Annotated in this window: 54 protein-coding genes (2 of these 54 running past the window's edge); 22 read left to right on the top strand and 32 right to left on the bottom strand. The window is 45.0% G+C overall.

Translation table 11 applies throughout. The annotated features are described in order from the left end of the window. Positions 1-1,840: the 3' portion of a M66 family metalloprotease gene (locus tag VJL_RS00870; RefSeq protein WP_152436607.1), read on the top strand. It extends 1,871 nt beyond the left edge of the window; 1,840 of the gene's 3,711 nt are visible here — the last part of the coding sequence; its start codon lies beyond the left edge, outside the window; its stop codon occupies positions 1,838-1,840. 91 nt (positions 1,841-1,931) lie between these two features. On the opposite strand, the gene VJL_RS00865 is transcribed toward VJL_RS00870, so the two are convergent. From VJL_RS00865 to VJL_RS00845, 5 genes are all read right to left on the bottom strand, one after another. Then, positions 1,932-3,197 carry a sensor histidine kinase gene (locus VJL_RS00865; protein WP_038874801.1) on the bottom strand — a complete coding sequence of 422 codons (1,266 nt, stop codon included), beginning with the start codon at positions 3,195-3,197 and terminating at the stop codon, positions 1,932-1,934. Beyond that, positions 3,194-3,883 carry a response regulator transcription factor gene (locus VJL_RS00860; RefSeq protein ID WP_038874798.1) on the bottom strand — a complete coding sequence of 230 codons (690 nt, stop codon included), beginning with the start codon at positions 3,881-3,883 and terminating at the stop codon, positions 3,194-3,196. Before VJL_RS00860 ends, VJL_RS00865 begins: the two co-directional genes overlap by 4 nt. A gap of 53 nt (positions 3,884-3,936) precedes the next feature. After that, positions 3,937-4,419 carry a winged helix-turn-helix domain-containing protein gene (locus VJL_RS00855; RefSeq protein WP_227740400.1) on the bottom strand — a complete coding sequence of 161 codons (483 nt, stop codon included), beginning with the start codon at positions 4,417-4,419 and terminating at the stop codon, positions 3,937-3,939. Positions 4,420-4,635: 216 nt separating this feature from the next. Beyond that, positions 4,636-7,725: a multidrug efflux RND transporter permease subunit gene (locus VJL_RS00850; RefSeq protein ID WP_038874794.1), complete on the bottom strand. Its 3,090-nt coding sequence runs from the start codon at positions 7,723-7,725 to the stop codon at positions 4,636-4,638. Positions 7,726-7,730: 5 nt separating this feature from the next. Then, positions 7,731-8,870 (bottom strand): efflux RND transporter periplasmic adaptor subunit, encoded by a 1,140-nt coding sequence (locus VJL_RS00845; RefSeq protein ID WP_038874792.1) that lies wholly within the window; start codon positions 8,868-8,870, stop codon positions 7,731-7,733. Positions 8,871-9,094: 224 nt separating this feature from the next. On the opposite strand from VJL_RS00845, the gene VJL_RS00840 reads away from it, so the two are divergent. Both VJL_RS00840 and VJL_RS00835 read left to right on the top strand, forming a co-directional pair. After that, complete coding sequence (locus VJL_RS00840) at positions 9,095-9,523, top strand: hypothetical protein (protein ID WP_038874790.1); 429 nt, start codon at positions 9,095-9,097, stop codon at positions 9,521-9,523. A 9-nt stretch (positions 9,524-9,532) separates the two neighbouring features. Continuing rightward, entirely contained in the window at positions 9,533-10,207 is a 675-nt protein-coding gene (locus tag VJL_RS00835; RefSeq protein ID WP_038874788.1) for a Crp/Fnr family transcriptional regulator, read from the top strand. A gap of 72 nt (positions 10,208-10,279) precedes the next feature. Here VJL_RS00835 and tsgA read toward each other — a convergent pair whose 3' ends face one another. The 5 genes from tsgA to VJL_RS00810 form a co-directional block, all read right to left on the bottom strand. Then, positions 10,280-11,446 carry an MFS transporter TsgA gene (tsgA, locus tag VJL_RS00830; RefSeq protein ID WP_038874786.1) on the bottom strand — a complete coding sequence of 389 codons (1,167 nt, stop codon included), beginning with the start codon at positions 11,444-11,446 and terminating at the stop codon, positions 10,280-10,282. An 86-nt stretch (positions 11,447-11,532) separates the two neighbouring features. Then, complete coding sequence (gene deoD, locus VJL_RS00825) at positions 11,533-12,243, bottom strand: purine-nucleoside phosphorylase (RefSeq protein WP_370445480.1); 711 nt, start codon at positions 12,241-12,243, stop codon at positions 11,533-11,535. A 396-nt stretch (positions 12,244-12,639) separates the two neighbouring features. Further along, the gene (locus tag VJL_RS00820; protein WP_038874784.1) at positions 12,640-13,779 is read right to left on the bottom strand and encodes a GGDEF domain-containing protein; all 1,140 of its coding nucleotides are present in this window, start codon (positions 13,777-13,779) and stop codon (positions 12,640-12,642) included. Between the two features lie 199 nt (positions 13,780-13,978). Beyond that, positions 13,979-15,154: a 23S rRNA (adenine(1618)-N(6))-methyltransferase RlmF gene (gene rlmF, locus VJL_RS00815; RefSeq protein WP_038874782.1), complete on the bottom strand. Its 1,176-nt coding sequence runs from the start codon at positions 15,152-15,154 to the stop codon at positions 13,979-13,981. Then, positions 15,141-15,656 carry a M48 metallopeptidase family protein gene (locus VJL_RS00810; RefSeq protein WP_038874781.1) on the bottom strand — a complete coding sequence of 172 codons (516 nt, stop codon included), beginning with the start codon at positions 15,654-15,656 and terminating at the stop codon, positions 15,141-15,143. Before VJL_RS00810 ends, rlmF begins: the two co-directional genes overlap by 14 nt. A 139-nt stretch (positions 15,657-15,795) precedes the next feature. On the opposite strand from VJL_RS00810, the gene VJL_RS00805 reads away from it, so the two are divergent. From VJL_RS00805 to VJL_RS00790, 4 genes are all read left to right on the top strand, one after another. Then, positions 15,796-16,023 (top strand): glutaredoxin family protein, encoded by a 228-nt coding sequence (locus VJL_RS00805; protein ID WP_038874778.1) that lies wholly within the window; start codon positions 15,796-15,798, stop codon positions 16,021-16,023. A 282-nt stretch (positions 16,024-16,305) separates the two neighbouring features. After that, positions 16,306-17,412 carry an HlyD family secretion protein gene (locus VJL_RS00800; protein WP_038874776.1) on the top strand — a complete coding sequence of 369 codons (1,107 nt, stop codon included), beginning with the start codon at positions 16,306-16,308 and terminating at the stop codon, positions 17,410-17,412. Further along, positions 17,402-18,403: a DUF2955 domain-containing protein gene (locus VJL_RS00795; RefSeq protein WP_038874774.1), complete on the top strand. Its 1,002-nt coding sequence runs from the start codon at positions 17,402-17,404 to the stop codon at positions 18,401-18,403. The genes VJL_RS00800 and VJL_RS00795 overlap by 11 nt, the downstream gene beginning before the upstream one ends. A gap of 133 nt (positions 18,404-18,536) precedes the next feature. After that, complete coding sequence (locus VJL_RS00790) at positions 18,537-19,556, top strand: FUSC family protein (RefSeq protein WP_038874772.1); 1,020 nt, start codon at positions 18,537-18,539, stop codon at positions 19,554-19,556. A 66-nt stretch (positions 19,557-19,622) separates the two neighbouring features. Here VJL_RS00790 and VJL_RS00785 read toward each other — a convergent pair whose 3' ends face one another. After that, entirely contained in the window at positions 19,623-20,492 is an 870-nt protein-coding gene (locus VJL_RS00785) for a LysR family transcriptional regulator (RefSeq protein ID WP_038874770.1), read from the bottom strand. A gap of 112 nt (positions 20,493-20,604) precedes the next feature. Here VJL_RS00785 and VJL_RS00780 point away from each other — a divergent pair, with 112 nt between their 5' ends. The 4 genes from VJL_RS00780 (at position 20,605) to VJL_RS00765 (ending at position 23,724) form a co-directional block, all read left to right on the top strand. Then, on the top strand, positions 20,605-21,816 hold the full coding sequence (locus tag VJL_RS00780) for an MFS transporter (protein ID WP_038874766.1): 1,212 nt from the start codon (positions 20,605-20,607) through the stop codon (positions 21,814-21,816). A gap of 82 nt (positions 21,817-21,898) precedes the next feature. After that, a complete protein-coding gene (locus VJL_RS00775) occupies positions 21,899-22,480 on the top strand; it encodes a DUF1415 domain-containing protein (protein ID WP_038874764.1) in 582 nt (193 codons plus the stop codon). Positions 22,481-22,588: 108 nt separating this feature from the next. Next, positions 22,589-23,164: a nucleoside triphosphate pyrophosphohydrolase family protein gene (locus VJL_RS00770; protein ID WP_005445519.1), complete on the top strand. Its 576-nt coding sequence runs from the start codon at positions 22,589-22,591 to the stop codon at positions 23,162-23,164. A gap of 236 nt (positions 23,165-23,400) precedes the next feature. Then, positions 23,401-23,724, top strand: a complete 324-nt coding sequence (locus VJL_RS00765) for a hypothetical protein (protein WP_038874761.1) — start codon at positions 23,401-23,403, stop codon at positions 23,722-23,724. A gap of 53 nt (positions 23,725-23,777) precedes the next feature. Here VJL_RS00765 and btuD read toward each other — a convergent pair whose 3' ends face one another. The 9 genes from btuD to VJL_RS00720 form a co-directional block, all read right to left on the bottom strand. Beyond that, positions 23,778-24,545 carry a vitamin B12 ABC transporter ATP-binding protein BtuD gene (gene btuD, locus VJL_RS00760; RefSeq protein WP_081634894.1) on the bottom strand — a complete coding sequence of 256 codons (768 nt, stop codon included), beginning with the start codon at positions 24,543-24,545 and terminating at the stop codon, positions 23,778-23,780. Next, positions 24,532-25,527 carry a vitamin B12 ABC transporter permease BtuC gene (gene btuC, locus VJL_RS00755; protein ID WP_038874759.1) on the bottom strand — a complete coding sequence of 332 codons (996 nt, stop codon included), beginning with the start codon at positions 25,525-25,527 and terminating at the stop codon, positions 24,532-24,534. Before btuC ends, btuD begins: the two co-directional genes overlap by 14 nt. A gap of 102 nt (positions 25,528-25,629) precedes the next feature. Next, positions 25,630-26,658, bottom strand: coding sequence for a succinylglutamate desuccinylase (locus VJL_RS00750; RefSeq protein ID WP_038874756.1), 1,029 nt, complete (start codon positions 26,656-26,658; stop codon positions 25,630-25,632). A 238-nt stretch (positions 26,659-26,896) separates the two neighbouring features. Further along, the gene (locus VJL_RS00745) at positions 26,897-28,696 is read right to left on the bottom strand and encodes a M3 family oligoendopeptidase (RefSeq protein WP_038874753.1); all 1,800 of its coding nucleotides are present in this window, start codon (positions 28,694-28,696) and stop codon (positions 26,897-26,899) included. A gap of 82 nt (positions 28,697-28,778) precedes the next feature. Then, positions 28,779-29,393 (bottom strand): alpha-ribazole phosphatase, encoded by a 615-nt coding sequence (gene cobC, locus VJL_RS00740; protein ID WP_038874749.1) that lies wholly within the window; start codon positions 29,391-29,393, stop codon positions 28,779-28,781. Between the two features lie 11 nt (positions 29,394-29,404). Beyond that, complete coding sequence (gene cobU / locus VJL_RS00735) at positions 29,405-29,938, bottom strand: bifunctional adenosylcobinamide kinase/adenosylcobinamide-phosphate guanylyltransferase (protein ID WP_038874748.1); 534 nt, start codon at positions 29,936-29,938, stop codon at positions 29,405-29,407. Further along, positions 29,935-30,741, bottom strand: coding sequence for an adenosylcobinamide-GDP ribazoletransferase (locus VJL_RS00730; RefSeq protein ID WP_050568794.1), 807 nt, complete (start codon positions 30,739-30,741; stop codon positions 29,935-29,937). Before VJL_RS00730 ends, cobU begins: the two co-directional genes overlap by 4 nt. After that, positions 30,741-31,784 (bottom strand): nicotinate-nucleotide--dimethylbenzimidazole phosphoribosyltransferase, encoded by a 1,044-nt coding sequence (gene cobT, locus VJL_RS00725; protein ID WP_081634767.1) that lies wholly within the window; start codon positions 31,782-31,784, stop codon positions 30,741-30,743. Before cobT ends, VJL_RS00730 begins: the two co-directional genes overlap by 1 nt. Positions 31,785-31,803: 19 nt before the next feature. Next, positions 31,804-32,415 (bottom strand): flavin reductase family protein, encoded by a 612-nt coding sequence (locus VJL_RS00720; protein ID WP_038874746.1) that lies wholly within the window; start codon positions 32,413-32,415, stop codon positions 31,804-31,806. Positions 32,416-33,083: 668 nt separating this feature from the next. On the opposite strand from VJL_RS00720, the gene VJL_RS00715 reads away from it, so the two are divergent. The 8 genes from VJL_RS00715 (at position 33,084) to purT (ending at position 41,467) form a co-directional block, all read left to right on the top strand. Beyond that, a complete protein-coding gene (locus VJL_RS00715) occupies positions 33,084-33,779 on the top strand; it encodes an NAD(P)H-binding protein (RefSeq protein WP_038874743.1) in 696 nt (231 codons plus the stop codon). A gap of 191 nt (positions 33,780-33,970) precedes the next feature. Beyond that, the gene (locus tag VJL_RS00710; RefSeq protein WP_038868624.1) at positions 33,971-35,344 is read left to right on the top strand and encodes an L-cystine transporter; all 1,374 of its coding nucleotides are present in this window, start codon (positions 33,971-33,973) and stop codon (positions 35,342-35,344) included. A 229-nt stretch (positions 35,345-35,573) separates the two neighbouring features. Then, positions 35,574-36,254, top strand: a complete 681-nt coding sequence (locus VJL_RS00705) for a DUF1826 domain-containing protein (RefSeq protein WP_038874741.1) — start codon at positions 35,574-35,576, stop codon at positions 36,252-36,254. Between the two features lie 200 nt (positions 36,255-36,454). Then, entirely contained in the window at positions 36,455-37,876 is a 1,422-nt protein-coding gene (gene sbcB, locus VJL_RS00700; protein WP_038874738.1) for an exodeoxyribonuclease I, read from the top strand. A 58-nt stretch (positions 37,877-37,934) separates the two neighbouring features. Further along, the gene (locus VJL_RS00695; RefSeq protein ID WP_038868628.1) at positions 37,935-38,309 is read left to right on the top strand and encodes a CidA/LrgA family protein; all 375 of its coding nucleotides are present in this window, start codon (positions 37,935-37,937) and stop codon (positions 38,307-38,309) included. A 1-nt stretch (position 38,310) separates the two neighbouring features. Beyond that, positions 38,311-38,988 carry an LrgB family protein gene (locus VJL_RS00690; protein ID WP_038874735.1) on the top strand — a complete coding sequence of 226 codons (678 nt, stop codon included), beginning with the start codon at positions 38,311-38,313 and terminating at the stop codon, positions 38,986-38,988. Between the two features lie 268 nt (positions 38,989-39,256). Beyond that, positions 39,257-40,144 (top strand): cytidine deaminase, encoded by an 888-nt coding sequence (gene cdd / locus VJL_RS00685; protein ID WP_038874734.1) that lies wholly within the window; start codon positions 39,257-39,259, stop codon positions 40,142-40,144. Between the two features lie 147 nt (positions 40,145-40,291). Then, positions 40,292-41,467 carry a formate-dependent phosphoribosylglycinamide formyltransferase gene (gene purT / locus VJL_RS00680; protein WP_038874732.1) on the top strand — a complete coding sequence of 392 codons (1,176 nt, stop codon included), beginning with the start codon at positions 40,292-40,294 and terminating at the stop codon, positions 41,465-41,467. A gap of 79 nt (positions 41,468-41,546) precedes the next feature. Here purT and VJL_RS00675 read toward each other — a convergent pair whose 3' ends face one another. Beyond that, positions 41,547-42,197 (bottom strand): thiopurine S-methyltransferase, encoded by a 651-nt coding sequence (locus VJL_RS00675; protein ID WP_038874729.1) that lies wholly within the window; start codon positions 42,195-42,197, stop codon positions 41,547-41,549. Between the two features lie 334 nt (positions 42,198-42,531). Between VJL_RS00675 and VJL_RS00670 the strand changes: the two genes are divergently transcribed. Continuing rightward, positions 42,532-43,305 (top strand): RelA/SpoT domain-containing protein, encoded by a 774-nt coding sequence (locus tag VJL_RS00670; RefSeq protein WP_038868633.1) that lies wholly within the window; start codon positions 42,532-42,534, stop codon positions 43,303-43,305. 136 nt (positions 43,306-43,441) lie between these two features. On the opposite strand, the gene ihfA is transcribed toward VJL_RS00670, so the two are convergent. After that, on the bottom strand, positions 43,442-43,738 hold the full coding sequence (gene ihfA, locus VJL_RS00665; RefSeq protein WP_005427969.1) for an integration host factor subunit alpha: 297 nt from the start codon (positions 43,736-43,738) through the stop codon (positions 43,442-43,444). Between the two features lie 528 nt (positions 43,739-44,266). Between ihfA and VJL_RS00660 the strand changes: the two genes are divergently transcribed. Together VJL_RS00660 and VJL_RS00655 are read left to right on the top strand one after the other, a co-directional pair. Beyond that, positions 44,267-45,145 carry an AEC family transporter gene (locus tag VJL_RS00660; protein ID WP_038868634.1) on the top strand — a complete coding sequence of 293 codons (879 nt, stop codon included), beginning with the start codon at positions 44,267-44,269 and terminating at the stop codon, positions 45,143-45,145. A gap of 87 nt (positions 45,146-45,232) precedes the next feature. After that, positions 45,233-45,958 (top strand): metallophosphoesterase family protein, encoded by a 726-nt coding sequence (locus tag VJL_RS00655; protein ID WP_038875075.1) that lies wholly within the window; start codon positions 45,233-45,235, stop codon positions 45,956-45,958. A gap of 108 nt (positions 45,959-46,066) precedes the next feature. Here VJL_RS00655 and pheT read toward each other — a convergent pair whose 3' ends face one another. The 10 genes from pheT to VJL_RS00605 all read right to left on the bottom strand — a co-directional run. After that, positions 46,067-48,472 carry a phenylalanine--tRNA ligase subunit beta gene (gene pheT / locus VJL_RS00650; protein ID WP_038874727.1) on the bottom strand — a complete coding sequence of 802 codons (2,406 nt, stop codon included), beginning with the start codon at positions 48,470-48,472 and terminating at the stop codon, positions 46,067-46,069. Positions 48,473-48,490: 18 nt separating this feature from the next. Beyond that, complete coding sequence (gene pheS / locus VJL_RS00645) at positions 48,491-49,474, bottom strand: phenylalanine--tRNA ligase subunit alpha (RefSeq protein ID WP_038868637.1); 984 nt, start codon at positions 49,472-49,474, stop codon at positions 48,491-48,493. Between the two features lie 250 nt (positions 49,475-49,724). Next, positions 49,725-50,891, bottom strand: a complete 1,167-nt coding sequence (locus VJL_RS00640; RefSeq protein WP_105068187.1) for a hypothetical protein — start codon at positions 50,889-50,891, stop codon at positions 49,725-49,727. A gap of 24 nt (positions 50,892-50,915) precedes the next feature. Continuing rightward, positions 50,916-51,707 carry an outer membrane lipoprotein-sorting protein gene (locus tag VJL_RS00635; protein WP_038874723.1) on the bottom strand — a complete coding sequence of 264 codons (792 nt, stop codon included), beginning with the start codon at positions 51,705-51,707 and terminating at the stop codon, positions 50,916-50,918. A 26-nt stretch (positions 51,708-51,733) separates the two neighbouring features. Beyond that, positions 51,734-54,112, bottom strand: a complete 2,379-nt coding sequence (locus VJL_RS00630) for an efflux RND transporter permease subunit (protein ID WP_038874721.1) — start codon at positions 54,110-54,112, stop codon at positions 51,734-51,736. A 204-nt stretch (positions 54,113-54,316) separates the two neighbouring features. Continuing rightward, positions 54,317-55,105, bottom strand: coding sequence for a TetR/AcrR family transcriptional regulator (locus VJL_RS00625; RefSeq protein ID WP_038868643.1), 789 nt, complete (start codon positions 55,103-55,105; stop codon positions 54,317-54,319). Positions 55,106-55,275: 170 nt separating this feature from the next. Next, positions 55,276-56,085, bottom strand: a complete 810-nt coding sequence (locus tag VJL_RS00620) for a helix-turn-helix domain-containing protein (protein ID WP_038868644.1) — start codon at positions 56,083-56,085, stop codon at positions 55,276-55,278. A 635-nt stretch (positions 56,086-56,720) separates the two neighbouring features. Beyond that, entirely contained in the window at positions 56,721-57,035 is a 315-nt protein-coding gene (locus VJL_RS00615; RefSeq protein WP_038868645.1) for a heavy metal-binding domain-containing protein, read from the bottom strand. Position 57,036: 1 nt separating this feature from the next. Further along, positions 57,037-57,426, bottom strand: a complete 390-nt coding sequence (locus VJL_RS00610; RefSeq protein WP_038874719.1) for a VOC family protein — start codon at positions 57,424-57,426, stop codon at positions 57,037-57,039. A gap of 10 nt (positions 57,427-57,436) precedes the next feature. Continuing rightward, positions 57,437-57,671, bottom strand: the 3' portion of a protein-coding gene (locus tag VJL_RS00605) for a RidA family protein (RefSeq protein ID WP_038874716.1). The gene runs 146 nt beyond the window's last position; 235 of the gene's 381 nt are visible here — the last part of the coding sequence; its start codon lies beyond the right edge, outside the window — the gene reads right to left on this strand; the stop codon is at positions 57,437-57,439.

Genomic DNA, 57,671 nt, shown 5'->3' with positions numbered 1-57,671 from the left:
TAGTCATTACACGTTAGAGCACCCTTCTCAGTCTCGCCGTGTACAAACTTGGCTCAATAACGGCTTTAACGTCGATTTAAACAGCTCGACTGGTTATGTTCGTTGGAATCAAGAAAGCCAAAGTTACGAAGAAGCACAAACCGACACGCCAGTACCTAGCGCGGCAGGCGTGCCTGTTGTCACTATGTTGGGCATTTACGATCCGCGTAACGAACTTGCAAGCCAAGTTTACCCACTGATTTACTCCAACTACGGCAACGTGTTTGAGCTGCCTTCTTCACCAGACATAACTTATCATCCGGAAGGCTGGCAAGCGGTGTCTTCTTTGTCTGACGAACAAATTCAACAAGATTTGTGGCAGACGATGAAGGTCAACAATCAGCAAGCTCGTATTTGTCAGTTCACCTACACGGCAAACAACGGCGAAAGTGCAAACTTCGTCGGTAGCGTCAGTGAAGATATGATGCGTTGTGAAAGCAGCGAAGACATGTACTGGAACATCAATGGTCAGCGTGAGCACATGATTTCTCAAGATCATGACTACTCGTTGCTGTCTAAATACGGTGAAGGTGCTGTGACTTACACGCCGAACACCGAAATTGGCGAAGTGCCACTTTGCGTGCTTGATAAATCTGGCACGAGCCATGACGGTGCCGGCTATTTTACCTCTTCCCACTGCCAGCAGTTTAGTGGCGTGAAACACAACAACGGAGCGGATTGGCGTTACGCTCGACATCAAGGTGGAATGCATCAACCGAGTATGATCTCTCAACGTAGCTGTGCGGTTACGGTGGAGCGTCAGGATGGCTCAGTACAAAACATTGCGGTTGCAAGTAGCCGATTAAACGACTCACAAAGCAATAAGTTCCACTTTAACCTAGAGCAGCTGCCACTACCGACTCGTGTCACCTTAAGTTGTACTGACGTGAATGGTGAGCAAGTGCTAGATAGTTTGATCCCTGATCAAAACCCAGCGATCGACAAGCTTGTTGGTCCTATCTTTGTTGGTCAGGAGCACGGTTACAAACAATACATTGATGAACAAGTCATGTTTGCCGACAACGCAGCGTTAAACCGCGTCGACTTTGGCTTTGTGGCTGACTTCGACAAGTTCGTAGCAGACAACTACGGAGCGGGTGTGCTGAACAATGGTGAGACAAGCGCAGAACGCCGCGCTGGTGCACTTTACGTGTACCCTAACCCAGTCACCGGCACTCGCGATTACTTCCTAATGCGTGACATCTCTGCGGCGGATTTCCCAACCAACCAAGCAGACAATGAAGGCTGGAAGTACCTAGGCTCAGCGGAAAACCATGTCCAGTTTGATTTTAACCCACTGAAAGTCGATCGTAGTAACATCGACAATGCACAGCGTGTTGCCAGCTACTTCAATCAACCTCAATTGCTAACTTGGGAACAAGCGAGTTCAACAACATGGGGTCAATCTGAGAACGCTATTTTCATTGATACCGATGAAAGCGGTGAGCGCCGTTACTTTATGCAAAAACGTCCGGGAGTGAACAGCGCGTTGCCAGTTCAAAACACCTCTGACGCTGATTGGCGCTTTATTGGTAGCGATACGGATATTGAACAGTACATTGCTGAGCTCAACATTGACCTAGCTAAGTTTGATGCCGAGATCTTAAACTGGCACAAGCAAGATCGCATGGGGGTTTGGGGCGAGAACAACAACACGGGTGCCATCAACGATATTTACGTGTATCACTTCCGTGGTGGTTACCATTACTACCGCCTCATTGACGGCAAGTACTGGTACTTTCCTTGGCCAACGGAGGCCAACCCAAATAACGCTGATTGGCAGTATTTGGGACACTTCTAGTTAAATAGTAACGTTTAGCATGATCATGCAACGCCCAATATTCTTTTCTTTAGTCTGTTGGGCGTTTACTGCTCAGGCACAATGCTAAAAACTAGGACCCAACTGCAGCAAAATCAATGAACACATCATGACCATTATCAATGGCTCGGTTTTTATACAGCCAGTTGTTCTGCTTGATGATTCGTTCAGTCAATTCAAGCCCTAAGCCAAAACCGAGATTGTTCTCTTCTGCATCTTGAGTTGCACTTTGATTGAATATCACCACCGAGCTGCCCTCTTGCTTTACTTGCACAAAACCATCTGCCGTGTGTTGGAAAGCGTTGCGAACCAGATTGGTGCAAACCATTCGCGCTAACGGTTCGACCAATAACACTTGTTGTCGATCAGTAATAATATCAACGGTTACTTGCTTGCCTTGCAGCAAATAGGACAATTCATCAATGATTTGGGCTAATAAATCTCCCAACACCACTTCTTTGGCAGGGATTTGAGGCGCGTTACCTCGGTTGAGCCACAGTATTGCTTCTGTTAAGTCGGTCATCGTCGCATTTGCACGCGATATCCGTCTGAGCACCTCCTGTTGTTTTTCCACCTCAACTTGCTTTTCACACATCTTCTTTAGCAGTTCGGTATTGGTTTTGGTGACCGCAATAGGTGTTCTTAGCTCATGACTCGCGTAGGCAAGAAATTTTTTCTCACGTTCAACACTTTGCTGCACTGACTCCATGCTTGATTTAACGATATTCGCCAGCACGTTGAGCTCGCTGTAGTGAAAATCTGGAATAGGCTGACTAAGTTGATCCGTCGTCATGTTCTTTGCCCAATTCTTTAACTGTTCAACAGGTGTTGTGACCTTGCGAAAGATGATGATCAAAACCAAATAGAACAGCAATATCGCCACCAACGCGGTAGAAAAAATAATGAAGAAGTGAGGAAACTCATCATCAACGGGGAACTGCTCAGAGCTGTCGTAGAAAGACACTGAGACATATTTCAGCATGCCATTATGCTGCACTTTCATCGCAAACAATGCCATTTTGGGTGGCGAGAAGATCGAACCATCAACAAAATAGTTGGTAAGTGTATTCGTTTCCAAGCTATCACGAGGAATATTCTCACGCACATCTTGGGGCAGATCGCGCCAACGTGAAGCAATGGTAAAGTCGCTGATTTTTACTGGTTCTCCAGGTTGGGTCTCTATAGAGATCGCGTGAGAGAACATCGAGTCTCTTAGTGCGATGTCCATGCCGGAGAAAAAGTAGTGCATAGTTAAAACGGACAACACCACGATTGTCGTAACGCCTGTGAGTAATACCGCAAAAAAACTGTATAAACGGATACTGGGTCTGATCTTCACGACACATCTCCTTCTGAGATTACAAAGCCTTGCTTCACCACGGTCTTAATGAGCTTTTTCTGGTGTCCTTGGTCGACGCGCTGACGCAGGTTAAACATGTGAACTTTAAGGCTGTTGCTGTCGGGCTGTTCTTCACCCCAAATTTTGTACATCAACTGCTCACGAGTGACAGGATTTGGGCTCTCACGCATCAGCACTTCTAATATCTTAAAAGAAATCGGAGACAGTAAAACGGACTGCCCTGCTCGATTCACGGTCTTCTTTTGTACATCGATGGTCAGATCGGCAATGGTTAACTTGGTGTTTTGCGCGCTACGCCGTTTAGATAGGGCAATAGTTCGGGCAATCAACTCTTCCATCGCAAAAGGTTTGATAAGGTAATCATCTGCCCCGCGCGAAAATCCCGCAAGTTTGTCGCTCAGCGAGTCTAATGCTGTGAGCATGATGATTGGCGTTTCCAACCCTTGCTCTCGCAGTCTTTCACACACATCTAAGCCGTTCATTCTTGGCAAATTGATATCCAAAATGATCACGTCATAGTCGGTTTTTTCAATCATCTGCAAGCATGCCACGCCGTTCGCCACATAGTCGCAATGGATGTCTTCCAAGGCGAGATAGTCAATCACAGCGCTCGCAAGGTCGTGATCATCCTCTACGATGAGAAGCTGTAAGTGATTGGATGACATGAAATCCCCTTAAATGTTGTTTAGTTGGTCGAATGAACGCTTTGGACTGTGTTTTACCATATCGCAAAAGCGTCCCTAATTTTACTTAACCAACTTTTGGTATTTTGATAAAACTCGACCGCATAAGTGGTCTCTTCACGATGCAAAGAAGGCATCTCGATTTGTGTTTGCTGTTTAAGGCTCTCTTCAACAATGAGCTTGTCTGGAGGCAAACACTCGACAGAAGCGATGAAACGGTAACCGCACTTAGGCACAGTAAGAATATACTCAGACTTTTGACGATTGTCGCACAAGGTCCTTCTTAGCGTTGCAATGGCTTGGGTCAAACTCGCTTCAGTGACTTTAACGTCATTATCCGTCCAAATTCTATCAAACAGAATTTGCCTCGATAGAGTTTGGTTTGGGTGTTCAATCATCATACTAAGTAACTGATTGCTGTTTTTGCCAAGCACTTTTGTCTCTTCTTCTTGCTCGGTATCCACAATGGTGCCATCAAGAAAAGAGTAAACAAATCGACTACCGATAAGAACCGTCACGCTACCACTCTCCATGCTCGTTATTATTTTCGCTTTTTTCGAGAGTGGATACTAAAAAGGGTCAGGTTAAGGTTGGGTTAAGACGACCCTAACTGAACGCAAAAAGGGGCGAATTCACTCGCCCCCTATTATTTTTGAATCGCCTAGCGTAGTAATGCCTTGTTAGACACGAGCTTGCTTTGGCATCGCTCCTACTTGGCTAACCATTGACGCGACTTAACGCTTAGTTTTGGTTAGCTTGTTCACAAACACAAAGAAGGTCGGCACAAACAACAAGGCTAATAACGTCCCTGATACCATGCCACCAAATACGCCTGTACCGAGTGAGTTCTGTATCTCTGAGCTTGCCCCACTTGCGAACATCAGTGGCACAATACCAAAGGTAAATGCCAGAGAGGTCATCAAGATTGGTCGTAATCTCAATTTCGCCGCTTGAATTGCTGCTTCAGCAACCGATAATCCTAGCTTGCGTTGTTGGTTGGCAAACTCAACAATCAATATCGCGTTTTTAGCCGATAAGCCGATCAGGGCAATTAACCCCACTTTAAAGAACATATCGTTTTGCAGCCCACTTAATGATACCGCCCACGCAGAGCCCAATAGCCCAAGCGGTGCGACCAAGACAACCGCAATTGGTATGGTCCAGCTCTCATATAACGCAGCAAGCACTAAAAACACCACCAGCAAAGAGAACAGCAACAAGATCTCCACTTCAGATTCTGCCTGACGTTCTTGTTTGGATAAGTTGGTCCATTCAATACTCACGCTGTCATCGACTTGGCTAGCGACTTCTAACACTGCGTTCATTACCTGTCCGGAGCTGTAGCCCTCAGCCGCCATCGCAGAAGTGTCCGCCGCTTGCATACCATTATATCGCGTTAGCTGTTGCGGCATGGACTTCCAATCGGCTTTGATCAGCTCGGATAAGTAGACCAATTTTCCACTGCTGTTTTTCACCGCAATGCCCAAAACATCTTCGATGTTCATGCGGTATTTCTGGTCCGCCTGCACAATCACCTTCTGCATCCGCCCATGGTTTGGAAAATCATTGACGTAATTTGACCCCATAGCGGTGCTCAGAGTTTCGCTAATGTCAGAGAACGAAACACCCAACGTCATTGCCTTTTCACGGTCAATATCTAACGCCAGCCCTACCGTATAAGGAGTTGCGTTATAAAACAGCCCTGTCACTTCTGGTCGAGCCGTCAATGCTTGGTTGAACTTCTGTTTCAGTTGCTCAAAATCGGCTGCACTTCTATTTGCTCGATCTTGCAGTTGGAAGCTAACGCCATTAGTTGCGCCTAACCCTTGGATTGCAGGAGGTAAAGCCGCAAACACCGCACCGTCATTAGAGTGCTCACTCATGTACGCGTTAAATGCATTGGCAATGTCCGCACTCGAACGCTCACGCTTATCCCACTCAACTAAGTCTGTAATCATGAGTGCAGAGCCGGAGCCGGAACCCGCAAAACTAAAGCCCAAGACTACGTTGGAAGCGCGCACTTCTGGCTGAGCTAATAGGAACTTTTCAGCAATCGAAACCACTTCTAAGGTTCTTTCTCGGCTCGCATCGGCTGGCAGTTGGATCGACGAAAAGAAGTAACCTTGATCTTCTTCTGGGAAGAAAGTGCTGTTGAGTTGCTGGAACATGTACACCGCACCCACCGATAACACGAGGTAAATCCCCATCATGCGCATCGTTTTATTGGTTGTCTTCGCCACCAACGAGCCATAACGCTGGGTGGAGGATTCAATCGCGCGGTTAAACCAACCCAATAAACCCGTACGCTTGTGCGCATCTTCCTTAATGGGTTTTAACATGGTCGCACACAGCGCTGGCGTCAGGGTTAGCGCCAAAAATGCAGAGAACAAAATCGCAACAGCGATCGACAGCGCAAACTGCTGATAGATTTGCCCAGACGTCCCCGAAGCGAAAGAGATTGGCACAAACACCGCCACCATGACCGCCGTTACCCCAATTACGGCACCGGAGATTTCTTTCATCGCTTTTTTAGTCGCTTCTAAAGGTGATAGTCCTTCTTTTGCCATCAAGCGTTCGACGTTTTCCACCACAATGATCGCATCATCCACAATGATACCGATCGATAGAACAATCCCGAACATAGTGAAAACATTAATCGAAAAGCCCATCAACTTCATGATCACGAACGCACCGCACAAGGCTATCGGTGCGACAATGGCGGGGATAAAGGTGTAAGTAAATCGCTGCAAAAATAGGTACATCACGATAAACACCAAGATCATCGCTTCAACCAACGTCTTAACCACTTTCTGAATGGAGATTTTCGCAAATGGTGCTGCATCACCCGACGCCATGTAGTCGATGTCTTCAGGAAAGGTTTTCTTGAGCTCCTTCATCCGCGCATGAATGCGGTTCGACGTCGCCACCGCATTCGCGCCTGACATCATCTTAATCCCGATACTTGCCGACGATTTGCTATTGATGCGACTGCCAAAGTTATAGCTTTCTTGCCCCAATTCAACGCGCGCCACATCTTTAAGTCGCAGTTGTTTACCATCGGTCGAAGAGCGCAAAATGATGTTCTCAAACTCTTTGACGTTTTTGAGCTGTCCCGACGCGGTCAACGGCGTTACGGTTTTCTGCCCTACTTTTGCAGGCTCTTGCCCTACTTGCCCCGAAGCGATTTGTACGTTTTGCGCGCTGATGGCGCCCGTCACGTCAGACATGGTAAGGTCATAAGAAACTAGCTTTTGTGGATCGACCCATATACGCATCGCGTGCTCGGCAGAGTAAACCGTCACTTTACCAACCCCAGGTATACGCTTGATTTCATCGGTCACATTGCGCGCTAAAAAGTCACTCAATGCCCCTTCTGTCATCTTGCCTGATTTGGAGTACACGCTTAAATACATCAGATCGGAGCTTGAACTCGACTCAACATTCAAACCACTTTGTCTTACGTCTTGAGGTAAACGAGGCTCAACGGTTTTTATTTTGTTCTGCACCGCAATTTGCGCCAGTTCAGGGTCAGTCCCGTAGGCAAACTTCACGCTGATCTGCCCATTACCAGTCGAATCTGAGCTGGATGTAAACGACTCAATGCCATCAGTACCAAACAACTCACGTTCGATGATCGAAATAACGGTGTCATTGATGGTTTCCGGCGAGGCTCCTTGGTAGCTAAAAAAGACGTCAACCTGAGGCTGACTCACCGACGGAAATCGCTCCACTGCGAGCTGCGTAATCGACACTAAACCCAAAAGCGTAATAAGGATGCCGATCACCCACGCAAAGATGGGGCGGCGAATAAAAAAGTGCGACATAGTGATTACCCATTCAACTGCTTAGTATTGTCGTGCCATTCCATTGTTTCGATACTGGTACCGGGAAAAGCGTTCTCACCACCAACGACCACCACTTGCTCTCCTTCATTGACACCACTGGTCACTAGGGTCATGCCGCCAGTATTACCATCGGTCGTTACAAGCCGCTCTTCCAATTGCCCATTTTTCACCACCAACAAGTAAGCCTCGCCCGTCGATTTGTGTTTCACGGCTAAATTGGGAATAGCAAAACCCTCAACTTCGCCAACGGGGATCTGTGCTCGTACAAATTGCCCAACCAACAATCCTCGCGATGTGTTATCAACGACAGCACGCAAGGTCACGTTGCTGGTTTCTTCATCCACATACACAGCGGAATAGACCACCTTACCTGAGAGGATCTGACCGCCGGGCGATATCACTTTTAAGCTGCGATCGGATTGATGGATGTCATCGGTTAAACGAGAAGCCATAGACGCCGGCACTTGCACATCGAGATACACTTGATCAACCTTACGAATCACCGCTAGCGGCGACGAGTCACTCGGCTTGACCAACGCACCTTCAGTGATCAGCTCTTCACCTATCACACCGTCAATTGGAGCGGTTACGACGGTACGCTCTAAATCGAGTTTGGCTTTATTAAGCTGCGCTTTGCGGCTCATCCATTGCCCTTTCGCTGTACCAACACTAAAACGCGCATCATCTAAGTTCTGCTGGCTGGCAAAATCAGTCTCACTGAGCTTTTTCAATCGCTCATATTGCGCTTGTGCTTTTTTATAAGCGTTTTCAGCTTCAACCACGTTAGCACGCTGGGTTTCGACTTCAATTTGGTAGGAATCAGCATCGATTTGATATAAGGGTGTGCCTTTCTTCACAAAGTCCCCTTGGGTGAATAACCTTGCTTCGATGATCCCCTCGACTTGAGGGCGTATTTGCGCAATTTTGATGGGATTTACGCGCCCTTGCACTTGCTCATACAACGCCGTAGTCGTGGATTTGGCAACAACAGTAGAGAGTTTTACAACCTGAGCAAATGCTGCCGGACCTTCTTGACTGGCTTCTTCAGAAGCGGAAGATGGATTGCACCCTGTAGTTATAAGAGCGGCGGCAATCATCACCGCAACCAAAGACTTTCTGTACATGTTTCTTTCTCACAATCAGATGACACGTTTTCGTCACTTAACTTGAATTCGCTCCCAAGGATGGAGCAGTGTGAGAACGGAAATTAGCAGCGGCTTGGTTAAGACAGGGTTAAGAGACCAAGCAATATCAGGCAATAACGTAGAGAGGGCGAAATGCGTGTGACTTTCCGAATACCTTAAACGCAGTTACACTACGCCCTCTTTTCCTTTTCTGACGCATTCCCATGACTGACGCTGATATCGAGCTGCAACACCTTTGGTTAGAAGTCCAAGCTGAGCGCTGGCAGAACCTGTCACGCTTTTTGTTTAGCTATTACTGCTACAAACACAACCTCGTGAGTAAAACCAATAAAGTGTGTTGGGAAACTGCACGTGCTTCACTACCTTGTTCTAAGACGATTACCGAGCGCAAACATGCGGTTATCGAACCATTGATACCGGAAGATACGGTCGTTGGGCTATTAAAAACCATCAGTAAAGATGGCGACATGAGCTTTGAAATAATGACGAGCACACTCGACACGTTTTTGCGCTATGTTGTGATCAGCAAACAAGAAAAAGCCCAGCTAAAACCCAACATGCCGGCAAGCTGGTATCAGCAAGAGAGCAAGCCATTAATGGCACGTTTTGAGCACGCAGGTATTGTCATTTAAGGTACGTCGATGCAGTTACAAACCCTAGGTAAAGGACGCTTTGAGGCGCAATGGAGTGAAGATAAACATCTCATCGAAAAAACGATTCGAGATTGCATCTGTACGCGCCGAATTTTTGATGAAAACGAAAAGCTCCTCACCCAAGGCGAGCATGTCGAAAACTTATATCTGGTCGATTCCGGTCGCATCTCCATGGGAGTCACGGCGAGAAACGGCAAAACCTTTCTGCTTGGCACGCTTGAGTGCGAACAACAAGTCTTTGGTGAAATGGAGTTCTTTACTGGCTACCGCTGCCAAATGGACATCGTTCCGGTAGAACCGGTTGAAGTTGCGATTATTGACGCGCAAAAGCTGCAAAAATGCTTGTTAGAACAGCCTCGACTGTCGCTTTACTTTGCCAGCGCCATCGCTATTGATTACCAAGATACGGTGGAGATTCTTTCTCGCCGATTACTTTACCCAATCACCTATAACGTGGCGTACGACATTTATCATCAGTATTTAAATGACCTGCCAGTGGATGGATTCCAAAAGAACTATTTGGAAGCGGAGCGATTTGCCACCTCAGATCGTGTGTATCGTCGCGCTGTGAAAGAACTAGAGAACAAAGGCTTTATCGCTAAAGAAAAGAAAGGATTACGTATTCTCGACTTGGAAGGACTACGTAACTTTGTTGAAGAATAGCTGAGTTCTTCAATCGTAAATGAGAAAAGGTCTGCACAGTGCAGACCTTTTTGTTTTCGTACTTAATTTCATTTAAGCGGTTTGCGTTTGCTCTAGTGTCTTAAACTTCATTGAAACCACCAGCATTGCGACGACTACTGCGTAGATAACTGGGATGGCGTACATCACGGTTTGCAGACCAACCACACTTTCCATTACTGAACTGATAGCTGGGCTGAACATCGCGCCCGCACTGCCGCTGATTAAGATGTAAGACACGTTCTTGCTGGTTGCATTGCGCACAAACGAAACACCGTAAGCGATGAAAGCATTGTAAAGCGCTGCACAAGCAAAGCCGTAACCGTAAGTCAGGTATGACAGCCATTCTAGTTTATCCGTGGTGACGATAACGCTAGTGATCACCATAGCAACAGAGATGATAGTCAGTAGGAATGTCTGAATCTTCATGCGCGAAACAATCACGGTAGAAACCAATGCACCAACCAGAGCGGCAGACCAGTATTGAGTGATGATATTGCCTGCTTGCTCAAATGGAATATCAAACTTCTCTTTCACGAACATTGGTGCCCAAGTTAGGAAGGTGTACAACGCAAGCATACCTAGGAACAAACCTACGCCACCGCTGATGATGCCGAAGTTCCATTCAGATTTAGCTTCTTGCTCAGAGCCGCTTTCACCACCGCATTGGTTAAAGTTGGTCAGCAAAGCAACAAACATGGTTGCCAATGCCACTACACCCACACTTAAGTAACTGATGCTCCAGTTCATTGCGTTCGTCAGCGCGTAAGTGGTGATCAATGGGAAGACGACGCCTGCAATGTTAAAGGTCGCGTCTTGTACCACCAGCATGGTGCTTTGAATTTTGTCTTTCCACACCGATACCACGATAGTACCCGCGATACAAAGACCGACACCGCCACAGAAGCCAATTACGGTCATGCCGAGCATCACGATAAACAGAGAAGGCGCGACATATAGACTCAGTGCTGCCGCGGCAATCGCGCCGTAACACAGTACGGTCATGCGTTTGATGCCGACTTTTTCAATCAAAAAGAAAGCAGCGATAGTACCGGCAAGTGCGCCGCCGTTTAATAGCGAGAAAATCGATGCGACTTCGTTAACGTTCGCATCAAAGGTGTTGGCAAGCGGTTCAACCAACATACCAAATTGGGTCGCAAAACCCGCCATGATGAAGTTGGCGAGAAAGCTAATTGCGGTGAGTGTTATTTTATTTTTCATAATTCACTCCAAGGGCTCATAGATAGATGTTCTTAGTATTAGAGAGAGCCAGCGAGCCAGCTCTCAAAGAAAACTTAATTGTAGGGTTAAGCTTTAATCGCAGTTTCTAGCGCAATTTCAATCATGTTGTTGAAAGAAAGCTGACGCTCTTCTGCTGTGGTCTCTTCGCCAGTAATGCAGTGATCAGACACGGTCAAAATCGCCAGCGATTCAATGCCGAATTGGTGTGCCAAGCCGTACAAGCCCGCCACTTCCATATCCACACCAAGCACGCCAAAGCGCTCTAGCGCTGGGATCATGTCTTCATCCGGATCGTAGTAAAGATCGCCTGTGAAGATGTTACCCACTTTGACATCTATGCCCTTCTCTTTCGCAGACATGTAAGCGTTGTGCAGCAATTCAAACGTTGCAGACGTTGCCATATGGTAGCCACTGCTGCGCTTAGCATTCGTCGGTGAATCTGTGCCTGCCGCTTGAGCTAGGATAACATCACGCATGTGAACGTCTTTTTGCGTCGCACCGATGCTGCCAATTCGGATGATGCGTTTCACACCAAAGTCATTAATCAGTTCATGACCGTAAAGCACCATTGATGGAATGCCCATGCCGTGCCCCATCACTGAAATGCGCTGACCTTTGTAATAACCGGTGTAGCCCAGCATGTTACGAATGTCCGTAACCAGTTTGGCGTCATCTAGGTAGGTTTCCGCGATGTATTTCGCGCGTAGCGGATCGCCCGGCATGATAACTGTTGAAGCAAAATCTTCTGCAGAACCTGCGATATGAGCAGTCATAATGTTTTCCTCGTTCGTTCTGATGGCGCAATCATAATGAGGAAGCAGGGCAAAGTTTCAGGACAAAAGTCCGGTTTGAAAGTGCGAGCTCTCATAACTGAGCAAACAGTAAATATGGGGTCGGTTCAACAGATAAACCGACGAAGTTGCATCGGTTCGAAGCGAATGATCATTAATGACTGAAATAGCTACGGTAAAGAAAGAAATATAAAAACAGATTACAAATTCTGTCATGAAGGTTTACAGGTTTGCTTTTCAATCAGAGGGCCGCTGATAACTTCAACTCATTCAATAAATCAGATTCATTGTTATTGATTTTTAAGAGCCTCTCAAAAGAAAAGTGGTAATTATGGTATTACTTTTCCTTTTTATTATATTTATAAAAATCACCTGTAGTTTTTATTTAGATTCAATAATGAGTATAGACTCTGCAACAACCTTATTTCTTCCACTCAGTTTTGCTTTATATAAACACTGGTCTACTTTATCTAAGAAGTATCGAATGTCTAAGTGTGTTTCTACCCGTTGACTAAATACGCCAATAGAGCTCGTTAGCAAGTGAGCCTGAGCATTATTTTCGCATAGGATTGAAAGTTTAGAGATCGATTCTCTCAATGACTCTGCGCGCTCAACGCAATGTTCATGCTCTGAGTCGACAAGCACAATCAAAAACTCTTCCCCACCCATTCGAAAAGCGATTTCGTCAACACCATTGAATTGCGAAGATAATAACGTCCCAACCTTGGTGATGGCCTCATCGCCCTTTAGGTGACCAAGCTCGTCATTCAGTTGTTTGAAGTAATCTAAGTCAATGGAAATAAAGCTGACAGTTTGCTTTCCTGCTTGCGCTTTAGAAAGAATGTCTGGCGTCATGATGTTGAAGTATCGACGATTGTACAGACCCGATAATTCATCCGTTATCGCAAGTTCTTGCAGCTTTTTGTTGAGACATCTCAACTCTTTTTCTGCCACAAAACGACGATATTTTTCTCTAACAAGCTCGATGGATTGAGTAGACACTTCAAAATACATTTTGAGCACGGTATCTGCGACTAAACCGTTGATACCTTGCAGTGTATCTACCGCATTCACTTTTGCCGTCTCTAAAGAATCGGTAGATTCCAACTCTTTCAATGCGACACTCATTTTCTTGTCGTCGCCGATGATATGGAATACGAGCCAACGAATTAAGAACTGCAGAATATGTTCGATAGATTCTTGCCAGTTGAGGGTTTTAGATTCACATTGAATCTTGATGACTTCGTTGACGAACGACGCATGACTTTTCTTGTGATCATCATTCCAAACATCATCGAGAAAGTGTTCGTTCCAGATACTTTCTTCGAAAGAAAAGTGATATTGAGCGTAGTCCTTTAATTCACTAAACACGCCATCAACTTCTATTTGGTCATCATAAATCAACGTATTGGCTAATTTATTTACCAATAAAAAGAGATGGTAATGTTGTTCATCGATCTTTTTAATCCCTGTCTCAAAATTGTGATTCCAAGGAAAAATGATCAGTTCATTATCAGACATAACTATTCATGTATTAACACTATTTCTTGTGGGGAATAGTACCCCATGTTATTTAAAGTTGATAGCCCTTATAAACAAATCTATTAAGCAGAAAAATAACCAGATTTGTTATAAATATTAAATCAATAAATTTATTGTTAAAAAATAGCACCAACAGAGTGGCGCTATTTTAATGGTTAGAACAGTATGCTGTGAATAATTACTTTAATTCAATCCACGCTTTACGCTGCGATTTGTCCATGTAGGACCAAGCTATAAAGCGGCTGACTTTTTGTCCTTGGCTCATTTCCACGATTCGGATCGCTTTGACACCCAACTTTTCAAGTTGTTTACGCATCGGACGAACATTGTCTTTCTTTGAGATTAACGTGGTGAACCAGAGCACTTGCGCACTGAATGCTTGGCTTTCGTTCGCCATCTTACGGATAAACGCAGCTTCACCACCTTCACACCATAGCTCAGCATTTTGACCACCAAAGTTAAGCGCTGGTTTATTGGCTTTTACTTGCGGCGTTTTCGCTTGATGAGCTTGAACCTTCACGCCCTTTTTACGCTGATTCGCTTTTAAATTATCCAGCTTACGCTGACTGCCCATCGCGGCTTCTTCAGCAGAGCGATGGAATGGCGGGTTACAAGTCGTAATATCGTAGCAATCGTTTGGCTGGATAATACCGCGGTAAATATTGGACTCACTGGTTTGTTGTACGAGTTCGATCTTACCGTTTAACGAGGCGTTGCGTTCTGTGATTGCTCGTGCTGATTCGATCGATTTTGGGTCAACATCGCTACCGGTGTAATGCCATCCGTATTGAGTCACACCTACGATTGGGTAAATACAGTTTGCTCCAACACCGACATCAAGCGCTCGCACTTTATGGTGGGCGTATTTGCCTTTTACTTCACCATCGAGCAACTCAGCTACGCGATGAACGTAATCCGCACGCCCAGGAATCGGCGGGCACAAGTAAGTGTCAGGGATATCCCAATATTCAATATCATAGTGCGCCGCCAGCAAGGCTTTGTTGAGCATCTTGACGGCCTTTGGATCGGAGAAGTTGATTGAGTCTTCCCCTTTCGGATTCTTTATCACAAATGATTTAAGCTGAGGCTCTGCTGTGATCAGTTTTTTGAAATCGTAGCGACCTCGATGTGCATTGCGTTCATGCAATCCACTTTTAGCAATTTTGAACACTTCCACATCGCTGCTTTTGTTAGCGGCGTTAGTTTTCAGACCAGTGTTTTTTGCTGCACTTGCGGCTTTTGCTGTCGGCTTATTTTTCACACGCTTTGGTTTGATCTTGGTGGCATCTTTGCTCGGCTTAGACTTCGCCGATTTTGGCTGAGCTTGTTTCGCGTTGTGATTATTGGTCTTCATTCGAATTCGCTTTTAAATCGAGGTAAATCATAAACAGACGAGCATCAAATTCGAGTTGGTGATACTCAGGTTCTATATAACAGCACAGTTGGTAAAAGGCTTTGTCGTGGTTTTTCTCACGAGTATGTGCCAACTCATGCACCACCAGCATGCGTAATAACGCTTCAGGTGCATCTTTAAACACGTTTGCAATGCGAATCTCATTTTTCGATTTCAGCTTGCCACCATGGTTACGACTTATCACGCTATGCAAACCAAGCGCATTGTTTACAGCGTGAATTTTCTTATCGTAGACCACTTTGCTAATTGGCGCGGCTTTCTTCATGTAGCGATTTTTGATCGCGATTGCGTATTCGTAGAGTGCCTTTTCGCTTTTGATTTGGTGTCTATCTGGGTAGCGTTTTTCGAACCAAGGCACCAGTTTACCACTGTCGATGAGTGAACTGACTTGCTCGACAATGTTCTGCGGATAACCTTGAATGTATCGAAGTGACGGATGCATGCGTATTAAGTCTGCTATGACAAAAGAAAGGCGCTAAATATACCCGAGATTAGTAAGAGTTTCATCTTAGGTTTCGAGCTTTCCTTTGTTGCGAAACCTCGCTAAACTTCGCCTCCCGACGATAATGGAGAGAAATTGAATGAAACGTGTCGTTCTTTACGTCAAAGACAAATGCCCGCACTGCAAAGATGCTCAACGTTATCTTGATTCGAAAAATATTAACTACCGCTTGTGCAACGCAAAGATGCAACGCGGTCGCAAAGAGCTCGATGCACTGGGTGCTCGTTCTGTGCCTGTGCTGAAGATTGGCGATCAAGTCATGATTGGCTGGAACCCAAAGAACTTTGAAAAAATGTACAGCAACTAAGTGGCGAGCAATTCCATTTGCTCGGTTACTTAGCGCACTGAAGAGCTTCTCCAAAGAGAGGCTCTTTTTGTATCTGCCCCGTACTTATCTTGCCTGAGCGTCTACGCTCCTCTGCTCAACCCAGCTACAATTTAAAATTAGCAAATGTCGTGTAATGGCAATTTTTAGTTACTCACACACTGTATTTTTACACTCAAGCCAACCGGTCTCAGTTTAATTCGCGCCAATCTTGAGTCGTTCATAAACTCTGACCGTTCTTTTCTACCATCAGTGAGTGTGAATATGTCAGAGACAGCAGCAGAAAACCAAGTAAGCCAGACGCCGCAACCTGTTAATAAGGTCAAGCGCACAACCAATGCATTATTGGCACTCACTATGGTGTCCATTGGTACAGCGATTGTGGCAGATCGCATCATTCCGACGACCGACAATGTCCGTGTGGAAGGCAATGTCGTCTCATTGATCCCACAAGTTTCTGGCCAAGTAGACAGCGTCAGCATTAAGCCAAATACCGAAGTCAAAAAAGGCGATGTGCTACTGCAAATTAATACCACCGATCACCAGATTGCGGTCAAGCAAGCGGAAGCAAAGCTCAAAATCGCAGGACAGAATGTTGGCTCGCAAATGGCAGGTGTGATGTCGGCACAAGCTCAATTGACCACCGCGCTCGTGGCACAAGAAAATGCTAAACGCCAAGGTCAACGAGTTTTAGCCATGGCAGAAAAAGGCGTGGTTTCAAAATCAGATGCAGACACAACTCGTGCAGCCATTGATAAAGCAAATGCCGATGTCGTTAACGCAAAAGCGAACCTAGAAAAAGCAAAAGCTCAGGTGGGAGCTGAAGGTGAAGAGAACGCTCAGATCCAATCGGCTTTACTGGAACTGCAACAAGCGCAACTGAACTTATCACGCACGACAATGCGAGCACCTTCTGATGGCGCTGTGACCAATTTTAATTTGTCGCAAGGCGCTTATGCCACGGCAGGTTCTCCCTTGATGACGTTTGTTGAAAGCGACGGTTTATGGCTTGAAGCCTTCTTCCGCGAAAACAGCATGGGCAATATTAACGCCGGGGATAAAGTTGAAATTGCGCTCGATTATGCTCCCGGGCAAACCTTCTCTGGCACGGTATCTTCTGTAGATTTAGGGGTTGCATGGGGCGCGAATAATCAGCCAGGCACCTTAGCCACCGTAAAAAATCAAAATGGTTGGCTACGTGATACACAACGTATGCCCGTGACCATTAAGCTCGATGATAAACATGCGGTTGACTTCATGCGCATCGGTGGACAAGCAGATGTGGTGACCTACACCGAGAGCAATGCTCTATTTAACTTTCTGGGCAAGATTTGGATCAATCTAGTGAGCGTGTTCTCTTATGTTAGATAGTCTGACCCAAGCACAAGAACGTCGAATCCTGCGCTATGTTGTCACTGTAGGTTTGGCTACTTTTATGGCGTTATGGTTTAACTGGCCTTTAGCATTTTGTACGCCTCTTTTGACTGCAAAATTCATCGTCGATAAACCGCACTTTCATATCCTGCATGTCAAACAACTTGGCTATGCGTTGATCTCCACCGCGGTCATTGGCTTTTTGGTATCGAGCGGCTTGCCAGAGTACAAAATAGGTTTTCTGGCTGTACTGTCGTTGGGCATGTTGTGGAGCTATTACCTATTCACCGATCCGAAATGGGTAATGTTTGCCACTTTCTTAATGATTGCCCTGATTTTGATTCCATCGGTTACTATCATCGACAAGCAAGCTGCGTTAGACGTAGGCATCGGTTTTGCGTTTTCTGGTATCGTCGCCGTAGCGCTTTACGGGGTGTCGCATGTTTACTTCCCAGAAGAGGATGCGACTGAATTTGCTGGCTTCCCTCCTTCACCCTTAAGCATAGAAGTTCGTTGGAATGCTGCGATTCGAGCTTGGATGATGTCGTTTCCCTTGGTTTGTTTTTATTTCTATTTCCAACTGTCACAAATATTACTCACGGTTGCGTTTGTCATGCTGCTTTCTCTGATGGCAACCAGCGACAAAGCGGGCAAGACATCATTGTTTTTTGTTATCAGTAATGTGTTAGGAGGACTACTCGCTTTCGCTGCCTTCGTTACCATTTCTCTGGTGCCAAATATGTACATCTACATGCTTGTGATGTTGGTGGTTATTACGTTACTTGGTTCCAAGATTTACACCGAGCCCGCCAAAGCCCCGATCTACGCCACTGCATTTACGGGTTTTATGGTGTTAATGGGCACCTCCATGAGCAGCGGTGCGCTAGACGATAAGTTTTACGTTCGAATATGGCAGTTAGTGTTGGTCGTTGCATACATGGTATTTGTGACCTATTTCTTCGAATCTCGCGACAAAAAGACCGCGTAGTCGCATTAAGCTTGGGCTCTTTGTAGTGCTCAAGCTTTCATCACTATTGTCACAAACTGGCAATGAATATTTCATCAAATTGGTAATCTCATGCCTTCCATATTGTTATTCACTGAAGGATGGGAAATACGCCATGCTCGATTCACTCGCTCAAAAATTCATCCCACCAAAGCCTTACCTTGTGCTAGGCAACCGCATGTTTTTGCTTTCTATCGTGCTGCTTATCATCAGTGCATATTTTTATGATGTCGGAGAAGCTTTTGTGGCGGTGGAAGTGGGAATCATCCACTACCTATACAATCTCAAATTCAGCACAACAAAGGACACGCTATTAGGTAGCCTTCATCCTTTGGTCATGACTTTGACTGCGGTACCACTTTCCATGGTGCCTATCGCTTATGCTCCTTTTACAAGTGCGCTGTTTGCTTTCTTACTCGTCATAACAGAGCGTGATAAACACCACCAAGGAGTACCGAAGTACATTCTGCCGCTGACGTTTATGTTGTTATCGATGATGATGCCGGTAGATATCCCAGACACAGAACTCATGCTTCAACGTTCAATATCGGTTGTGCTTGGCATCACTGTGGCGATCATTGCTAGTACGCTGGTTTGGAGAAACACCAACGCCCAGAATGGCTCGATGAACACCACACATAAAATTGGTCGTGTTGATCTCAAGTACTCCAGCCGCAAGGCGCTAGGGATTGGCTTGGTGCTGTCGCTAGGTATATGGGGTGGCACAGGAGCCGTTTTAGGTGCTTACCTATTTATGATGATCCACAGCCCGTTCAGCAAAGATTTAGCACCGAAAGCTTGGCAACGTTTGAACGGAACCTTGCTTGGCGCATTAGTTTATTTGCCTGTGGGATTGCTATTGGGCTCGTTCAACTCCGACATGACAATGACAATAACCATGTGGGGTTTGGTCATCGCTTCGCTTTACGGCATCCTTGTGTATCTCGAACACAACTATACCATTGCCACGGCTTGTATCATGCTGCTTATTCTTACTGTATCGGTAGGTCCTTTTAATCCGGAAATGGCTGAATTGATCTTTTCCCAGCGAGTATTGTTCACCGTAATCGGTGGCGCGGCCATGGTGGTTCTAGGGGTTTTGATACCACTGAATGAGAAAGAGATAACTGCATAAAAAAGAAAAGCCTCCCAATTAAAGGGAGGCTTTCCATTGAACAGTTTGGTTTTAATTGGATGCAAATCAAACATACCGCTTCACAAAGTCAATAAAAGTACGGTCGGCAATGGATAGATAGCCTTGTTTTCGCCACGCGAGTGCAAGGTCGAGCTTAACGCTCGGTTCAAATGGGATACCCACCACGCCCTGCTCATGTTGTGTCACCAATTCAAGAAGCGCAGTAATAGCAAATTCTTGTTTGACGATACTCAGAATAAGCGGCAACAAGTTAGTTTCGAATGAAGACTTCATTGTAAAGCCATGCTCTTCGCTGACGTTGTCTAAGAATTCTCGGTGGAAGTAGCCATGTTGGAACATCACCAAGTCATGCTCAAAAAACTGATCAAACGTGATGGCGTTATGCTGAGCTAAGTCATGTTCCGGAGCCACGACGGCGACCATTTGGCTAGTAAACAGATGATCCGTTTCTAAGTCGTCTGGTACATCGTCACAGCTGATCACGCCAATATCGAGCTGTCCATTAAGTAACATTCGGCGGATAGACTGAGTGCCCGCCTCCACCAGCGTCAGCTTTAAATCTGGATACTGGCTCTTAAACGCCATGACAATTCGGGGAAAGAAGTAGCTGCCCATCATTGAAGGCGTACCAAGGCGCACTTCCCCTTTGGCTAAACCTTTGAGCTCATCAATCGCTAGCTGCGCATCGTGTAACTGCTGAATCACTCGTTTAGCGTGAACCAACAGTGTTTCCCCTTCTTTGGTTAAGCTGATTTTCTTTTCTTCTCGGCGAAACAACGTCACGCCAAGAGACTGTTCGAACTTCTTAATCGAAATACTTAACGCTGGCTGAGCAATGTGCAAAGCCTTAGCTGCATGAGTAATGTTGCCGTGTTCCGCGACCGCCAAGAAGTGTTTGAGTTGCTTCGATTCCATTAGATCAAAAATATATACCAACCATATTTTTAATATATTTTTTCAATCCAGAACTAACTGATAGATTGATCACAGTTTCTTTATATTTGCTCGCTCGCATTAGGCAGGACTCATGGTCAGTTTCGGCTCTCCGGAATACAAACGCATTACGCTATCTCTGGCACTCGGCTCGTTTTTGGTTTTCTCGAACCTTTATCTCCTTCAGCCGATGCTGCCAAGCTTTGCGGCGCACTTTCAGATCTCGGAAACGCAGGTCAACTGGCTATTCGCCGCCACCACACTGGCTCTCTCCTTTAGCTTGGTCCCAATGGCTGTGCTCTCTGAATCGATTGGGCGCAAACCTGTAATGATGTTTGGTCTGTTTTCGATCCCTGCTATCTCCGCATTAATGCTGCTTGGCGATTCGTTTTTGTTCTTAGTGGTTTGTCGCGCTTTGATCGGTGTTGCGCTTGCCGCGTTTGCAGCTGTTGCCGTTGCTTATATGGCGGAAGAGCTAGATAAACACGCATTTTCAATGGCGATCGGTACTTATATCGCAGCCAATTCATTGGGAGGGATCGCAGGGCGTATCAGCGGAGGTTTGTTGGCAGACAACTTCAGCATCGACGTCGCCATCGAAGTCATGATGCTATTCACCCTTATCGGTGTGGTCAGCGTGCATTACTTGCTGCCAAAACAGAAAAACTTCACCCCTTCTTCGAGCAGTTTAAGGCATCACAATCGAGCTATTATCGGGCACTTCAAAAATCAACGTGTGTGGTTCGCTATGCTGATTGGCGGTTTGAACTTTGCGTTGTTCGTTAATCTTTATTCGGTAATGGGATTCCGCTTGGTCAGTGCGCCACATAATGTGCCAGTCGGGTTAGCTTCTCTCATATTTGTTTGCTATTTGGGTGGTACGTTTTCTTCCCGTTGTGCCGGACATTGGAGTAAACGCTTTTCACCGATACTTGGCATGTTTTTAGGCTCTATCGTCAGTATGGCTGGCATGTGGATCGCAGTAATTGAAAGCATACCTGCAATGTTGACAGGTTTGTTATTGATCAGCTTCGGTGCGTTCTTCACTCACACGCTCGCCTACGGATGGGTTGGACAAAACGCGACACAAGCAAAAGCGACGGCGACCGCATTGTATCTCGTGCATTACTACATTGGTGGCAGTTTAGGTGGATTCCTATTGCTCTATTGCTGGCAAAACGGCGGTTGGTCGAGTGTACTCATCGGTGGCAGTGCACTGTACATCGCAATGTTCGCTGCTACCGCATTCTTAAAACACATCACAGAGCGAATCGACGCTGGCGATAACGCAGACATAGCGGCTTAATGAAGCGTTAAACCTTATTGGTTTTATGTTGTGGCGCCGGTCTGCTATGCTTGCGCCACATTCATAAAAGCAAGAAAGTCGTATGCCAACGCGCTCAACACAAGAATCACCAAACACCGATATCAATGCGATCACAGAGCAAGTCGATCAATGGCTCAATGATGTCGTGATCGGGTTAAATCTCTGCCCGTTCGCCGCTAAGCCTCAGCGCAATAAACAAATCAAAATCTTCGTTAGTGAAGCCTCGCAAGAAGAAGCACTACTTGAAGACATTTTGCTGCAATTGATCGAACTCAGTAATACCGAGCCAGAAAAACTGGAAACAACCTTGGTTGTGGTTCCAAACATGCTGCAAGATTTCTGGGATTACAACTTCTTCATTGATTGGGTTGAAGGCTTGATCAAGCAGCAAGATTGGGAAGGTATTTTCCAAGTTGCCACCTTCCATCCTGATTACTGTTTTGGCGGAGCAGAACCAGAAGATGATGAAAACCTGACGAATCGCTCTCCATACCCAGTGTTTCATTTGATCCGTGAAGAGAGCATGGAAAAAGTACTCAAACACTACCCTGATCCGGAGTCCATTCCAGATACTAATATCGCACGTGTCTCAGCGCTTTCAGAGGAAGAACGTAAGAAGCTCTTCCCTTTCCTATTCCGCTAAAACTCACTCCCCAAGAGACAGAATTCTAACCAGTTAGAATGGGATCGCTTGGGGATTAAAGTTCGGTTTGATATGATTGCGACTTCAATCGATTCAATGGACATTAGAATGCAACTGTCAAAGCTAACCCAAGAGATTTTTGATCACCTATACCGTGACATCACCGAGTTCCGTAGCACTTTCGACCTACCAGTGGCGGATGTTGCAAGCCTAGACGCACAAGCAGATACGCTACACACTTCTCTTGCGATCGAAGAGCTTACTGAACTAGCGGAAGCGGATTGCAAAACCGAGCAAGCAGACGCAATCATTGACAGCGTTTACGTTCTAATGGGTCGTCTAGTACACCTTGGTGACAGCAAAGTTGAAGATAACCTAGCGATCAGCTACCTGATCGATCTACTGCTTAACGTAGCGGTGAACCGTGGTATCGACTTTATCCCTTGCTGGGACGAAGTGCATTCAAGCAACATGAGCAAAGTGTGTCGCAACGAACAGGAATACGCAGAAACAGAAGCGTTCTACGCTGAACAAGGCATCAAACTGATGGCGGTTCAAAAAGGCGAATACATCATTGCGAAATGCGCAGAAGATTTTGTATCTGAAGGCAAAACGGTACGTAAAGGCAAGGTTCTAAAATCGGTTTACTACCGCCCTGCCGACCTTAAGCCACTTACACAGTAAGTCGTCCATAAGGCACTACAGATAAAATACAGCGCCCACAATACTCGATATTGTGGGCGCTTTTTTATTCTGAGCTTTATTGGACAACTTTCGAGAATTCATCCAAATTGAATCTGCGCGTTGCATTCCCAACTGCATTGTTATGCTCAAACTAAACACCTGTTCAGTATTTATTGATATTTCTGAGGTCTATCTCTCTGATAACCTTATCTCAGTTACCATATCGTGGATTACTTATGATTCATATATCTCAGGTGTTGCCGTTAGTCGAAAAACAGCTCAAAGAATTGCAGCCTAAAGAAGCGGTAGAGTTTAAGACTTACAAAAGAGACCGCGGCTTTCTGATTTGTTGCCTAGTCGACTGCGAGTTCCAAGTTGTTGAAACGGGGTATCACAATCAAACGATGACGGGAGATTTGGTCAGTACGCGTAAACACGTTAAGAAAGCCCTCCGACGAGAGTTTCCGAGAAGTAATAAAGTTTGGGTGGAGTACTTTAAGGGGGTCGATAACCCATTAGATATCAAGAAGTCCCATTCACATCAGATGCCTCTGTTTTAGTCTCGCAACAAATAAACGCTTGGCATCTGGATGCTCTGTCTTCCTTTAGGATACTAATCAAAAATCAGATACGGCCTTTCTTCTACCAAGACCTTCTTAACTTGAGTTTGGAACACCTCAGCTAATCCTTCTTCTGATAGCACTTCATCGGCGTTACCGGAAGAATGCAATACGCCGTTATTGAGCAGCAAGACTTTATCAGCGTGCCTAAGCGTTCGGTTTAGATCGTGGTTTGCGACCAACACCCCAATACCCTGCGCAGCGACGGCATTAATGAGCTGATATAGCAGTCCTTCTTGGGCAATATCCAGCGGCGCTGCGGGTTCATCCAAAATCAATAGCTGAGAGTATGGGTTAATTGTTCGCCACACTTGCAAGCACACTCCGGCTAGACGGACACGCTGCCATTCACCGCCGGATAATGTCTGAATACTTCGATGAAGCTTGTCTTGTAGTTGCACCAGCTCAATAACGATGTTAACAGCATCTTGTACTTTCGCATCGCTGATATTGGCACCCGTTGGCAGTGAAAGTGCTAAGTATTGAAAGACGTCAACATTGAACGCAGGTCTTGATTGTTGACACAAATAACCACGGATATGCGCTTGTTCTGAAAGTGGCATTGTGAGCAGGTCGTTATTGTCGACAAGTACTTCCCCACTTACACCTTCACGCTGATTTAAGGTGCCAGATATCGCGCCAAGTAATGTGCTTTTCCCAGAGCCGTTTGGACCCACGACATGCACAACCTCACCCGGCTTACATTCAAAGGACAACGGTAGCAGTCGACTTCCAACTGCGATGTGCTTAACGTGCATCATGACTTTTCACCAGCATCCAAATGAAGATAGGCGCACCGATAGAAGTGGTCATCACTCCGAGAGGTAGCTCTGCGGAATCGAGCAACAAACGCGCGCCAATATCCGCAAAAACCAATAAGGCTGCGCCAGATATTGCAGAAAGAGGCAACAGGTAACGGTTTTCGGTACCAAACGCTAATCGAAGCAGATGCGGCACGACTAAGCCCACGAAGCTAATGATCCCACCTAACGCAACGGAACCGCCAACAAGTACGGAAATTGCCAAAATGAGCTTCCAGCGCATCTGATGAACATCAATACCCAGTTGAGTTGCATGGATTTCCCCAAGCATCAACTTATCCAGCGGCTTGCCCTTGCTGCAGAGCCAAATCAGCACAGGTAGCATGACTAAAGTGACGGTGTGCTGATACCAACTTGCCCCACCAATGCTGCCCATTAACCAGTACATTAACTGACGGAGGCTTAAGTCATCGCTAAAGTAGAATGCCCAAGTCACAATGGCGCTCGACAGAATACCCAGAGCAACACCGACAAGCAGCAGCCTTGCGGTAGTGAGATGCATCGCTCGCGCTATGCCAACCAATATGACGGTGAATAGCATCGAGCCAGCGATCGCGGCTAACATAAAAATCATTGGGGAAGGCAAAACAGGCAAAGCAAACATAGCTAGCACCATTGCCAAGCTCGCGCCACCAGAGATCCCGAGAACACCGGGTTCGGCTAATACGTTCCCAAGCAAGACTTGCAATATTGCCCCTGAGACCGCTAATGCGGCGCCAATTATCGCAGCGGCTACCAAACGTGGCAGACGCAAATCCAATAACAGTTTTTGTTCAAACGCAGAAAGAGATTGAAAAGGAGAAAGGAAAACCTCTCCGACCATCAAATGAATGGCAGAGAGCAGCACGAGAATCACTGACATAATCAAAAGATTGCGTTGCCAGCGTCGCTCCTTGTTCAGGATAAGTTGTTGAAAATCCATAGTGGCCGATAAATACAAACGAGGCTTAACCTTACAGTTAAGCCTCGGTAAATTGCAAATGACTTAGTATGCTTATTTACCCTATTTTAGGGCTTACTCGCATCAATCGTAGACTAATTCGCCATCTTCAAAGCGTGTTTTCACTTCACACACCATTAACGCTGCTCGCTGCCCGATAGCAACATGGCGATTTGGGAAGACTATTGCTTCATTGTCGTTTTTGGCCATTAACGGTTTATCTCCATCATGACCAAACACTTCCCCATGAACAAATGCGGTAAAGTTCTCGACGTTATCATCAAACATGAAATCGAAATCTTCGTGCAAGCGCACAATCGTACGGCTTACGCGGTACTTAATACATGGCTTAGATAAGTGCTCTGCTTTTGATTCTGCAATTAAATTACGTAAAGAGAGGTCAAATGCAGTCATCTTATCGAGATCGTTTTCACCAATGCGAGCAACACGGCCAAGTTCCATAGTCAGTGCTTGCGCACCGTAGTTTTCCGCACTAAACCAACTAAATGTACTCGATGGAGAGTTAGACAGTAGCACCGCTTCAATATGTGCGCTGTCTAGAAAATCAATAAGTGCTTTACTACGTACCGGATGGCGCGTTTTCGGACTCACCGCAAAGGTATAATGCTTTGACCCACGAATCGCACAGTGTAAATCAAGATGCCAACGAGTGTTTTCCGTAGTGTCTTGGTAGAAATCTCTCACCAACAGTTTGAGTGTATCTGCGATAGCAAGCTCTTTGGTTGGTTCGTGTTGTTTGTCGTCAAAGAGACGATTGAGGTTTTCTTCAAGAAATCGCGTATGGGCCAGTGTTGATTCTGGATGGGCGATAATAAATAGACAACGAGCTTCGATTTTTTGGAAACCGGATTCAATGTCTTTAATGATTGAATCCACTAACTCCATCGGTGCAGTTTCGTCCCCATGGACACCGCATGAAATGATGATGTTCTTGGTCTCCTGAGTGTAGTCATCAGGAATTACTTCGAGCACACCACGTTGATAGAGTTTCAGTTTTACACCGTTAGTCAGCACCTGCTCCGCTGGCGCAACATCAATATGAACATCTAACGTGTCAGTTAAAAACGATTGGCGAAAGAGAGACTTCGTCATGCGTTACTCCTTAATAGCACGGCAGGTATGTTAATAAATTGTACAAAGGATTTTTGTTGTTGCGATCCCACTTATGAGTAGAAACCGTCAATTTTCACGAAAATCCCATACCTTTCCGGACCATGCACTCAAACCAAGCATTGAGGCGTATGTTTTTTGAACAATTACAAAGTGTTAGGGCTGTGAACTTTACCACAGCCCTAAATAAGATCATCACGATCTGATCAACTTTTCGTACTTACTCACTACGTTGTGCGAGTAAACGTTCAAATTCGTCTACTTTGTCACGAACGAGTTCGACGCTCTGCTGCCAAAATTCTGGTTGCGTAAGATCCATCGATAAGTGTTTGGCTACTACGTCCTCTGCCATCATATTGCCAGTATCACGCAACAATTCCACATAGTCACTGTAGAAGCTCTCACCTTTCGAAGCGCGCTGCGCGTAAATGCCTTTACTGAACAAGAAGCCGAACAGATATGGGTAGTTGTAGAAACTCACTCCAGAAATTGAGAAGTGCAGTTTGCTCGCCCAGAAATAAGGGTCAGCCTCGCTCATCACATCGCCATACCAATCTTTCCACGTTTCTGACATTAGCTCACAGAAATCATCTGCTGTCAGTTCGCCCTCTTGGCGACGCTCGTAGAAAGCTTTTTCAAATTCGTAACGAACTGGAATATTGATCATCAGCGCCAACGCCGAAGAGAGCTCTTCCCACAGCATTTCGAGCTTATCATCCACACTTTCTGCTTTTGAAATTAAATGATCACGAACGATGTTTTCAGCGAAAATCGAGGCAGTTTCTGCCAACGTCATCGGGTAGTACGTTTGGCAAAGCGGCAAGTCACGAATCACCCAGTTGTGAAACGCATGACCAAGCTCATGAGCAAGCGTCATCAGGTCTGAGCGGCTACCACTCCACGTCATAAAGACAAGTGGCGTACGTGTCGCTGGCAGCTTGGTACAGTACGCACCAAGGCGTTTATTGGCATTGGGGGCTGCATCAATCCAACCGTTTTGTACCATCATGCGGACAAACTCGGACATGTCTGGATTCACGGTTTCGAACGCTTCACAAATAACGTCGATTGCTTCATCAAAAGGGTAAACTTTCGTTTCACCACTTAGAGCAGGCATCGCAGCGAGGTGATTCCATGGTTTCATCTCATCAAAACCATGTACTTTTGCCATTAGTAAGCCCGCTTTCTGGCCTATGTCACGGCTGTCTTTTGCAACCGTCATCATTGAGTCAAGCGTTTCAGCTTTGATTCGGCTGCCATGCAAACTTGGATCAAGGAAATGAACATCACGTTTAACAGAACGCTTTTTGTTTTCCGTTAAACGCCAGCCTGAAAGTGCATTGAGAATCGCTGCGAACGATTCTTGATGTGTGGCCATCGCCTTTTGCACACCGCGCCATGCACCTTCTTGACGCTCAAACTCCGAGCCATAAAGAATACTTGCCGCTTGGGAGAAACCGAGTTCTTCGCTCTCGCTATCCGCATGTTCTAATTGAACTTTTAATGAACCTGTAAGGTTATTGTAAAGCTTGCCCCACGCCGATTTCCCATCCACGCTCATTGCGGCTAACAACTTTTCTTCTTCGGTGCTTAGGCGTGTGTCAGCCAGTTTGCGAGAGTTCAGGATTGAAAACGCCTGACCATTAATGTCTGGATTTTCATGATCCAAAACGCGAGTAATGAACTCTTCATCAGCGTGAGTCAATTTAAGCTCAAAGGCACTGTAAGCTTGAGAAAGCTCAGAGAAAATACGCGTCATACGACCCAGCAGTGCTTTCGCCTCTGCATTTGTCGCATCCACTGACGCGTAACAGTTAGCGAAGTTCGCAATAGTGCCAGCCAAACGGCTTGCCGCCTCGCTGGTTAAGATTGCGTTTTGCATCACTTCAACAGAGTTACAATCAGCAGACTGTTTATTGAGTAGGTCAATGCATTGCTCTACAAGGGCAATGTCATCTTGAATTCGTGGGTCAGCGAGATCGTTATAAACGATGGATAAATCCCAGCTAGGAGCGGTCATTTATGGTTCCTTTTGATGTAATCGAGCCAGCCCTTTTCTCTCTTAAACTCGGTCGAGATCCAAGCGTTGGCTACTTCCGTGACTAATTTTCAAATAGTGGTACGCCTATCGAACGAACTGAGGCGTAAATCTGATCATCGATGGTAATTGTTATATGTGTTACTGACGCATTTCCTATCGCTAATGTCGAATACCATCGCGGATTGCGCCAATCTACACCCAATACATGGGCAAGAATCATTCTAATTACGCCACCATGCGTGACAATTAGCAAGTTGTCATTGATATCGTTGATGATTTGAGACCAAGCACAAGTTACACGATGAGAGAAATCATCCAAGCTCTCGGCATTCGGTAAGGTGTGTTGTGCCGGTGCTTTCCAAAACGCATCAAGCTTATTCCAGTGCTCAGAAAGCATGTCAAATGGGATGCCGTCGAAATCACCAAAATCCAATTCTTGAAGTTGTGGTTCCACACTTAAAGGCAAAAGTTGCTGCTCAGCGAGTATCTCAGCAAGATCGTGACAACGTGACAAGGGAGAGCTGATGATCCCTTCTACTTCTCGATCCGTTTGTTGCCAGGCTTGAGCAATTTTGCGTTGCTCAGCTTCATCAACTTTTAAATCGGCTTGTCCGTGTAAACCTGGGGCTGCGTTCACTTTTCCGTGTCGCAGTAAATAGATATTCAGCGTTTTCATCTCTTCCCTTACTATGGTTTGAGCTCAAGCGGTAAGCCTGCGGCGACAAACGTGACATGCTCACACACTGTCGCCAACTTTTGATTCATCCGTCCCGCATTATCAACAAAGTAGCGACTGATGGCACCAAGCGGCACAATGCCCATGCCGACTTCGTTAGACACAAAAATTAGCGTCGCTTCAGATTGTGCTGCCGCATTCACCACCCGCTCAATTTTTTCCTCTAACCGCTTATTACAACAGTCATCACCGAGTTCAAAAATCCAGTTGTTGAGCCAAAGCGTGAGGCAGTCAACTAACACAACATCTTGAGAAGAAAAATCACAAATGAGCTCAGGCAAATTAAGCGGACATTCATGTTCAATCCACCCAGCCCCTCGCTGCAGTTTATGATGAGCAATGCGTTGCTTCATTTCTTCATCAAACGGCAATGCCGTCGCCACATAGTGAAGCGTTCCGTTTTTATTTTTTGCCCACTGTTGCGCCTTGCTCTCTGCTAAGCTCGATTTTCCTGAGCGCGCACCACCTAGAATAAGTTGCTTCATAATGAATGACTAAATGCGATAAGAGTGAGATAAACAAGCAACTCTGAAAGCTGCTGCGCGGCACCAAGGCAATCGCCAGTAAATCCGCCGATACGTTTGGTCAGCCAGCGTTTAAAGCCGACACGAAACAGTGCCAATACCAATACAACCACAGCAGCCTGAGTCACGCCCAATAACAACGCGACAACCCCACCAGTTAAGAGCAGTATCGCGACCTCTAAGCTCGATTGTTTATTCGCTAACGGCTTGCTTTTCGAGGTGTCAGCGTCACTAACGTAAGGCATGTCGTATATGAGAGTGGCAGCCAGTGCTCGGCTCACGGTGTACGCCACAACAATAATCAGCCAAAATTGAGGTTCATTGGCTAACTCGCTCCAAAATACGAACTTCGCCAGCAACGCCATCATGAGCGTTGCAGCTCCGTAAGTCCCGATGCGGCTGTCCTTCATAATGGTTAAGCGGCGCTCTAACGTCCTACCACCGCCAATACCATCCGCCATATCCGTTAGACCGTCCTCATGAAACGCGCCGGTAAGCATCAGGCTAAATGCCATGGTTAACACGATGGCAACTGAGTTTGGGAACAATAAACTTGCCAGTGAAAATACAGCTGCGCACAGTAGCCCTAGCAACACACCGACCAAAGCAAAATATCGGCCCGCTTGGTTCATGCGCGTTTCACTGTAAGGTAAATCAGAAGGCACTGGTATGCGGCTAAAAAAGCTTACTGCGAGCAAGAAAAGCTCACTCTGATAGCGCAAAGAACGAGTCTCTGAATGGAGTGTGTTATCAGAAGCAGACACTAAACCGTCACTCCCGCACTCTCAAAGCTCGCCATGTTGTTGTAAAACTGAGCCGCCGCTTTTACGAGTGGCAAAGCAAGTGCCGCTCCGGTTCCTTCACCTAAACGCAAACCAAGATCCAAGAGAGGCTCCGCTTGTAGGCATTCCAGCACAAACTTATGCCCATTCTCTTCTGAGTTATGAGCAAACAGCATGTAATCTCGCGTCTCTTCATCTAATAGAGTCGCGACATAAGCGGCTACAGATACGATAAATCCATCGACCAAGACTGGCGTTTTATGGTGTTTAACTTCTAAGAATGCGCCAACCATTTGTACGATTTCGAACCCACCAACTTGAGCCAACGCTCCTTTAGTATCAAGGTCACGACAGCGATTCACACCTTGTGCAACTAGCTTGATCTTGCGGTTGAGTTGCTCTTGAGTAATACCCGTACCATAGCCAACACAATGGTCGACTTCCAATGGACTCAGCGCAGTTAACAGTGCCGATGCCGAACTGGTATTGCCAATCCCCATCTCACCAAACATCAATAAGTTCGAGCCATTAAGGATCGCCTGCTGCGCGACCTTTGCACCATATTCCAAACCTAGCGCGACTTGTTCTAGTGACATCGCCGTTTGCTTAGCAAAATTTGCCGTGCCATTTCCCAGACGTTTCTCAATCAAGTTGGGATGATTTTTAAAGTCAGGAACTAAGGTATCGATCGGTGACAACATGCCACAATCAATGACCTTAAAGTCAATTTGGTTGAGATCGCAGAAACAGTTAATGGCGGCGCCACCAGCGAGAAAATTCGCCACCATTTGTTGAGTCACAGCGCTTGGCGCAATGCTCACCCCTTCTTCGGCGATACCGTGATCACCAGCGAATACCAACATGGTTGGTTTGCGAATTTCTATTATTTCAACCGCTTGCGGCTTATCTTGGCTTTGAATTAACGCCAGTTCTAGCGCCACTTTTTCGAGCAAACCAAGAGCGCCTACTGGTTTGGTTTTGTTATCAATGCGAGCTTGAATTTCTGAGGCAAAAGAGCGATCCATGATGATGATTCCTTATGCTTTATTTTGGACGAGCGACAGAAAAAGTTTTTTCTAACGTGGCGTACTCATTTCCACCAAGCCTTGCTAATGGGTCAACCGCAAGAGCGTCGACTTTTAAACGATCACCTTCCATGGATATGACCCGTTCATCGACATAAATGAGTTCAATTTCTGCAAAGATCAAACTTTGTGGTGTCTCCCCCATCTCTATCACTTCATGCAACTTACAGCCGAATGCAATTGGCGCGCCCTCTAAGCGTGGTAATTCGAAACCTTGGAAATCAACCGTCTCAAGTTGAGTCGTCTCCAGTTCAGATTCCCCATGTTCTAATGTGGCAGAAGATAAAGTGACTTTATCCGCGAGATCGCTGGGTGCAATATGGATAACCAACTTACCTGTCTCTAATGCATTTCGCGTGGTGTCTTTGATGTCACCATTGGGCTTTTTCCCCACAGAAATCATCAATAAAGGTGGGTGGCTGGAGACTGCAGTAAAGTAGGAGAATGGAGCGAGATTGAAGTTTTTCTCACCTGAGTCTGTGAGCACCCAAGCGATTGGGCGAGGAATGACAGTTTGAGTCATCAAATGGTACACCTGCGTTGGCGCAAGCGTACTGAGATCTATGTTCATACGACGTCCTTGGTCTGAAAAGTCTCGAATGAGCCAATGGCTCGTTTTTTAAAGACAACAAGTGTACGCCTCTTGTGTGCAATTTCACCTAATTTTCTCTTTTTGACTGGCATTGTTGTCATTTCGACTGTCATATTGATAAAAATGTTATTTCAACAAGCTTGTTCCACTAAGGAAAGCATTCAACTTAAACCAACTCAGTCTCAGTCATTTATTTTTCAGCGCTCTAATTGATAACGTCCGATGGTCAAAATCAGTCCAACCAAACAACTTAAGGTATTGATAAATAAAATTTATCCAATAGATCACCCAACAAAAAATAGGCGTAAATGAAGCGAGAGCTGATTGCCTCATCGTCTGTATTTTGAAAGTTGGCACGTGTGATGCTTTAAGGAAATCGTCCCTAACAAAAAAGCGAGAAATTATGTTTGCCAATCAAAGTCGTCGCCCCGCTAAGAGAGGCAAGCCTAACCCAACCCGCCAACCTCGGCGATCCATACCCTTATCATTCTCCTAATAAAAAAGACCCGTTTGTCCCGCGGGTCTTTTTGTTTTTGAAAAGACAAAACAAACAAGTTAAATATCAAACATTGTATTCATGCCTAATGCTTGTTCAGGTAAATCAGCTACAATAGCGTAAGCATTTGTTCTCTATGAGGAAGAAGACAATGAGTAACAACACGAACGCATGCGTCATCATTGCTGGTGCGACGGGGCTTGTCGGCAAAGCTGTCATCAATAAATTGGTTTCACAACCAAGTATTGATTCGCTCTACTCCCTTTCTCGAAAATCGTTGACTGATGTCGCCGATCCTGACAACAAGATTATTTCCATCTTAGATGCTGAGTTAACCATTCATGACTGGGACGAACAACAACCTACCCCAAACGTCGGCTTTATTTGCTTAGGAACGACGCTAAAACAAGCAGGCAGTAAAGATGCTTTGCGCAGAATCGATGTGGAATTGGTGTGTAAAGTCGCGCAACAAATGAAGATGATCGGTGTGAAACGCCTAGCTGTGGTTTCCAGCTTAGGTGCAAAAGCCTCTTCATCATCCCACTATCTTGCTTGTAAGGGCCACATGGAAAAAAACATCGAGAAAATGGGCTTTGATGAAGTGGTGTTTGCAAGACCTGGCCCCTTAGTCGGTCAACGTGAAAACCCTCGAACTGATGAAAAGCTCATTCAAACGCTTTTCAAAGTCATAAGGCCACTTATGCTGGGTAATTTGGCTAACTTTGTGCCAATTCATGCCCAAGATGTAGCCAAAGCGATGATTTACCAAGTTTTCAGCTATCAACAAGACCCTATCGTTTTTTTGCATCGGAGAGAAATGCTCGACCTCATAAAGCACTACGATTAGACATCTGGTTGGAATTCGCTCTAAATCAATGATTAACGAGAAGTGCGTCGCGTATTTATATTCATTTTAGATCTATCTAATACCTGTTTTTCATTTTTAAAGTTATATCCCGAGCGTTATCTTACGCCATCAGTTTATAGCTCTATATAAAAAAACAGTCAGCATTTAGCGCTGATTGATAAGGTCAAATTATGAATTTCTCAGTGGTTGCCTCTCTGGCGGTGTTTGTCGCCATACTATTCTTACTTTTTAGCCAGCAACAAAAACAGAACACCCTATCTCGTCTTGTTTTGGTCGGACTGGTTACCGGTTCACTTTTCGGTCTTGCTCTACAACTGATTCATGGTGAGGGCAGCGCTGTGATTGCTCAAACGCTTGAGTGGGTTGGCATCGTTGGCAGTGGTTATGTTGGCCTGTTGAAGATGGTGATAATGCCATTAGTACTTGTCTCTATGATTGCTGCGGTAGTCAAATTGGAGAAAGGCGGCTCACTGGGCAAAATATCTGGCCTAACGATTTCTGTTTTATTAGTAACTACCGCGATTGCTGCACTTATCGGTATTGTTGTCACCTCAACGTTTGGCTTGTCAGTAGAGGGCTTGACCGAGGGTGCGCGCGAAACCGCTCGTATTGCTGTATTAGAGAGCCGAGCAGGCAGTGTGAGTGACCTGACTATTCCCCAAATGCTGATTAGCTTTATTCCAACCAACCCATTCGCTGACCTAACGGGATCACGCTCGACCTCTATCATTGCTGTGGTTATTTTTGGTGTTTTGGTAGGTATCGCCGCACGAAAAGTCATGGCAGAAAAAGAAGAATTGGAATCTCCTATTCGTACTTTCGTTGAAGCCGCTCAGTCTATCGTGATGCGTTTAGTTAAGATGATCATGGCATTAACGCCTTACGGTATCGCGGCATTAATGGCAAAAGTGGTCGCAACCTCAAGTGCTGGTGACATCTTTAACTTGTTGGGTTTCATCGTAGCATCGTACGTTGCTATTTTGCTTATGTTCCTTGTACACGGACTGCTAGTGTCTTTCGTTGGTGTGAGCCCAACAGAGTACTTTAAGAAGATTTGGCCAGTACTAACTTTCGCATTTACATCACGCAGTTCAGCGGCAACGATTCCACTGAACGTTGAAGCGCAAATCACTAAGCTTAATGTGCCACCTGCAATTGCTAACCTCTCGGCATCGTTTGGCGCAACAATAGGTCAGAATGGTTGTGCTGGTATCTACCCTGCGATGTTAGCAGTTATGGTTGCCCCGACAGTAGGCATTGACCCTTTAGAAATTAACTTCATTCTGTCATTGATTGCGATTATCACCATCAGCTCATTTGGCATTGCCGGTGTCGGCGGCGGCGCAACGTTTGCTGCACTTATCGTACTCCCTGCAATGGGATTGCCAGTAACGATTGCCGCGTTACTTATCTCTATCGAACCACTAATTGATATGGCACGTACTGCACTTAATGTTTCTGGCGCGATGACAGCAGGTACGATTACTAGTCGACTATTGAAGTCTTCTGAAAAAGAGACACGATTGGAAGAACAAAAAGCGTAGATCACTCACTGTTTCAACCACTCAAATAATCAAGCCGATGGTTTTCCCGTCGGCTTTTTTGGTTTTCAGACTCGCTAAAATAAAACCATGGCGAATCTCCCTAACCTCTTTCAAAGACTTACTAGAGTCTAAATAAGATTTACGGCAAATAGGTTTGTTAGCCATATTTGTTATGATATAACATTTCAACAAACTAAAGCCGCATACGAATAACATCGGAGGTTATATCATGACTTCAACTTTAACCGAGTCCATTACAACTGAAGCCTTGGGAAACACACACAAAACTGCATGTTTCAGTGCACGGAAAGAACCGACGGTGCTGGCAGACATTTATCAAGAAGACATAAATATCGCGATTTGGCAGCGTCAATTTGATCAACAACTTATTGATGCAAGCAAAGTGTTTGTTACATCAAACCCCAACTTTGGTAAGTCGTTGAGCGTCTCCCCAGAAAATGCTTTAGAAACGTTGCAATTCGCAACTGACGGAAAAGCGCCAGAAGTGCTACTAAGAAATATTGCTGAGTTGGTTGATATGTTCTGCTATTTGTTTGAACTAAAAGATGCAGGATTACGCCTCGCAACGCTTAATAGCGCAATGTGTCCCCGCTTTCACGTTGACCAAGTACCTTGCCGATTGGTTACGAGCTATTTTGGTAGCGGCACGCAATGGCTTCAAAATAGTACTGTCGATCGCTCTAAATTGGGGCGCGGGAGTAACGGATTGCCAGATTCAGAGTCGGGCTTATATGACGTAGAGTCTGATATACAGCAACTTGCTTGTGGTGATGTTGCCCTTCTTAAGGGTGGACGCTGGATAGGTAATGAGCATACGGGCTTGGTACACCGCTCACCGAACATTATGTCTAACGAAACCCGATTATTAATGACATTGGATTTTGGTTAGGAAAATACACAGCGCTCAAATAGCGCCAGTTATTCGATAAAGAAATGCCTTACTGCTTACACGCTAACCAGACATAAATTATCGAGCTGATGCTTATACGACCTCTTTTTCATTTTCACAACTTCACCTTGCATCTTTCGTTGCGAGTCAAGGCGTTGAATGGTCTAATACTCCCATCGGTTCCGTAAACGGTAAGCAGAATGCACCAAGATAATCAGCCCACTTTTTTCTTCTTTGACTACGAGACTTGGGGTACAAGTCCAGCCAAAGATCGTCCGAGCCAATTCGCTGGTGTTCGTACAGATGAAAACTTCAATATCATCGGCGAACCATTAGTCATGTATTGCCGACCACCTGCTGATTACCTCCCTTCTCCCGAAGCAGCTTTGATTACCGGTATCACGCCGCAAAAAGCAATGCAAGAAGGCTTACCCGAGCCAGAATTTATTGCAAAAATTCACGCAGAGCTTTCGAAGTCAAAGACCACTAGCCTTGGATATAACAGTATTCGTTTCGATGATGAAGTAACACGCTACACCTGTTATCGTAACTTTATCGACCCTTACGCATGGAGCTGGCAAAACGGCAACTCACGTTGGGATTTGTTGGACGTAATGCGCGCATGTCATGCGCTTCGGCCAGAAGGCGTGGAATGGCCAGAAAATGATGAAGGCTTTACCAGCTTTAAATTGGAGCACTTGTCGGTAGCCAACGGTATCGAGCACAGTAACGCCCATGATGCGATGGCCGACGTCATCGCGACCATCGAAATGGCGAAGAAAGTCAAAGCGGCACAACCAAAGCTGTTTGATTACTTTTTCTCTATGCGTAACAAACGCAAGCTGAACGACCTTGTTGATATCGTCAACATGACACCGTTAATGCACGTTTCTGGCATGTTAGGACGTGAATGCCAGTATACAAGCTGGATCGTACCTGTCGCTTGGCATCCAACAAACAACAACGCCGTTATCACGATCGACTTGGCAAAAGATCCTCAGCCGATCCTCGACCTTTCGGCAGAAGAGCTAAAAGAACGCTTGTACACCAAACGCGATGAATTAGGAGACTTGCTTCCTGTTCCTGTCAAACTGGTGCATTTGAATAAGTGCCCTATTCTTGCTCCTGCAAAGACTTTGACAGCCGAAAACGCAGAGTTGATTGGTATTGATCGCCAAAAATGCTTAAGCAATCTTGCTTTACTTCGTCAGCATCCAGAGATCCGAGACAAACTTATTAGTCTATTCTCTATTGAGCGTGAATTCGAAAAGAGCGATGACGTTGATACGCAGCTGTACGATGGATTTTTCTCCCCAGCCGATCGAGCAGCAATGGATATCATCCGAGAAACGGATCCAAACAACCTCGCAGCGCTTGATATCGAATTCGACGATAAACGAATTAAACCACTGTTGTTCCGTTACCGTGCCCGTCACTACGCTGGCACACTGGATGAACAAGAACAAAGACGTTGGGCACAACACTGTCGTGAAGTTTTCGAAAGCCAAATTGAAGAGTACATGCTGAATTTAGAAAACTTAGTTCACGAACATGAAAGTGACGAAAAGAAGATAGCACTATTAAAATCTGTCTATCGTTACGTAGAGAGCCTAGCCTCCTAATTTCTTACCTTGTTCAAACGCACCTTCGGGTGTGTTTGTTGTTTTATATGCTGTCAAAATGATTAAAGACCGATTACTACAGCTGATCCATTTGCTTATTTCCCTCGCACTTATTATGGGAGCACTTGGTATCGGCAACACAATTCAAAAATTCGCTGGCATCTCCGTTCCCGGAAGTGTTCTTGGCATGCTTGTGCTGTTTTTCTCTATGACCCTTGGCTTAGTTAAAGTTGAATGGGTAAAGCCAGGAGCAACGCTTTTTATTCGTTACATGATCTTATTGTTCGTCCCAATCAGTGTTGGTTTGATGCAACACTTTGATATGTTGTTGGCAAACGCGCTCCCTATTATTGCGAGTGCAGTTGGCGGCTCACTGATTGTACTGGTCAGTTTGGCATGGTTCTTAGATTACTTGCTAAAGGAGAAGCATTAATATGTGGTTAATTGTCACTATTGTTGTTTTCCTCGCAGCACGTCAAATCGCCATTAAGGTCAATAATCCTATCGCGAATCCGCTACTGATCAGTATTGCTGTGTTAATTCCATTGCTTACCTTTTTGAAGGTACCGTTCGAGACTTACTATGCCGATAACGAGTACATCAGTTTCTTACTCCAACCCGCTGTTGTTGCGCTAGCGTATCCGCTCTATGAGCAACTGCCTCAAATCAAAGCCAATTGGCGCATTATCGCGCTGGCTTGTTCTTTAGGCAGCGTGATGTCGATGCTAACAGCGACACTGATTGCCGTTGCATTCAAAGCAGACATCAGTCTCATTGCAAGCTTAGTAGGCAAATCGGTAACTACCCCTATCGCGATGGAAATCTCTAGCCACTTAGGTGGTGAAGCCGCTGTTGCCGCCATTCTTGTGCTTATTGTTGGCTTATTCGGTGCGATTTTGGCGTATCCAATCTTCAATCTTATCGGCATCAAACACCCTATTGCGCGCGGATTAACAATGGGTACTGTTTCCCACGCGCTTGGTACGGCAACTTGCGCAGAGAAACAACCCGGTGATGCTGCCTTTTCATCACTCGCACTCGTGTTGTGCGGTATTATCACATCGATACTTGCGCCAAGCTTCTTTGCTTTAGCCGTTTGGTTATACCAATAAAGATAAATGCCAAAGCCTGCTCTTTCTTGACGTAAATAGACTGAGCAGGCTTTAACTCCTTTCCAAAAAATTCGCAGTATGAATCTGAGTTGATATAGTTATTTATGGGACAGAGATAACGTTAAGCCTCTGTGCAATCGAATACATGTGTGAGCTCACTCTAACTATGTAACGTAAATTATCATTACAGACATTAACGTGATCTAAAGCACAGAACATTTCCATCTTTCGCATAGAATAACTGTCCATGCAATAACAAGGATTCGACATGAAAAGTCGCATTGAACAGGCGCTAGCAAGCGCTCCTGAAGCACTTTCAACACATCTTGCTCCTATCGTTCTCGCTGACGATTTTGATGCCACTATTTCTGAGCAACAGTTTGATGAGCTGCTGAACGCTACCAACCTTTCAGACAAAGAGCTTCGTGTTGCTCTACTTCCTTTTGCCGCAGCGTTTTCTTACGCTCCGATTTCTGAGTTTTATGTAGGTGCGATTGTTCGCGGCCTATCAGGTCGTCTTTATTTTGGCGCGAACATGGAATTTTTCGGTGTTCAACTAGGTCAAACCGTTCATGCTGAGCAGTGCGCGATTAGCCACGCTTGGATGAAAGGCGAACATGGCGTAAAAGACATTACCATCAACTACAGCCCTTGTGGTCACTGCCGTCAGTTCATGAATGAACTAAGCACCGCGAAAGAACTGAAGATCCAATTACCAGAACGTGAAGAAAAGTCACTTCATCACTACCTTCCTGAAGCGTTTGGTCCAGCGGATCTAGGCATTGAGTCAGGTCTTATGGCTGAGGTGAAGCACGAGTTTGTTTGTGATGAAGACGATGCTTTAATCCAAAAAGCCGTCAATGCGATGAACATCAGCCACGCGCCATACACTAACAACTTAAGCGGTATTGCGCTTGAGATGAACAGCGGTCGCGTATTCCAAGGCGCGTATGCAGAGAATGCAGCGTTCAACCCTAGCCTTCCTCCACTTCAAGTTGCTCTGATTCAGATCTTGATGTCGGGTGAGCAGCTTGAAGACATCAAAGCAGCAGCCTTGGTTGAAAACTCACAAGGCAAGATCAGTCACCTAGCTGATACTCAATCAACGCTAGAAGCACTAAATCCTGATATTCCAGTGAGTTTTGTGAACGTTTAATTCATACGATGCTTAAGAGATAGGCTCTACTTGAAGTAGGGCCTTTTTTATTATCAAAAACCATGCGCAAACGTTTGCTTCATCCGTAAAAATCAGTATGATCCTCTGCAATTTCTGTTTCATCACTTTATTTTGTAAGGGAACACTATGTTCGGTACTGCTACTAGCACTCATGCTACCCGTGTATTACTTTTGGGCTCTGGCGAGCTTGGTAAAGAAGTGGCAATTGAATGCCAACGTCTTGGTTTGGAAGTAATCGCATGCGACCGTTATGCCGATGCTCCAGCGATGCAAGTGGCGCATCGTAGCTACGTCATCGACATGCTTGATGGTCAGACACTGGAAGAGATCATCAACAAAGAGCAACCTGCTTACGTGGTTCCTGAAATTGAAGCTATCGCGACCGACAAATTAGTCGAATTAGAAGAGAAAGGCTTGAATGTTGTTCCTACAGCGAAAGCAACTAAGTTAACAATGAACCGTGAAGGCATTCGCCGCCTTGCTGCTGAAGAGTTGGCGCTAAACACTTCCCCTTATCAGTTTGCTGATAGCTTTGAGGACTTTAAAGCGGCAGTAGAACATGTTGGTATCCCATGTGTTGTGAAGCCAGTGATGAGCTCTTCAGGTAAAGGTCAAAGCGTTATCAAATCAGAAGAAGATGTTCAAACCGCGTGGGATTATGCACAAGAAGGTGGGCGTACAGGCGCTGGACGTGTGATTGTTGAAGGTTTTATTGACTTCGATTACGAAATCACACTGTTAACCGTGCGCGCAGCTGACGGAGTGCATTTCTGTGCTCCGATCGGGCATCGCCAAGAGGATGGTGATTACCGTGAATCATGGCAGCCACAAGCAATGTCAGACAACGCCATCAAAGCGGCTGAATACACAGCAGAGAAAGTCGTTAATGCACTAGGTGGCTACGGCCTCTTTGGTGTAGAGCTATTTGTTAAAGGCGATAAGGTTATTTTTAATGAAGTTTCCCCTCGCCCACACGACACTGGCATGGTAACCATGATTTCTCAAGAAATGTCTGAGTTTGCACTTCATGTTCGCGCGTTTACTGGTATGCCGATTAACAGCATCGTTCAGTATGGTCCTTCAGCATCAGCAGTCATTCTTGGGCAAGGCACCTCCACCGATATCCGCTTTGATAATATTGCAAAAGCACTGGCTCAACCACAAACACAAGTTCGCTTGTTTGGTAAGCCAGAAATCGACGGTCGCCGTCGCTTAGGTGTCGTTTTAACTCGCCGTAAAACGATTGAAGATTCGATTGAAGATGCAGTGAACAGCGCATCTAAAGTAAAGATCGTTTACTGATTTCGTTAATCAGCTCAATATATACAAAAGCGCAGCTCAATTTGGCTGCGCTTTTTCTTTCTGTGGGTTCGAAAGCCCTTTATTCGCTCTCTATTAAGTACACTTCTTCAGAGAAGCGACTTAGACCTTTCTTCGCAATTTTCGGATGGTTTTCGTCGGCTTGGTCGACATTCAAACAAGTTACCTTATCACCCGCAAACAACTGTTCAATCTCTTCGACTGGCACGCTAAATGGAGGTCCTGACATCTCATCCTGTGGGTAGTTAAGAGTCACAAGTAAAATACGTCCGCCAGGGTTCAACAGTTGCTTAAGACGAACTACGTATTCTTCTCGCATCTCTTGAGGCAATGCAACCAAGGCTGCACGATCATAAATGATATCGGCTTTAGAAACTGGCGCAGTAAAAAAGTCACCTGTATAAATGGACAGCTCGTCGAACTGATACAGCTCATGCATGCCGTTAATCGACGTAACGGTCGGGGTATAGAAATGCTCAGCAAAAAATGCTCTTACCGCAATTTGGCTTAGCTCAACACCTTGAACCTCGTCATGTTTCGTCGCAAGCCAAATTAGGTCTTCAGACTTACCACACAGAGGAGCCAACACTATGTCTTCACGTTTTGGGTTGGTGCGTTGCCAAAATACTGGCAATAGTGGGTTTACATCATCTAGGTGAAAACCGATTTGGTTACTCGCCCATTTGTTGTGCCAAAATTCTTGATCTCTCATTTTACTTCTACTTGTCGGCTGATAAATACAATGAGCATTAACGCTACTTTGTGGGCTAAGACTAATGATTTTTTCAAATTTGTCTATGTTGTTCATCTTTGGTTAATACAGCATTGGTAGAATAGCTATCGTTCAAGAATGAACCCTTCCTTTTTCTGGTTGTCAGAATAAAGGCAAGCGAAATGGTGATCTGGAACACGATTCTACTATTAGGTTAAAACTCAGCCTTGGAATCTTTCACAGAGCCCCCATTAAATAGGTAGTACCTGATTTGCGAATCTTAGTGACCTTTTCGTTACCCATTTTCTAAGTGCAAGCAAGTTAAGGAGAGTGAATGAGCTTATTTCTACGTACTACAGCATTGATGCTTCTAGTACTAAGCCGTGCGCCGGCGTTCGCCGCACTTCCAAATGTCACAAATAACGAACAAGATCGTTCAGCTAGTCAAAACGAAGTTTGTTCAAAATTGTTCAAACATAGCCTTAGTGGTTTGTATGGTATTCAGTCAATCGACTCCAAACCAACTCAGCCTTATTCAGATTTCGACGTACTTTACAGCAAAGCTCACCAAGCGCAGTTCGAGCTAGAGACTATCTGTAAAAGTACTGCCCTTCTTACTGATGCTCAGCCTTACTTTGCTGGCGTTAAATCTCAGCACCGTGCCGAAGAGAAAATTGTTCACGAATTGGACGGTCAAGTAAACCGAATCACTGACTTAGCACGTGCAACCATTGTTGCTGACGATGTAGCAAGCTTGGTTTCGGTATACGAAGCGTTAGAGCGTGAAACAACGATAGTGAAAGTGAAAAACCGCTTTAAAAAACCAACAGCTTCCGGTTATCGAGACCTAAACCTCTTAGTTCGTTTACCTAAGACCAACCTCGTTGCCGAAGTGCAGCTGCATTTAAAAGCTATTGCGGATGTAAAAAACGGTCCAGAACACGACTTATATGAACAGATTCAGAAATTAGAGCGTCAAGCTCTAGTGGAGGATCGCCATTTGAATGACTTAGAAATGGCATCAATTAGAAACATGCGTACGCAATCTAAAAACTTGTATCAAGAGGCATGGCATCCATACCTAACGACACACTTAGAAGCGGCATAATTGACATAAACTGATGTACTTAATACTAAAAAACCACCGAAATTGCGGTGGTTTTTTTATTTGTTCTTTAGTAAATACCGAAACCTACAGACAAAAAGACCACGACAAAGCGTGGTCTCAATCCATGTTACATGGCTTACTGGTCTGCCTTTAAGTTCTCTACGCGAGCTTTCAACTTCTGACCCGGGCGGAACGTAACGACACGTCGAGCAGTAATTGGAATATCTTCACCAGTTTTCGGGTTACGACCAGGTCGTTCGTTCTTATCACGAAGATCGAAGTTACCAAAACCTGACAGTTTTACCTGTTCGCCACTTTCCAGTGCCTTACGAATCTCTTCAAAGAACACTTCCACCGTTTCCTTGGCGTCCCGTTTACTAAATCCCAATTTATCAAACAGGTTTTCTGCAAGTTCGGCTTTTGTGAGCGCCATAAAACTTTCCTCAAAGCTATGTTAAACAATGCTACCTTATGTGTAGCGCCAGAGCAGTTTTACCCTACCAATTCAACAACATATCGGGGTTACATCAGGAAGTGTATGCCAAGCTTATGATTTTCGCCAACTTTTTTCTTTGCTAATATATCGTTCACTGGAAGAGGAAGCTACTTTACCCACCAATATTTCGAGATTTTACTTTAATTCTCTCTTTTCAAGGAAAAATATCCAGTTCAAATTACTAGTTTGAAAACAAAAAACAACATTAATCACTATTTAACAAAAATGTCAGATACTGGTCACTTTACAAACAATTGACAAAAAACTTTCCAATTTTTCAGTGGTTTGAGTGATGAGCAATATAGATCTGACCAGTACCATTCAAGTTACTTTTAATGCAGATACTGCTGATTTTTCCATAAAAAGAAAGCTTGAACGGTGCCAATATTCTGATGAGATAACAATGACGACATAGAGAAACATTGGTACTGTTTGCAAATAAATAACTCCCGTTCAGAGCGCCCAATGTTTCACCAAGTCATCAGTATTCTGTTCCCTGTTTTTGCTTTAGCTTGTGCGGGTTATTTAGTCGGGCGTTATATCAAACCAGATTTTCGGCCGATCAATCGCATCAACATGGATGTGTTTACTCCTGCATTGGTCTTTTCGTCTTTGGTCAGCATGCCTCTTGATATTGGGCAAGCCCCCCTCCTACTGGCCGCAATTATTGCTGTTATCGTCCCTGGATTACTCATGCTACCCATAGCCAAGTTAACAGGACTCTCTTTCAAAGCGTGGGCACCACCACATATGTTTAGAAATAGCGGAAACCTTGCAATTCCGTTGTTCACCTATACTTTTGGAGAGCTAGCTCTCCCTTCTGCAGTATTGTTGTTTGTGGTTTCTGCCTGTTTACATATCAGTTTGGGCGTGATGCTTCTAAGTAGTGGCAACCCATTGAAGCAAATGTTTAAAATGCCTATTTTTATCTCTGCTTCTTTAGCACTCATTATCAACCTTTCTGGATTCAACGTTTGGCCACCATTTTACGAAGCGACCGCTTTACTTGGACAAGCCGCTGTCCCTGTCATGCTGCTTTCTCTGGGTGCTCAGATGTGTAACTTAAGACTTGGTGGTTTGAGAGTAGGGTTGCTTTGTACAGTGCAGTCGTTGTTAACTGGTGCGGTCGCGTTTGCGGTAATTTATTGGCTTATCCCACTTCCAACCATGCAATTGCAAATGATGGTGCTATTTACAATGTTGCCACCAGCAGTGATGAATTATCTTTTTGCTGAACGATTGAACATAGAGCCGATGACCGTCGCCTCTATGGTGCTATTTGGTAACTTCTTTAGCATTCTCACGCTACCATTACTGTTAATGTTTACGCTTTCATTGACATAAAGGCATCAAAGCTCGCGGACCACACAGCGATTAACAATGTTACACTGCACTAAATAACTCAACAGAATGTCAGGCTATTTCATAATCGTGCGTACCGTTATCCAAATTAGTGATTGCCACTTAAGCGATGAATCCAGCTTTAACCGCCTTCGCAAAGCCCTTAATACGGCTCAAAATGAAACAACCTGCGACACTCTCCTACTGACTGGAGACCTATGCTGCAACCCTAGGGCTAGCGACTATCAAGCTTTGCTTGCGTTCTTAAATAAACATATCCAAAACAAACACGTTTATGCCATTGCAGGTAACCATGATGACTTCATCCTAATGAAAGAAGAATTTCGTGATAGCAGCATTCATGTTGTTGAAAAAGCGGAAATTAATGGGCGACAAGTATTGTTTTTAGATTCGAGCGCTAAACCATTAGATGAACACCATCCTCTTGGCTCTGGCCGAGTTGATAACCGTGGAGTTGCCCGCTTTAAACGGCAGCTTCGCCATGCAACCAACCCGATTGTCGTTGTCCACCATCCCATTATTCCTGTCGGCTCAGACTGGATGAAAGCGATTTGTTTGGAGAACGATGCGAGCTTACTTGCGCTTTTGGCTAAGCATCGAGTTCAAGATGTAATTTGCGGGCATGGTCATGATGCACTAACGGTGACGAAGCAAGGTGTGACTCAACATATGGCCCCCGCCACCGCTTACGGCTTTGACCACAGTATTGACGAATACAACCGAAGTGAAAAGATTGGTGTGAATAAGATTTTCTTTGAAGATGAGAGGATCAAAGTGGAGACAATTTGGCTCTAGCTATTCCCTATTCCCTATTCCCTATTCCCTATTCCCTATTCCAAAAATACAAAAAACCCTGCCAAACTGGCAGGGTTTTCATTTCTTAAGAAGATGCGTTACGCAAGATTAGTCACGTAGCGACGCACCAAACTTCTCAGAAACGTGAGCAACGATAGCGTCAACCGCACCAGCGATATCTGCATCTTCAAGCGTACGCTCAAGTGACTGTAGAGTCAGAGCAATGGCTAGGCTCTTCTTACCTTCTTCAACACCTTTACCTACGTAAACGTCGAACAGTTTCGCATCTTTAAGGAACTCGCCACCTTGCTCTAGACAAGCGTTAACGATGTCACCAGATGCAACAGCTTCGTCCACGACTACCGCGATATCGCGACGGTTTGAAGGGAATTTAGAAAGTGCTACCGCTTCTGGGATCACTTTGCTGTTGATTGCAGACCATTCGATTTCGAATACGATAGTACGACCGTTTAGACCGAACTTACGCTCAAGCTCAGGGTGAACTGTACCGATCACGCCCACTTCTTTGCCATCTACGATGATTGTCGCAGATTGACCTGGATGAAGTGCTGGGTTAGCTTTTTTGCTTTCAGGTGACAGTGCAGCGAAAGAGTATGCTTTTTCGTTCGCAGATAGCTCTAGAATCGCTTCTAGATCACCCTTAAGATCGAAGAAATCAACCGTGTTAGTTTCGATATCCCAGTGCTCTTCACCACGAGTACCAGCGATAACACCTGCAAGCATTGGCTCTTGGCGCATACCGTTTTCTGCAGATTCACATGGGATGAAACGTAGGCCGTATTCGAATAGACGAACGCGTGGCTGTTGACGTTTCTGGTTGTGAACAACCGTGTTCAGCAGACCTTGGATAAGACCAAGACGCATCGCTGACATATCCGCTGAAATTGGGAATGGCAGGATTAGCGGCTCAACACCTGGAACAACTAGCTTTTGTTGCTCTGGCTCAACGAAGCTGTATGTAATTGCTTCGTGGTAACCGCGGTCAACAAGAAGATCACGAACGCGTTTCAGTGGAAGATCCGCTTCAACGTGGTTGTGCATCTTAAGCGCTGCTGCTGGGTGTTGGTTAGGGATGTTGTCGTAACCGTAAATACGGCCAACTTCTTCAATCAGGTCTTGCTCGATAGCGATATCGAAACGCCATGTTGGCGCTACTGCCATCCAACCTTCTTCTGAAGCTTCAACAGTCAAACCTAGACGCTCTAGGATTTCTACTACGTCAGCATCAGCAATGTGGTGACCTAGTAGGTTGTCTAGTTTAGTGCGACGTAGAGCAACTTTGTTTGGCTTAGGTAGGTCTGCTTCAGACTCTACAGCAACAACAGGTGCTACTTCACCGCCACAGATTTCAACAAGAAGCTGAGTTGCACGCTCTATCGCGCTCACTTGTAGTGCGTAATCCACACCACGCTCGAAACGCATTGAAGAATCAGTGTGCAGACCGTACCTACGTGCGCGACCACGGATGTTGTCAGGTGCAAAGAAAGCACACTCTAGTAGAACGTCTTTAGTCTCAGTTGTTACACCAGACTCTTCACCACCAAAGATACCTGCGATTGCAAGTGCTTTGTTGTGGTCTGCTACTACTAGTGTATCTGCGTTTAGTTCTGCTTCGCTGCCGTCAAGAAGTGTTAGCTTCTCACCTTGCTCAGCCATACGAACTACGATGCCACCTTCGATCTTCGCTAGATCGAATGCGTGCATTGGTTGGCCTTGCTCTAGAAGAACGTAGTTAGTGATGTCTACTACAGGGTCGATAGAGCGGATACCACAACGACGCAGTTTTTCTTGCATCCATAGTGGCGTTTCAGCTTGAACGTTTACGTTCTTAACAACACGACCTAGGTAACGTGGACACGCAGCTGGCGCTTTCACTTCGATAGACACTTTGTCTTCGATTGAAGCCGCTACTGCTTCTACTGATGGCTCTGTTACGTCAGCGCGGTTTAGTACGCCAACTTCACGAGCTAGACCACGAATGCTGAAACAGTCAGCGCGGTTAGCTGTTAGGTCTACGTCTACTGTTACGTCATCTAGACCTAGGAATTCACGGAAATCGGTACCGATTACTGCGTCTTCTGCCAGTTCCATGATGCCGTCTGACTCAACGTCGATACCTAGTTCAGTAAATGAACAAAGCATGCCGTGAGATGGTTGACCACGTAGTTTCGCTTTTTTGATTTTGAAATCGCCTGGAAGAACAGCACCAACGGTTGCTACTGCTACTTTCAGACCTTGGCGACAGTTGTGTGCGCCACAAACGATGTCTAGAAGCTCTTCTTCACCCACGTCAACTTTAGTTACGCGCAGTTTGTCTGCATCTGGGTGTTGACCACATTCAACAACGTGACCAACTTTAACGCCGTTGAACGAACCTGCTACAGGTAGCACGTCATCAACTTCTAGACCCGCCATTGTAATTTGGTGAGTTAGTTCGTCAGTGGTAATCGAAGGACTAACCCACTCACGAAGCCATGATTCGCTGAATTTCATAGTGATTTATCCCCTGGATTACTTGAACTGTTTTAGGAAACGAAGATCGTTCTCGAAGAACGCACGTAGGTCGTTTACGCCGTAACGAAGCATTGTTAGACGCTCAACACCCATACCGAATGCGAAACCAGAGTATTTTTCAGGGTCGATGCCTACGCTGCGTAGTACGTTCGGGTGAACCATACCGCAACCTAGAACTTCAAGCCATTTGCCGTTTTTACCCATTACGTCTACTTCAGCCGAAGGCTCTGTAAATGGGAAATAAGATGGACGGAAACGAACTTCTACTTCTTCTTCAAAGAAGTTACATAGGAAGTCGTGCAGAATGCCTTTTAGTTGAGCGAAGTTCACGTTCTCATCAACCAACATGCCTTCCACTTGGTGGAACATTGGCGTGTGCGTTTGGTCGTAATCGTTACGGTATACACGGCCCGGTGCAATGAAACGGAATGGTGGTTTGCCATTTTCCATTGTACGGATCTGTACGCCAGACGTGTGAGTACGAAGCATCAAATCAGGGTTGAAGAAGAAAGTATCGTGGTCAGTACGCGCTGGGTGATCAGCGGCAATGTTTAGTGCATCAAAGTTGTGGAATGCATCTTCGATTTCTGGACCAGACTCAGTATTAAAGCCAAGTTCACCAAAGAACTTTTCAATACGCTCAACAGTACGAGTAACTGGGTGTAGACCACCGTTCTCGATACGACGACCTGGTAGTGTTACGTCAATCGTTTCTGCTGCTAGCTTCGCTTCAAGCTCTGCACGTTGTAGTGCATCTTTACGGGCTGCGATAGCTTGCTGAACTACGCCTTTCGCTTTATTGATCTCTTGACCCGCTTCACGGCGCTCTTCTGGTGGTAGTTTACCTAGGCTTTGAAGTTGAGCAGTTAGCTCACCTTTTTTACCTAGATACTGAACACGCACTTCATCAAGTACGACTAGCGATTCTGCGGCTTCAATTGCTGCACTCGCGTTAGCAATGATCTCTTCTAGATGTTGCATCGTTTCCTCATCTACCTATTGGTAGTATCCATAAGGGAGTGATTGGTTTTTTGATAGCTGTACATAGTAGCCAAACCCGCCACCAAAGCCAAATTGAATTATGAAAAGAAGAGGTTATTGAATAAAAAGAACACAAAAACGCAAAAAAAGCAGCTTCGCACGTAAATCCCTAGGATTATGGCTTGCTGCTTTGTGCATAAATACTGCAGTTTCGTCCCCAAGTGAAAACACTTTAGGTCAGTCGACAATGCTAAAAATAGTATTGAATAGATAGCTCGACAAAGTCATCGTCTCTGGCGAAGTAAAGCAGATCGGTAGGCGTTTCGTTTTTAAACAACCAAGCATCGATTTGCCACTTGAAATGATTTGAAATGCGGCTGGAAGCCTCAAGTTTTGCGTTGTACACATCGGAGTTGTCGAGATCTTGCGTTATACCCGTTAAGATTTCTGTGCCGTCTTCGTCATTGAGCGCTAAACGAATGCCTGCAAAGACATCATTTTGACCGATATTTTGCGCGTTGTTCCCACGGCTATCATAGAGATACTCACCAATAATGCCTACGTCCCATACTGTCTCAAAAGCGCCTACTATCGTGTATTCAAAACCCGTCACGACGCCGACATGATTGTCGAAGCTATCGCGGTAGACACTCTCTAGCTTCCATAACCAATCGCCCACGATGCCTTGAACATCCAGCCCAACATGGCTCATTAGGGCGTAGTAAGGTTTTAACTCTCCTTGATCAAACCGAAAATACGGGTCACGGTTTGTTCCATAAACATAGCTTAAGCCAACATCCCAATCGCCAAACATTTGTGCGTACCGAAAAGCGACATCCACATGCTTTTCTTCTCGGCTAGATTCATACAGCGCATCATCAGATACAACGGGATCAATCCTCAAACGTCCATCTTTGCCTGCAAATGTTCGTTCGCGAAAATAAGGCAACACCATGGCATCGACCACTCCCCAGTCTTTGACTGACGTAAAATGGACCATAGGTTGGCCGAGTTTATCTTCACCATCAACGGCTTCTACCGCATCGACTTGGTTTATGACATCAACCAGATGTGCTGACTCGGTCACACCCCAGAAGACTTTACTGATGCCGACACGTAGCTCGTAGTCATCCCAATAAGTTAAATACAACGCTTCGCGAATATCACCATGAGTCCGCTCGTCATCCATACTGTCTAAACGATAAAAGGGAGTGAACGTGAAACTGGCTTCCCCATCTTTTAGGTCCCAGTAAAACTCCGGCTGCAAAACCAGTGAAGCTTGTCCTTTCCCCTGCCCCTGAGCACCATCGGAGAAAAACTGACGATGCTCGATGTTGACCTGTCCTGCTAACTCAACCGCCAATAAAGAGCCAGAGAAAGGCATAATGGTTAGGCCAGCGAATATCATACTGGCCATGTTTACCCTACTCATTCGATCTCCTTACTTAACGCGCTTAAGTATGTTTTTGTTGAAATCGGTGTCTTTTAATCCAGTTTGGAACGTTAACTCACTTGTTGTCAGCTCAGTACTCTTGCCGGTCTGGTGATTGGTCATCGCCATCGTGTGCGCACGCCAATATTGATTTAAGTACTGTTTGTAATCAGAGAAAACCAAAGTCTTAAGTAGCGCACCTTTACGGTCATAGAACTCTACTTTCATTGGACGATAATGCGCTTTGTCCAACCACACAACTTGCTTGGTGTAACCTGAATTTTTATCGGTTGGAATTTGCTCTAAAACAAACGTATCTTGCCCTTTGATAGCGTCATCCTTGAGATAGTTAAATCGATACTTCTCAATTTCAAACGAACTTAGATCTTCGTACGCAAACTCACTGCCCATAAATGGCCCCGACTTATTACGTGATGCAATACGTTTGACGCGCTTTAATGCAGGTAGATAGAGCCATTGGTCATCGGAACCCACTGTATGTGAATGATTCAGGAATGCTGTGCCTTTTACATCACGTGGCTCATCAAAAATGGTTAACCCTTTGTCACCATCATCAACTACCTCAAGAGACTTTAAGCGCATCGCTCGGGTACTGCTTTCCCCTTGAGCATTTCGCAGGATCATTTGCATTGTCGCAACAGAATCACGCCAACCTTCGTCACGAGCCTTGCGTTCTTGTGCAATTTCCAAACCTTTGGCTTCGTCAGCCCAAGAAAATGGCGTCATGAGAAAAGAGGCTGCTATTACCGCTACTTTCAATCGTGTATTGAGTAAATTCATCATTCTATCCTTGTCTGTTTTCAGAATTACAACTGAGTTGCCGTAACACTTTTCTGTGAGTCCGTATCCGGGTTATTTATTGTCTTGTTTTGTGCATAAGCTTCTTTATCGAATAACATCAATAACGTTGGTAGGAATAAGAAATCCACAACTAAGGCAATAAAGATGACTATCGCACTCAGTTGGCCCATGTCAGCATTCAAACGGAAGCTCGACATTGCCAAAACAGAGAAACCTGCGACTAAAACGACAGTCGTTATCCAGAGTGCTCGCCCCACCGTATGGAACGCATATCTAACCGCTTGCTCGGCAGTTTGCCCTTCTTTACGTGCGCGTTGATATTTTGACAAAAAGTGCACGGCGTCATCGACCACGATCCCGAGTGTCAACGTCACTACGACAGACAATCCTAGGTTGATTTCTCCTGAAATCAGCGCCCATAAACCAAACCCAATGACGGCTGGTGCGATGTTTGGCACCAAGCTGATCAATCCCAGCTTGAGAGAGCGAAGCGCAAAGATGAGCAGTGCTGAAATAAGCACCAATGTGATAGGTAAGGTAGAAAGCATACTTGCCATGTTGGTTTCACCAATGTGGGCAAACATCAACGAAGGGCTCGACGCAACGACTTCATATTGAGGCGCGTTATTCGCAAACCAAGCGTAGATACGATTCTCAAGGTCAACCAATTCAACGCTGCCTAAGTTATCGACGGTCAAAACCATTTTAATTGAGGATTTATCAACATTAATTTGATTGTTGAGATCTAACCCATAAGGCAGTGACATTTCGTAAAGCAGCAAATACTGCGCGGCTAATTCGCGATCTTGTGGTAGTGAATAATAAGCATCATCGTCGGCATGCATGTTTTTATTTAAACGCTTATACACATCCGCCAGAGTTGCGACATGATCAGTTTCCGGCTGAGCACGCAACCAATCGGTGAAACGACCAATCGAGTTCAAAAATATTGGGTCTGCTATTCCCTGCGACTCATTAGTTTTGATGGCAATACTGATGTTTGTCATCCCACTGATTCGCTCTTCCATAAAGTCAGCGGCTTGGCGAAAGTCACTTCGTGAATCAAAGTACTTCACAGATTCATCATTCACTTTGTTTAGCGGGATTAAGCTAGCACTGACAACGATCACTAGAACAGAAAGGGGTAATAAGGCTTTTCGATTTGCCACCACAAAATCACCTAGCTTATCCATAAAATCAGAACCGTTTTTCGATGTATTTTGTTTGACTCGTATCGGTAACAGTTTTAATAAGGCTGGCAACAAAGTAACAGATAAGAAACAGGCAATCATGACGCCCAGCGCGGATAAATTACCGAAGTCTCGTAACACTGGAGAATCCGACATATTCATCATCAGAAAGCCAATCGCCGTTGTTATTGAAGTAATAAGGATTGGCATGAAGTTGAGTGCAATACTGCGTTCTATCGAATGCGCTTTGCTAAATCCATTTTGCATAGACTGACGCATCGTGGCGATAACGTGAACACAATCTGCAACCGCGAGTGTCATGACTAAAGTTGGGACATTGACCGTCGCCGTACTCAGGAACATACCTGCCCAACCAGATAATCCCATAGTTGCCATCACGGACCCGATAATCACGACCAAGGTCGCAATCACACTCAAGAAAGAACGTAACATAATGGTTAGGAACACGAGAATAACAAGCAACATCGTAGGGACCAGCGTAGAACTGTCTTCTTGCGCAGCCGTCATAAAGGCGTAGTTCATCGCGATAATGCCTGCTTTATGAAACTCAACATTTGGGTAATTCTGCTGGTATTGCTCAATCATCCTATTGATGTGGTTCATCACTTCTTGAACTTCAGCGGTCTTATCAACTTCAGGCAATTGAACCGTGATATTTACAATCGTTACGTCGCCCTTCTCAGAAATCAAAGCGTTTTTAATCACTGGTTCCGTCAGGGCAATATGCTTAACTTTGGCAATGCGCGCCGACGTTAATTCATAGTCTTCATAAAGTAGGTCTTCGACAAGAAGATCATCTTCGATTGCTTCGGTATGTTGATAATTCGCAATGGAATCAACACGACTTGAGTAAGGGACTTGCCATGAGTCAACCGTTAAGTTTTGGACAAGTTGGAGGGTTTCTGGGGTGAAGACATCATTGTTATCTGGTGCAATAACAATGGCTAAGTTATCGGTTTTAGCAAAGGTCGTTTGAATTTCATCAAAGGCAAGCAACTGCTTATTAGTGCCATCAAAAAAGATATTATAGTCACCACGGAAATAGAGATTCTTTCCTCCGATGGTCGCGAAAATCACGAGTAATACCGTTGCCAGCAATACCCAGATACTATACTTGGTTGGAATCTTCCCCCATTGTCCGGTGGAAGTTTGTTGAGCTTGGCGGTGTTTCATCACACTCTCCCTTTGTGACGTTTCGTCAAAAGACGGAACAAAAAAGCAGCTTTCACTGTTTCTCGATCCAGATTCGCTTTAAACCTTGTTGTTGCATCACGTTTATAAAATTATTGATGCAAAAACAATCGTTATTGACGATCCGTCAAATAGTGTGATTAAAAAACCAATCTTTATTGGATTGGTTTTTTGCATTCATGGGAATCAGCGATTCACTGAGTCTAAGAATGCAACTTCTTCACTGAACAATTCCTGCTCCACTCGACGCCAAGTTTTACGGTAGTCCCACTCTGTTGAGAGCGGCAACCATCCTAGGCCATCAAGTAACATATTCGCATTGTGAAGCACAGAGAAGGGGTCTTGTAGGCGCTGGATACAACGACTGTTCGATGCATTTTGCGCCAGCGCATTAGAGCCAAACGCAATAGACCAATTAGCAAACACAATAGCATCTGAGCCAACAGCTGGAGAAAACTTAAGATCCCCTATTTCTACTGCATGGTTTACCAAAGCGTCCGCACCGGATATCACTTCTTCTTCCAACTGGTTTAATTCGTTAAGGCGCGTTGGAGATGCTTTTTCTATCACCCACGGCGTTTTAGCAACAATTGCACACGTTGATAATACAGGCTCCATGCGAGCATAAATACGATACCCAACATGCATCGCAATGATCTTCTCGCGAGTATTACCATCAAAGTTTGCCGTACGCTCGAAGAACACGGCTTCACTCTTCAATGAATGGATACATAAAGCAAGAATCACGTCCTCTTTGCTACAAAAATGGTTGTAGATGGTCCCTTTTGAATAAGGGCTCGCTGCGGTTAGCTTATCCATCGTGAGATTTGCAAACCCCTGCTCTTGCACCAATGACTTCGCAAGCTGAATCAACTCTACCTCACGATCGGCAATCGCCTGTTGTTTCTTCGTTAAGCCGGAAACAACACGACAGTCTTGCTGTTTGTCATTCTTTTTGCAGCCAAAATTAAACATAATTCTTTGATCCGTATCCCCATGTGACGCTAACGAATAGTAACACGAATATGATTGGCAGAAAGTTCATTACCTTTCTGACGAATCGTCATAATTGACACATCGTCATGTTAGCTCATCAATTACACATTACAAGTATGAATCTATAAATCACTAAAAATAACTACTAGTTATATTGATAGGCTTGGCTTATCCCCAGCCGAAGCGATCGCACATCGGATATCTTCAATAAAGTTACCATCAGTTTGGACAATTCCATCAGAGAAGGTAACAGGTTGGTGTGGTCCCGCAACCAGTAAGACATTCGTAAAATCGGAGACATTGAAATTTTCTGCTACGACATTCTTGGAGTGAAAATCGAGAACAGTGCTCGCGACCTGTTCTTCTAATGTAAGTAATTGTTCTTCAGTAATTTTCATTCGAGATAATGCAACACGAACACACTTCTCGTGCGTGGTCGTTTGATCCTTGATGATCTCTGTGTACTTGTCGTTAAGCTTCGAGTTCTCAGCGTAGCTGTAGTAAAGCGGACCATGCAGCGTAATGTTGTTTTCTTCATCAACATAAACCAGATCAAGTAACTCTAGCGCGCCTAAATAGTCCGACATACTTTGTTTCGAGAGGTCATACTTTTTCATTAGGATGGTATAGCCGTCTTTCCCACGAAGCATCCGTAACTCTCGATAAAAATCGTAAAGATGAGGAAATTGGAAAAAGACTTCGTCTTGCGTGTGGCTAAAGTAATCTTGATCCTCAGCTTGAAGTTGATTTGCCAGCTTCTGCAATTCATCGAGGGTGCAGTCAACCGCGCGGCAATACTCGAGTAGCTTATCTAGAGCAAGGTTAGTACTAGTTAAATGACGTTTAAAAGTGGACAACGGCATGCCCATTTTCTCAGATAACTCTCGATATGTTAGCCCTTTAGTTTTTATCGCTTGTCGTAATGCGGCTAACAAGTACTCGGGAGTGAGTTCTCTCATCTACAATTCCTTATGGCAATGTTACAGCTGTATAGTATTTGTAACAATTTAGAATCACTTCGCAAGGCATAAGTTCATATTTTTATAAGAAAACTTTGAATTAATATACTTTCATTCACATTTACGATGTTAATACTGGCACTTAAAATGCATTCAGTTTCATTATATTTAGCAAATTCATTACATTATAAACATCATAGTTTTAATGCTATTCGTCGCATTAAATCCTAGAAAGTAAAAATATGGCGAGAGCTTACGACTCAAACAAGCATTATGCGTTAGAACATTTGCCCTAAAAACAATTCATCAAAAAAGGCATAATTATTCATCAGGACTGATGGTTCGTGAACACAATTAGGTTTAGCAGCGCAGTGCGATCGAAGTCACTTTAGTCAAAATTTCAAAGCAACGAATGGATACAATAAATACCTAGAAATGGTGATCTGCATATAAACGATAGGAAGAGGAACCCAATTAGGAACGACGTTGTCTTGGACTTATTGACAACGTCGACAGACTTTTCGTACTAGATGGCGAGACAAACTCACCGACATGAATGACACACAAGGAGGGAGTTAAAAATAGCGAACGAAAAAACAATCTGCACTGTATTAAAACGACAAAAGCCTCTTCGACTATACGAGCTTCACAGCCGTTCCAAACGCAAGAATTTCAGAAGAACCATCAACAATTGAGCTAGTTGTAAAACGGATGCCAACCACCGCATCAGCACCCATATTCGCTGCATCTTCGACCATACGCTGAATCGCGATATTTCGAGCTTCAGTCATCATTTCTGTATAACCGCGAATCTCACCGCCAACGATACTTTTTAGACCCGCCATGAAGTCTCGACCAATGTGTTTAGATTGAACCACATTCCCCGTTACTACACCCTTTATCTCAGCGATTTCTCGTCCTGGAATCGTCTCGGTTGTTGAATAAATCATGTTAAGCCTCAGTAAGATAGTTAGATAACTCAATCAAGTTACCATCTGGGTCTCGAATGTAAACAGATAGGATGTTACCAATTGCACCGGTCCGTTGAACAGGCCCTTCAATTACCTCAATAGCATGAACTTCAAGGTGAGAGATAATATCCAAGATAGGTGTGTCTGTAATAAAACACAAATCAGCACTGCCAGAAGCAACTTGACGTGCTTTAGGTTCAAACTCGCTCCCTAGTTGGTGAAGATTTATCTTTTGCTTTCCATAAATCAAGGCTACTCGTCCTTCACCGAAAGTAACACTTTCCATACCGAGAACCTGTATATAGAAATCCAGTGTGGTTTGAATGTCTTTAACTGTCAGTACAAGGTGATCCAAACGGTTTATTTTCATTAAAGCCTCTCTATAATGCTTCAGATGAGATGACTGCCTCAATCTCAATAGATAAGTCGGGGTGAATCAAACGGCTCACCTCGACTAATGAACAAGCCGGTAAATAACCCTCATAGAAGTCGAATAATACCGAGCGAATCTCTGACAGTTGGTTTATATCGGTTATAAATATCGTCAGCTTGATGAGGTCACGTTTCTCTCTTTGTTCTTCCGCAAGTATTTTCGATAAGTAAGACAGAATCGTT

Origin of the sequence: Vibrio jasicida CAIM 1864 = LMG 25398, from assembly GCF_000400365.1 — a bacterium.
GTDB classification, from domain to species: domain Bacteria; phylum Pseudomonadota; class Gammaproteobacteria; order Enterobacterales; family Vibrionaceae; genus Vibrio; species Vibrio jasicida.
This window is presented reverse-complemented; position numbering and strand designations above follow the sequence as displayed.

Bases quoted from the DNA above. Each gene is read 5' to 3' on its own strand.
- VJL_RS00860 (WP_038874798.1), bottom strand. From the start codon at position 3,883: ATGTCATCCAATCACTTACAGCTTCTCATCGTAGAGGATGATCACGAC.
- VJL_RS00850 (WP_038874794.1), bottom strand. From the start codon at position 7,725: ATGTCGCACTTTTTTATTCGCCGCCCCATCTTTGCGTGGGTGATCGGC.
- VJL_RS00845 (WP_038874792.1), bottom strand. From the start codon at position 8,870: ATGTACAGAAAGTCTTTGGTTGCGGTGATGATTGCCGCCGCTCTTATA.
- VJL_RS00840 (WP_038874790.1), top strand. From the start codon at position 9,095: ATGACTGACGCTGATATCGAGCTGCAACACCTTTGGTTAGAAGTCCAA.
- VJL_RS00835 (WP_038874788.1), top strand. From the start codon at position 9,533: ATGCAGTTACAAACCCTAGGTAAAGGACGCTTTGAGGCGCAATGGAGT.
- tsgA (WP_038874786.1), bottom strand. From the start codon at position 11,446: ATGAAAAATAAAATAACACTCACCGCAATTAGCTTTCTCGCCAACTTC.
- VJL_RS00820 (WP_038874784.1), bottom strand. From the start codon at position 13,779: ATGTCTGATAATGAACTGATCATTTTTCCTTGGAATCACAATTTTGAG.
- rlmF (WP_038874782.1), bottom strand. From the start codon at position 15,154: ATGAAGACCAATAATCACAACGCGAAACAAGCTCAGCCAAAATCGGCG.
- VJL_RS00810 (WP_038874781.1), bottom strand. From the start codon at position 15,656: ATGCATCCGTCACTTCGATACATTCAAGGTTATCCGCAGAACATTGTC.
- VJL_RS00805 (WP_038874778.1), top strand. From the start codon at position 15,796: ATGAAACGTGTCGTTCTTTACGTCAAAGACAAATGCCCGCACTGCAAA.
- VJL_RS00800 (WP_038874776.1), top strand. From the start codon at position 16,306: ATGTCAGAGACAGCAGCAGAAAACCAAGTAAGCCAGACGCCGCAACCT.
- VJL_RS00795 (WP_038874774.1), top strand. From the start codon at position 17,402: ATGTTAGATAGTCTGACCCAAGCACAAGAACGTCGAATCCTGCGCTAT.
- VJL_RS00790 (WP_038874772.1), top strand. From the start codon at position 18,537: ATGCTCGATTCACTCGCTCAAAAATTCATCCCACCAAAGCCTTACCTT.
- VJL_RS00785 (WP_038874770.1), bottom strand. From the start codon at position 20,492: ATGGAATCGAAGCAACTCAAACACTTCTTGGCGGTCGCGGAACACGGC.
- VJL_RS00780 (WP_038874766.1), top strand. From the start codon at position 20,605: ATGGTCAGTTTCGGCTCTCCGGAATACAAACGCATTACGCTATCTCTG.
- VJL_RS00775 (WP_038874764.1), top strand. From the start codon at position 21,899: ATGCCAACGCGCTCAACACAAGAATCACCAAACACCGATATCAATGCG.
- VJL_RS00770 (WP_005445519.1), top strand. From the start codon at position 22,589: ATGCAACTGTCAAAGCTAACCCAAGAGATTTTTGATCACCTATACCGT.
- VJL_RS00765 (WP_038874761.1), top strand. From the start codon at position 23,401: ATGATTCATATATCTCAGGTGTTGCCGTTAGTCGAAAAACAGCTCAAA.
- btuD (WP_081634894.1), bottom strand. From the start codon at position 24,545: ATGATGCACGTTAAGCACATCGCAGTTGGAAGTCGACTGCTACCGTTG.
- btuC (WP_038874759.1), bottom strand. From the start codon at position 25,527: ATGGATTTTCAACAACTTATCCTGAACAAGGAGCGACGCTGGCAACGC.
- VJL_RS00750 (WP_038874756.1), bottom strand. From the start codon at position 26,658: ATGACGAAGTCTCTCTTTCGCCAATCGTTTTTAACTGACACGTTAGAT.
- VJL_RS00745 (WP_038874753.1), bottom strand. From the start codon at position 28,696: ATGACCGCTCCTAGCTGGGATTTATCCATCGTTTATAACGATCTCGCT.
- cobC (WP_038874749.1), bottom strand. From the start codon at position 29,393: ATGAAAACGCTGAATATCTATTTACTGCGACACGGAAAAGTGAACGCA.
- cobU (WP_038874748.1), bottom strand. From the start codon at position 29,938: ATGAAGCAACTTATTCTAGGTGGTGCGCGCTCAGGAAAATCGAGCTTA.
- cobT (WP_081634767.1), bottom strand. From the start codon at position 31,784: ATGGATCGCTCTTTTGCCTCAGAAATTCAAGCTCGCATTGATAACAAA.
- VJL_RS00720 (WP_038874746.1), bottom strand. From the start codon at position 32,415: ATGAACATAGATCTCAGTACGCTTGCGCCAACGCAGGTGTACCATTTG.
- VJL_RS00715 (WP_038874743.1), top strand. From the start codon at position 33,084: ATGAGTAACAACACGAACGCATGCGTCATCATTGCTGGTGCGACGGGG.
- VJL_RS00710 (WP_038868624.1), top strand. From the start codon at position 33,971: ATGAATTTCTCAGTGGTTGCCTCTCTGGCGGTGTTTGTCGCCATACTA.
- VJL_RS00705 (WP_038874741.1), top strand. From the start codon at position 35,574: ATGACTTCAACTTTAACCGAGTCCATTACAACTGAAGCCTTGGGAAAC.
- sbcB (WP_038874738.1), top strand. From the start codon at position 36,455: ATGCACCAAGATAATCAGCCCACTTTTTTCTTCTTTGACTACGAGACT.
- VJL_RS00695 (WP_038868628.1), top strand. From the start codon at position 37,935: ATGATTAAAGACCGATTACTACAGCTGATCCATTTGCTTATTTCCCTC.
- VJL_RS00690 (WP_038874735.1), top strand. From the start codon at position 38,311: ATGTGGTTAATTGTCACTATTGTTGTTTTCCTCGCAGCACGTCAAATC.
- cdd (WP_038874734.1), top strand. From the start codon at position 39,257: ATGAAAAGTCGCATTGAACAGGCGCTAGCAAGCGCTCCTGAAGCACTT.
- purT (WP_038874732.1), top strand. From the start codon at position 40,292: ATGTTCGGTACTGCTACTAGCACTCATGCTACCCGTGTATTACTTTTG.
- VJL_RS00675 (WP_038874729.1), bottom strand. From the start codon at position 42,197: ATGAGAGATCAAGAATTTTGGCACAACAAATGGGCGAGTAACCAAATC.
- VJL_RS00670 (WP_038868633.1), top strand. From the start codon at position 42,532: ATGAGCTTATTTCTACGTACTACAGCATTGATGCTTCTAGTACTAAGC.
- ihfA (WP_005427969.1), bottom strand. From the start codon at position 43,738: ATGGCGCTCACAAAAGCCGAACTTGCAGAAAACCTGTTTGATAAATTG.
- VJL_RS00660 (WP_038868634.1), top strand. From the start codon at position 44,267: ATGTTTCACCAAGTCATCAGTATTCTGTTCCCTGTTTTTGCTTTAGCT.
- pheT (WP_038874727.1), bottom strand. From the start codon at position 48,472: ATGAAATTCAGCGAATCATGGCTTCGTGAGTGGGTTAGTCCTTCGATT.
- pheS (WP_038868637.1), bottom strand. From the start codon at position 49,474: ATGCAACATCTAGAAGAGATCATTGCTAACGCGAGTGCAGCAATTGAA.
- VJL_RS00640 (WP_105068187.1), bottom strand. From the start codon at position 50,891: ATGGCCAGTATGATATTCGCTGGCCTAACCATTATGCCTTTCTCTGGC.
- VJL_RS00635 (WP_038874723.1), bottom strand. From the start codon at position 51,707: ATGAATTTACTCAATACACGATTGAAAGTAGCGGTAATAGCAGCCTCT.
- VJL_RS00630 (WP_038874721.1), bottom strand. From the start codon at position 54,112: ATGAAACACCGCCAAGCTCAACAAACTTCCACCGGACAATGGGGGAAG.
- VJL_RS00625 (WP_038868643.1), bottom strand. From the start codon at position 55,105: ATGTTTAATTTTGGCTGCAAAAAGAATGACAAACAGCAAGACTGTCGT.
- VJL_RS00620 (WP_038868644.1), bottom strand. From the start codon at position 56,085: ATGAGAGAACTCACTCCCGAGTACTTGTTAGCCGCATTACGACAAGCG.
- VJL_RS00615 (WP_038868645.1), bottom strand. From the start codon at position 57,035: ATGATTTATTCAACAACCGAGACGATTCCAGGACGAGAAATCGCTGAG.
- VJL_RS00610 (WP_038874719.1), bottom strand. From the start codon at position 57,426: ATGAAAATAAACCGTTTGGATCACCTTGTACTGACAGTTAAAGACATT.